Annotated in this window: 44 protein-coding genes, 1 pseudogene and 1 CRISPR repeat array; of the genes and pseudogenes, 18 read left to right on the top strand and 27 right to left on the bottom strand. The window is 69.1% G+C overall.

Annotated elements, in window-relative coordinates; all coding sequences use genetic code 11:
* Positions 1-267: 267 nt before the first annotated feature.
* The 21 genes from HNQ58_RS11925 to HNQ58_RS11825 form a co-directional block, all read right to left on the bottom strand.
* On the bottom strand, positions 268-1725 hold the full coding sequence (locus tag HNQ58_RS11925) for a sigma-54 dependent transcriptional regulator (RefSeq protein ID WP_183949154.1): 1458 nt from the start codon (positions 1723-1725) through the stop codon (positions 268-270).
* Entirely contained in the window at positions 1722-2102 is a 381-nt protein-coding gene (locus tag HNQ58_RS11920) for a response regulator (protein ID WP_183949153.1), read from the bottom strand. The genes HNQ58_RS11925 and HNQ58_RS11920 overlap by 4 nt, the downstream gene beginning before the upstream one ends.
* Positions 2103-2119: 17 nt before the next feature.
* On the bottom strand, positions 2120-3541 hold the full coding sequence (rpoN, locus tag HNQ58_RS11915) for an RNA polymerase factor sigma-54 (RefSeq protein WP_183949152.1): 1422 nt from the start codon (positions 3539-3541) through the stop codon (positions 2120-2122).
* Positions 3542-3953: 412 nt separating this feature from the next.
* Complete coding sequence (locus HNQ58_RS11910; protein ID WP_246417328.1) at positions 3954-4517, bottom strand: PilZ domain-containing protein; 564 nt, start codon at positions 4515-4517, stop codon at positions 3954-3956.
* A gap of 2 nt (positions 4518-4519) precedes the next feature.
* A complete protein-coding gene (locus HNQ58_RS11905; RefSeq protein ID WP_183949150.1) occupies positions 4520-4801 on the bottom strand; it encodes a hypothetical protein in 282 nt (93 codons plus the stop codon).
* Positions 4798-5220, bottom strand: a complete 423-nt coding sequence (fliS, locus tag HNQ58_RS11900) for a flagellar export chaperone FliS (RefSeq protein WP_183949157.1) — start codon at positions 5218-5220, stop codon at positions 4798-4800. Before fliS ends, HNQ58_RS11905 begins: the two co-directional genes overlap by 4 nt.
* Before the next feature lie 12 nt (positions 5221-5232).
* On the bottom strand, positions 5233-6609 hold the full coding sequence (fliD, locus tag HNQ58_RS11895) for a flagellar filament capping protein FliD (RefSeq protein WP_183949149.1): 1377 nt from the start codon (positions 6607-6609) through the stop codon (positions 5233-5235).
* Positions 6610-6624: 15 nt separating this feature from the next.
* Entirely contained in the window at positions 6625-6909 is a 285-nt protein-coding gene (locus HNQ58_RS11890; RefSeq protein ID WP_183949148.1) for a flagellar protein FlaG, read from the bottom strand.
* 73 nt (positions 6910-6982) lie between these two features.
* Positions 6983-8134 (bottom strand): flagellin, encoded by a 1152-nt coding sequence (locus HNQ58_RS11885; RefSeq protein WP_183949147.1) that lies wholly within the window; start codon positions 8132-8134, stop codon positions 6983-6985.
* Between the two features lie 572 nt (positions 8135-8706).
* Positions 8707-9906, bottom strand: coding sequence for a flagellar hook-associated protein FlgL (gene flgL / locus HNQ58_RS11880; protein ID WP_183949146.1), 1200 nt, complete (start codon positions 9904-9906; stop codon positions 8707-8709).
* Positions 9903-11795, bottom strand: a complete 1893-nt coding sequence (gene flgK / locus HNQ58_RS11875; RefSeq protein WP_183949145.1) for a flagellar hook-associated protein FlgK — start codon at positions 11793-11795, stop codon at positions 9903-9905. The genes flgL and flgK overlap by 4 nt, the downstream gene beginning before the upstream one ends.
* Positions 11796-11799: 4 nt before the next feature.
* Complete coding sequence (gene flgJ / locus HNQ58_RS11870) at positions 11800-12801, bottom strand: flagellar assembly peptidoglycan hydrolase FlgJ (RefSeq protein WP_183949144.1); 1002 nt, start codon at positions 12799-12801, stop codon at positions 11800-11802.
* A 7-nt stretch (positions 12802-12808) separates the two neighbouring features.
* Positions 12809-13921, bottom strand: a complete 1113-nt coding sequence (locus tag HNQ58_RS11865; RefSeq protein ID WP_183949155.1) for a flagellar basal body P-ring protein FlgI — start codon at positions 13919-13921, stop codon at positions 12809-12811.
* A gap of 32 nt (positions 13922-13953) precedes the next feature.
* Positions 13954-14628 carry a flagellar basal body L-ring protein FlgH gene (flgH, locus tag HNQ58_RS11860; protein ID WP_409617734.1) on the bottom strand — a complete coding sequence of 225 codons (675 nt, stop codon included), beginning with the start codon at positions 14626-14628 and terminating at the stop codon, positions 13954-13956.
* Between the two features lie 8 nt (positions 14629-14636).
* Positions 14637-15422 carry a flagellar basal-body rod protein FlgG gene (gene flgG, locus HNQ58_RS11855; protein ID WP_183949143.1) on the bottom strand — a complete coding sequence of 262 codons (786 nt, stop codon included), beginning with the start codon at positions 15420-15422 and terminating at the stop codon, positions 14637-14639.
* Positions 15423-15504: 82 nt separating this feature from the next.
* Positions 15505-16245, bottom strand: a complete 741-nt coding sequence (locus HNQ58_RS11850) for a flagellar basal body rod protein FlgF (protein WP_183949142.1) — start codon at positions 16243-16245, stop codon at positions 15505-15507.
* Between the two features lie 17 nt (positions 16246-16262).
* Positions 16263-17483 carry a flagellar hook protein FlgE gene (gene flgE, locus HNQ58_RS11845; RefSeq protein WP_183949141.1) on the bottom strand — a complete coding sequence of 407 codons (1221 nt, stop codon included), beginning with the start codon at positions 17481-17483 and terminating at the stop codon, positions 16263-16265.
* A gap of 15 nt (positions 17484-17498) precedes the next feature.
* Positions 17499-18161, bottom strand: a complete 663-nt coding sequence (locus tag HNQ58_RS11840; RefSeq protein WP_183949140.1) for a flagellar hook assembly protein FlgD — start codon at positions 18159-18161, stop codon at positions 17499-17501.
* Between the two features lie 13 nt (positions 18162-18174).
* On the bottom strand, positions 18175-18585 hold the full coding sequence (gene flgC, locus HNQ58_RS11835) for a flagellar basal body rod protein FlgC (RefSeq protein WP_183949139.1): 411 nt from the start codon (positions 18583-18585) through the stop codon (positions 18175-18177).
* Between the two features lie 2 nt (positions 18586-18587).
* Positions 18588-18986 (bottom strand): flagellar basal body rod protein FlgB, encoded by a 399-nt coding sequence (gene flgB / locus HNQ58_RS11830; protein WP_183949138.1) that lies wholly within the window; start codon positions 18984-18986, stop codon positions 18588-18590.
* A gap of 102 nt (positions 18987-19088) precedes the next feature.
* Complete coding sequence (locus HNQ58_RS11825) at positions 19089-20024, bottom strand: chemotaxis protein CheV (protein ID WP_183949137.1); 936 nt, start codon at positions 20022-20024, stop codon at positions 19089-19091.
* Positions 20025-20237: 213 nt separating this feature from the next.
* On the opposite strand from HNQ58_RS11825, the gene flgA reads away from it, so the two are divergent.
* From flgA to HNQ58_RS11805, 4 genes are all read left to right on the top strand, one after another.
* Positions 20238-20894, top strand: coding sequence for a flagellar basal body P-ring formation chaperone FlgA (gene flgA, locus HNQ58_RS11820; protein ID WP_183949136.1), 657 nt, complete (start codon positions 20238-20240; stop codon positions 20892-20894).
* Between the two features lie 80 nt (positions 20895-20974).
* Positions 20975-21283, top strand: coding sequence for a flagellar biosynthesis anti-sigma factor FlgM (flgM, locus tag HNQ58_RS11815; RefSeq protein ID WP_183949135.1), 309 nt, complete (start codon positions 20975-20977; stop codon positions 21281-21283).
* Positions 21280-21621: a flagellar protein FlgN gene (locus HNQ58_RS11810; protein WP_183949134.1), complete on the top strand. Its 342-nt coding sequence runs from the start codon at positions 21280-21282 to the stop codon at positions 21619-21621. The genes flgM and HNQ58_RS11810 overlap by 4 nt, the downstream gene beginning before the upstream one ends.
* A 127-nt stretch (positions 21622-21748) precedes the next feature.
* Positions 21749-23032, top strand: coding sequence for an ATP-binding protein (locus tag HNQ58_RS11805; protein WP_183949133.1), 1284 nt, complete (start codon positions 21749-21751; stop codon positions 23030-23032).
* A 79-nt stretch (positions 23033-23111) separates the two neighbouring features.
* On the opposite strand, the gene HNQ58_RS11800 is transcribed toward HNQ58_RS11805, so the two are convergent.
* The 3 genes and pseudogenes from HNQ58_RS11800 to HNQ58_RS11795 all read right to left on the bottom strand — a co-directional run bounded on the left by HNQ58_RS11800 (position 23112) and on the right by HNQ58_RS11795 (position 27381).
* Positions 23112-24827, bottom strand: a complete 1716-nt coding sequence (locus tag HNQ58_RS11800; RefSeq protein WP_425504179.1) for an EAL domain-containing protein — start codon at positions 24825-24827, stop codon at positions 23112-23114.
* 9 nt (positions 24828-24836) lie between these two features.
* Positions 24837-25607: pseudogene (locus HNQ58_RS13695) on the bottom strand (PAS domain-containing protein); the annotation flags it as partial.
* Between the two features lie 166 nt (positions 25608-25773).
* On the bottom strand, positions 25774-27381 hold the full coding sequence (locus tag HNQ58_RS11795) for a histidine kinase (protein ID WP_183949131.1): 1608 nt from the start codon (positions 27379-27381) through the stop codon (positions 25774-25776).
* On the opposite strand from HNQ58_RS11795, the gene HNQ58_RS11790 reads away from it, so the two are divergent.
* The 5 genes from HNQ58_RS11790 (at position 27380) to zapE (ending at position 32631) form a co-directional block, all read left to right on the top strand.
* Entirely contained in the window at positions 27380-28003 is a 624-nt protein-coding gene (locus HNQ58_RS11790; RefSeq protein ID WP_183949130.1) for a response regulator transcription factor, read from the top strand. The genes HNQ58_RS11795 and HNQ58_RS11790 overlap by 2 nt on opposite strands.
* Positions 28004-28398: 395 nt before the next feature.
* Positions 28399-28914, top strand: a complete 516-nt coding sequence (locus tag HNQ58_RS11785) for a c-type cytochrome (protein WP_183949129.1) — start codon at positions 28399-28401, stop codon at positions 28912-28914.
* A 73-nt stretch (positions 28915-28987) separates the two neighbouring features.
* Positions 28988-30691, top strand: coding sequence for an ExeM/NucH family extracellular endonuclease (locus HNQ58_RS11780; RefSeq protein WP_183949128.1), 1704 nt, complete (start codon positions 28988-28990; stop codon positions 30689-30691).
* Positions 30692-30826: 135 nt separating this feature from the next.
* Positions 30827-31507 (top strand): alpha/beta hydrolase, encoded by a 681-nt coding sequence (locus tag HNQ58_RS11775; protein WP_183949127.1) that lies wholly within the window; start codon positions 30827-30829, stop codon positions 31505-31507.
* A complete protein-coding gene (gene zapE / locus HNQ58_RS11770; RefSeq protein WP_183949126.1) occupies positions 31507-32631 on the top strand; it encodes a cell division protein ZapE in 1125 nt (374 codons plus the stop codon). Before HNQ58_RS11775 ends, zapE begins: the two co-directional genes overlap by 1 nt.
* Before the next feature lie 224 nt (positions 32632-32855).
* Here the strand turns inward: zapE and HNQ58_RS11765 are convergent, their stop codons facing one another.
* Positions 32856-33398, bottom strand: a complete 543-nt coding sequence (locus HNQ58_RS11765) for a pseudouridine synthase (RefSeq protein WP_183949125.1) — start codon at positions 33396-33398, stop codon at positions 32856-32858.
* Between the two features lie 69 nt (positions 33399-33467).
* Complete coding sequence (locus HNQ58_RS11760; protein ID WP_183949124.1) at positions 33468-34346, bottom strand: class I SAM-dependent methyltransferase; 879 nt, start codon at positions 34344-34346, stop codon at positions 33468-33470.
* A gap of 99 nt (positions 34347-34445) precedes the next feature.
* Here HNQ58_RS11760 and HNQ58_RS11755 point away from each other — a divergent pair, with 99 nt between their 5' ends.
* Positions 34446-35537, top strand: a complete 1092-nt coding sequence (locus tag HNQ58_RS11755) for a serine hydrolase domain-containing protein (protein WP_183949123.1) — start codon at positions 34446-34448, stop codon at positions 35535-35537.
* Positions 35538-35634: 97 nt separating this feature from the next.
* On the opposite strand, the gene HNQ58_RS11750 is transcribed toward HNQ58_RS11755, so the two are convergent.
* Positions 35635-37863, bottom strand: a complete 2229-nt coding sequence (locus HNQ58_RS11750; RefSeq protein ID WP_183949122.1) for an NADP-dependent isocitrate dehydrogenase — start codon at positions 37861-37863, stop codon at positions 35635-35637.
* An 822-nt stretch (positions 37864-38685) separates the two neighbouring features.
* Between HNQ58_RS11750 and HNQ58_RS11745 the strand changes: the two genes are divergently transcribed.
* From HNQ58_RS11745 to cas2, 8 genes are all read left to right on the top strand, one after another.
* Entirely contained in the window at positions 38686-39195 is a 510-nt protein-coding gene (locus HNQ58_RS11745) for a DEAD/DEAH box helicase (protein ID WP_221301285.1), read from the top strand.
* A gap of 31 nt (positions 39196-39226) precedes the next feature.
* On the top strand, positions 39227-41989 hold the full coding sequence (cas3g, locus tag HNQ58_RS11740) for a type I-G CRISPR-associated helicase/endonuclease Cas3g (protein ID WP_183949121.1): 2763 nt from the start codon (positions 39227-39229) through the stop codon (positions 41987-41989).
* Positions 41989-42912, top strand: a complete 924-nt coding sequence (gene cas8g2 / locus HNQ58_RS11735; protein ID WP_183949120.1) for a type I-G CRISPR-associated protein Cas8g2 — start codon at positions 41989-41991, stop codon at positions 42910-42912. Before cas3g ends, cas8g2 begins: the two co-directional genes overlap by 1 nt.
* Positions 42909-44201 carry a type I-G CRISPR-associated RAMP protein Csb1/Cas7g gene (cas7g, locus tag HNQ58_RS11730; protein WP_183949119.1) on the top strand — a complete coding sequence of 431 codons (1293 nt, stop codon included), beginning with the start codon at positions 42909-42911 and terminating at the stop codon, positions 44199-44201. The genes cas8g2 and cas7g overlap by 4 nt, the downstream gene beginning before the upstream one ends.
* Before the next feature lie 5 nt (positions 44202-44206).
* A complete protein-coding gene (csb2, locus tag HNQ58_RS11725; RefSeq protein ID WP_183949118.1) occupies positions 44207-45727 on the top strand; it encodes a type I-G CRISPR-associated protein Csb2 in 1521 nt (506 codons plus the stop codon).
* A gap of 264 nt (positions 45728-45991) precedes the next feature.
* Positions 45992-46759 (top strand): type I-G CRISPR-associated protein Csb2, encoded by a 768-nt coding sequence (gene csb2, locus HNQ58_RS11720; RefSeq protein WP_183949117.1) that lies wholly within the window; start codon positions 45992-45994, stop codon positions 46757-46759.
* 203 nt (positions 46760-46962) lie between these two features.
* On the top strand, positions 46963-48684 hold the full coding sequence (gene cas4g/cas1g / locus HNQ58_RS11715) for a CRISPR-associated endonuclease Cas4g/Cas1g (protein ID WP_183949116.1): 1722 nt from the start codon (positions 46963-46965) through the stop codon (positions 48682-48684).
* Between the two features lie 33 nt (positions 48685-48717).
* Positions 48718-49008, top strand: coding sequence for a CRISPR-associated endonuclease Cas2 (cas2, locus tag HNQ58_RS11710; protein WP_183949115.1), 291 nt, complete (start codon positions 48718-48720; stop codon positions 49006-49008).
* 237 nt (positions 49009-49245) lie between these two features.
* Positions 49246-53572: direct repeats of the CRISPR family, unit length 36 nt; unit sequence GTGATCCGCGGCGAACAGCCGCGGCCTCATTGAAGC.
* Positions 53573-53683: the final 111 nt, after the last annotated feature.

Below are 53683 nucleotides of genomic sequence, written 5' to 3'. Positions count from 1 at the left end.
CGGAGGGCGCGAGCACCTGGGGTGCCCTTCTCTTTGGTCACTTTCTCTTGGGCAAGCAAGAGAAAGTGACCCGGCCGCCGGCAGGCGGACGGAACCCCCGGCGCAACGCGCCGGCCAGTTCGCGAGGACCCCACAGGCGGGCTGAACACCCGGCGGGTAGCGCCGGTCAGGTCGCGAGACACCCACAGACGCACGAAACCCCGACAAAACACACCGGCCAGATCGCGATCAAACCACACGCCACTCCTGCAAATCCCGAGTTCCGGATCAGCCGGCGTCGCGGGTCTCGCGGTCCAAACCGTACTTGCGCAGCTTCTCGGCCAGGGTGGTGCGGCGCAGGCCGAGCATCTGGGCGGCATGCGCCACCACGCCGTCGGCACGCTGCAGGGCGGCGCGGATCAGCCCGACCTCGATCCGCGCCATGTGCTCCTTGAGGTCCAGCCCTTCCGGCGGCAGCACGTCGGCGGCAACCTGCGGCGCAGCCGGGACCGGCGCCGGGACGGCCGGGTCCGCGGCCGGGGCGGGGCGCGCCGGCGCCGCTGCTTCGGCGGCCGCGCCGGCCTCGGCCGCGACGCGGTAGCGCGCCGGCAGGTCGTTGACGCCGATGACGGCGTCCGGGTGCAGCACGGCCAGCCGCTCGATCAGGTTGGTCAGCTCGCGCACGTTGCCCGGCCAGGGATAGTGCTGCAGCACGGCGACGGTCTCGGCGGCCAGCCGTACCCGGCCACGGCCGGTGCGGGCGAGCTGGGCGGTGACCGCCTCGACCAGCGCCGGCAGGTCCTCGCGGCGCTCGCGCAGGGCCGGCATCTCGATCGGGAACACGTTGAGGCGATAGAACAGGTCCTCGCGGAACTGGCCGTCGCGGATGCGCTGTTCGAGGTTGCGGTGGGTGGCGGCGATCACCCGCACGTCGCAGTGGATGGTCTGGTTGCCGCCGACGCGCTCGAACTGGCGCTCCTGCAGCACGCGCAGCAGCTTGACCTGCATCGGCATGCTCATGTCGCCGATCTCGTCGAGCAGCAGGGTGCCGCCTTCGGCCATCTCGAAGCGCCCCTTGCGGGCGGTGAGCGCGCCGGTGAAGGCGCCCTTCTCGTGGCCGAACAGCTCGCTTTCCAGCAGGTCGGGCGGAATCGCGCCGCAGTTGATGGCGACGAACGGACCCTTGGCGCGCGGCGAGCGCTCGTGGATGGCGCGGGCGGCGACTTCCTTGCCGGTGCCGGACTCGCCCAGGATCAGCACGGTGGTGTCGAAGGCGGCGACCTGGTCGATCATCTGCCGCAGCCGCAGCGTGGCCGGGCTGCTTCCGGTCGGGCCGCTGTCGGCAGGCAGGTTGCGGCGGCGATCGTCCTCCTCCAGTTGCCGGATGCTGGCGCGGCGCAGGGCCTCGGTGAGCTGGGTGTGCTTGATCGGATAGTCGAGGTTGACGCACTGCGCCTCGTGCACGCCGAAGCGGCGGGCGCCGTCGGCGTGGTGCTCGGGCAGCAGCAGCAGCGGCGGGTGCAGCGGCTCGCGGCGCAGCCAGTCGAGGAAGGCGGCCCAGTCGCCGGCATTCTCGATCGCGCCGACCACGATCGCCAGCCAGTCGGTCGGACGGTGGCGCTGGCGGTCGATCTCGTCGGCGCCGCCGGCGATGCGCGGGTTGACGTCGATGAAGTCGAGCAGGGCGGCGATCCGCTCGGCGCGCTCCTGGTCGGCGTCGATCACCAGTACCCGCGACTCGCTCATGCCTCTTCGACCCCCGCAAGGCGACGCAGCAGCGGCATCACCTCCTGGATGTAGGACAGCTTGCTGACGAAGGCATCGGCGCCGGCACGGGCGGAATGCTCGCGGTGCTGGGCGTCGTCGAAATGGCTGGCGATCACCACGAAGGGGGGATCGTCCTGCGCCTTGATCAGCCGGCAGGCCTGCAGGCCGCCCATCTCGGGCATGGCCAGATCCATCAGCACCGCATCGGGCTTGAGCGCCTCGGCCTTCTCCACCGCCTCCAGGCCGTTGAGCGCCTGCCCCACCACCTCCAGCCAGGGCAGGTTGCGGAAGTGGCGCATGGCGGCCTTGAGGAAACCCTCGTGATCGTCGACCAGCAGCACGGTGATGCGTTGCATGACAGCCTCGGCGCGGCTCAATTCGGCGCAGCGTAGCGCACCGGCCCGCCCGGTGCGGAACGCTTGCGCTCCTTGGCGGAGGGGATGCGCAGCTGGTCGCGGTACTTGGCGACGGTACGGCGGGCGATGCGCACGCCCTGGCGGGCCAGCAGCACGGCGATGTCGTCGTCGGCCAGCGGCGCCTCGGGGTTCTCGCCGTCGATCAGCTTCTTCACCATCGCCTTGACCGCGGCGCCGGCGACGCTGGCGCCTTCCAGCCGCACGCCGAAGAAGTGCTTGAGCTCGTAGGTGCCGCGCGGGGTCTGCACGTACTTGCCGGTGGTGATGCGCGAGATGGTCGATTCGTGCATGCCGATGGCGTCGGCGATGTCCTTGAGGTTGAGCGGGACCATGGCCTCGTCGCCCTGCTCCAGGAAGGCCTGCTGGCGCTCGACGATGGCCCGGGTGGCGCGCAGCAGGGTGTCGTAGCGCATCCCCAGGCCGCGGGTCAGCCAGCGCGCCTCGTTGAGCAGGTCGCGGAACCGGCGGCTGGCGGCGTCGTCCGCCGCGCCCTCGCCGAGCAGCTGCTCGTACAGCGGATTGACCCGGATGCGCGGCGCGGTGGCCGGGTTGAGCGCGACCTGCCAGCCACGCTCACCGCGCGTCACCAGCACGTCGGGAATCACCACCGCGGCGGCCTCCAGCATGGCCGCGCCGGGACGCGGGTTCAGGCTCAGCACCAGGCGCTCGGCCTCGGCGGCCTGTTCGGGCTCCACGTCCAGCGCCTTGCCGAGCTTGACCGGGTCGTGCAGGGCGAGCAGGTCCAGATGCTCCTGCACCAGCCGGCGCGCCAGCACCCGGCCGGGCACCACGCCCGGCAACTCGTCGAGCTGCACCAGCAGGCATTCGCGCAGGTCGCGCGCGCCGACGCCGACCGGCTCGCAGCGCATCAGCTTCTGCCGCACGCGTTCCAGTTCGCCGGTGTCGGTCTGGTGTTCGGCGCGGGCGCGGGCGGCCAGTTCGTCGAAGGGGATTTCGAGATAACCGCTGTCGTCGACGTGATCGAGGATCAGCGCGGCCAGCGCCAACTCGCGCCCGGCATGGCATTCGAGCTCGAACTGCGCCAGCAGGCGCTGGCGCATGTCGCTGCTCTCGCCGGCCGGCAGCCGCTGCACGGCATCGTCGTCGAGGCTGCCGGCGCCGCTGCCGCGCGCGGCCTGCAACCATTCCAGCCCTTCCGGGGCGTCGCGCAGCTCGACCTCGCCGGCCGCCTCGGCCGCCGCCTCCGGCGTCTCGCCTTCGCCGCCTTCCTCGCGCTCCAGCAGCGGGTTGGTTTCCAGGGCGCGGCCGATCTCCTGCTCGAGCTGCAGCGCGTCGAGCTGCAGCAGCCGGATCGACTGCAGCAGCTGCGGCGTCAGGTTGAGCTGCTGGCCGAGCTGGACTTTGAGGGCGGTCTTCATCTGCTTGCCCGGAACATCGCACGGAAAACCGATCCCGGGAAGCCGCCGACGGTTCGCGCGGGGAGGATTCCCCGGCCGGTCCGGCCACTACCCTGCATCGGTACTTGCCCTTGTACCGGAAGCGACGGGATTCCGACAGCCCGGCCGGCCGTTGCTTCCGGCAGCGGCTTTCATCGTACTCCTCGGCACGACGCAGGGCGAAGCGCACCAGCGCGTGATCGTCGGCATCCGCATGGCGCAGCCCCCGGCCACCTTTCGCGATCCGACCCGACGCGATAGCGGGCCCCCGTGCGTCTGCCAACCGCCATGTGCGCGATTGCGCAATTTGCAGCTGACAGCGCGGTGCGCGCGACCACCGCACCGGACGCCCCCGCCCTGGCTGCCCGTGCGCGGGGCGGCGCCCGGCGTCCGCTCAGCGCTGGCGGCGGGCGCCGGCGATGGCGCGGCGGTGCAGGCGGAACAGGTGCCGCTCGAGCGCCGATTCCAGCGCTTCCGGCAGCGGCGAGAAACGCAGCCACAGGCGCGGCGCCGGTTCGCAGCGGTCGACCGCGATCACTTCGACCGGCAGCTCGATCGCCTGCGGCAGCCAGGACACCGGCTGCAGGCGCAGCAGGCCGGCCTGTCCCGGCGCCACCGGCGACGCGCCGGCCAGCTCGACGCCACGCCGCGACCAGCGCAGCTCGACCACCGGCAGCGGCGCGACCTCGCGGCGCACGACCAGACCGACCAGCTCGAACAGCAGATTCAGCTTGGCCTCGATGCGCTGCAGCACCGGTTCGTTGGCGCCGCGCTCATCGCCTTCCTCGCCATGACTGTCCTCGACCAGGGCGATGGCACGCAGCAGGCCCTCGGCCCGTTCCGCGGCGCGCTCGCGCGAGGCCGCGTCCAGCGCGTCGGGGACGAACTCGGCCGGCAGCGCCTCGCGGCAGGTCAGCGCATCGTCGAACAGCTCCCGCTCGGCGGCTTCGGCGCTCATGCTCATGGCTCCCCCCCGTCCCGATAGGCGCGCGCGGCGCCGTCGGCCCGACGCAGGCCGCGCAGCCGCTCGGCCGCCTCCTCGCGCCGCCGCGCGAAGTCGGCGATCAAGGCCTGTTGCGCCGCCAACAGCGCGGCCAGTTCGTCGGCCACGCCATCACGCACCGCCGCGCGCAGCGCGTGGTCGTGGCGGCGGGCCAGCGTGGCGGCCAGCGGCCAGTCCTCATCCTCGACCGCACGCCGCAGCTCGGCAAGCTCGGCCAGCAGCGGCGCCAACGCGCTCATGGGGCGGTACCGCCCGCCCCATGCGCCGCCGCCGCACCCATCTGGCGCGGAATCGCGGCCCAGGCCGATTCGATCTCGCCGAGCAGGCCCTCGACCTCGCGCAGGCGTCCGTCGTCGTTGTGTGCATTGGCCTCGACCAGACGCAGGCTGGCGTAGTCGTAGAGCGACTCGAGGCCGGCAGCGATCTCGCCGCCGGCCTCGTGGTCGAGCGACAGCCGCAGGCCGTCGACGATGGACATCGCGGCGCCGATCGCCTGCGCCTTGCCCGCGATGTCGCCACGCTCGAGGTTGAGCCGGGCCAGCCGGATGCGCTCGATGGCGCCTGCCAGCAGCATCGCGATCACGCGGTGGGGGTCGTGCTCGGCGGCGGCCGAGCTGGTCTGGCGGTACTGGTCGAGGAAGCCGCGCTTGCCGTACATGTTCGACACCGTTTACGACTCCTGTCGCGGAGGCGCGAGCCGCTGGGCCAGGAACTGGCTGGTGGAGTTGAGCTGGGCGATCAGCGTGTCCATCGCGGTGAACTGCGCCAGGTAGCGCGCACGCACCGATTCCAGGCGGCGGTCCAGCGCCTCGCGCTGGTCGGCCACGCTCTTGAGCTGCTTGTTGAGGCCGGCGCTGCGCCCGGCGAACGCGCCGTCCCTGCCGATGAAGCGGTCGACGACATCGGCCAGGCGCGCCGCCAACCCGCTGTCGCCGCCGAAGGCCTCGCGGATGCTCGCGCCGTCGCTGGCCAATGCCGCGTCGAACTTGCCGGCGTCGAAGGCGAGGGTGCCGTCGACGCGGGTGCTCAAACCGAGCCTGGAGGCCGTCAGGCCCATCTCCGCCGCCTCACCCAGCGCCTCGGACAGCGCGTTGCGCAGCTGCGAGCTGGCGCCGCGGATCAGGGCGTCGCCGGTCAGTGCCGAGGGCTCGCGGGTCTCGGCGTTGTAGCGGGTGACGCTCGCCATCGCACTGACGGCGGCGTTGTAGGCGTTGACGAAGGCCTGCACGGCGCCGCGCACCGCGCTGGCGTCGGCCGACACCGTGAAGGTGCTGATTTCGCCCGGTTCGGCCTTCTTCAGCTCGATGGTCAATCCGGGCACCGCATCGGTGATCCGGTTGCCGGTGGCCGAGCGCAACAGCCCGTCGATGCGTACCTGGGCATCGGCGGCGGGGTTGCGTTCGGTCAGCGACGTGAGCGTGCCCGGGTCGTAAACCAGCGCATCGAGGGTGGCATCGCCCTCGAGCCGGGTCACCCGGATGCGGTTGGCGGCGCCGGTTTCGGTCGCCGTGAGGCTCAGATGGACGCCATCGTCGGAGCGCACCAAGGTCGCGCCGAGCTTGGCACCGGCGGCCTTGGCCGCGGCATTGACGGCGTCGCGGATCTCGGCCGGACTGTCCTTGCCGGCGACGATCTCGACCTCGAAGGTCTTGTCGCCGACCTCGATCAGCAACCGGCCGACGCCGAGGGAAGCCTCCTCGTCGAGCGCGCCGGACACCAGCTTGTGGGCGCTGGCCAGCGAGAGCACTTCCACCTCGTAGCTGCCGAGGGGGGCGTTGCGCGCGGCGCTGACGGTGAACACATCCTCGGCGGTGGATTTCGCCGTGCGGGCGCCGAAGGCGTCCTGGTTCCTGAGCGGATCGAGCGCCTTCCTGAGCGCATCGAAGGCACTGCTGAGGCTGCCGAGGGCCGACAGCTTGGCCTTGGCGCCTGCCTCGGCGCGGTTCAGGCGCAGCGCATGCGGCGCGCGCTCGGCGGCCACCAGCTGCTGCACCAGCCCCTGGATGTCGAGACCCGAACCTACGCCCGATGCCGTCAAACCGGCCATGTCCGCTCCTGTGCGCTACACGACGATGCCGCCGGCCGATGGCCCGCGGCGGGAAAACTCCTCGGCCAGCCGCAGCGCGTCCTCGTTCGGGATCTGCCGCACGACCTCGCCGGTCCGCCCGTCGATCACCTGCACCACGACGCGTGGCGGCTCGCCGACCACGTGAAACTTGAGCTCGCTCCGGGCGAGCATCTGGTCGTAATGCGCCTGCAAGGCGCGTGCCTCGGCCTGCCCGGAGGGCACGGACGGTGCGGGTGAAACCGGGAGGGCCGGTGGGGTCGGGCCGATGTCCGCGCTCATGGCTCAGACGCTCCGGGTCAGCGCGCCGGCCGCGACCCGAGGGTCGCGGCCGGGCGGGTTGCGGGGTGGTCGATCAGCGCAGCAGGCTGAGCACGCCCTGCGGCACCTGGTTGGCCTGGGCCAGCATCGCCACGCCGGCCTGCTGCAGGATCTGCGTGCGGGTCAGCTCGGCGGTCTCGGCCGCGAAGTCGGTGTCGCGGATGCGGCTGCGCGAAGCGCTCAGGTTCTCCGAGGTGGTCTGCAGGTTGGCGATCACCGAGGTGAAGCGGTTCTGCACCGCGCCCATGTCGGCGCGGGCCGAGTTCACCGAGGTCAGGGCCGAATCCATGATCGCGATGGCCTGCTGGGCCCCGGCGAAGGTGGAGATGTCCACGTCGGCCACGAAGGTCTCGCTGGTCGGCGCGACGAACGCGGCGCTGGCGCCGGTGATTTGGAAGTCGATGGCGCTGTCGCCCGCCTGGAAGGAGCGCACGTTCACGACGCCGGCGGCACTGTCGGCCTCGGCGATGACACCGAGCTCGGCGGACTTGGCGTTGATCGCCGAAACCAGGGCGCTGACCGCCGCGGTCTGGGTGTCGGCCGCGGTGGTGCCGCTGGCGGCGACGCTGATGTCGTCCAGAGCCACGCCGTTGATGCTGATGCCGGTCAGGCTGATCGCCGTGTTCTCGTCCGCCGGCGCGGCGATGGTCACCGTACCGTCGGCGAACAGGGTGCCGCCGAGCGAGCCGGTCTGGGCGTTGGTCACGGCGTCGACCGTGATCAGCTGGCCGGCATTGGCGCCGACCTGAAAGGCCTGCCCGGTGAAGCTGCCGTCCAGCAGCTTGGTGCCGTTGAACTCGGTCTGGGTGGCGACGCGGTTGATCTCGGCGGTGAGCTGGGTGACTTCCTTCTGCAGCGCGGCGCGGTCGCTGGCGGAGTTGCTGGCGTTGGAGGACTGCACGGCCAGCTCGCGGATGCGCTGCAGGTTGTTGCTGATCTCGGCCAGCGCGCCTTCGGCGGTCTGCGCCAGCGAGATGCCGTCGTTGGCGTTGCGCACGGCCACGTTCAGGCCGCGGATCTGGGTGGTGAAGCGCTCGGAAATCGCCAGGCCCGCGGCGTCGTCCTTGGCGCTGTTGATGCGCAGGCCCGAAGACAGGCGCTGGATCGACGTGGCCAGGCTCATGCTGTTGCTGTTGAGATTGCGCTGAGCGTTCAGCGACATCACGTTGGTGTTGATGACTTGCATGGGTGCTCTCCTCGGTTGTCGGTGCCCGGCCTGGCGGTGGGCCTGCCGGTAGCCGCAGGGTTGGGGCCTTTGTGTCCGAGGCCTTGCCGCTGCTGACCAGGTTATCGGAAGGGCCGGGGGAATCTTTAGCGCCGATGTCAAGCGGCCCTTCGCGCCCCGCGACTTCCCTGTGCGGCAAGTCGATGCGATGCGACGCCGCACGCCCGGTCACCTCTCCGCCGATGCCCGGGCACGCGCTTTATCGGCATGTCGGCGGCGTCTCTGTAACGCGCTGCGACGCACACGGGCACCGCACCCTCATCTGTGTTCCATGCGGGCGAAATCCCGCTGAGCGCGTTAGCGGCGGCGCGCTGCGATTCCTGACTGCGCGAGGCGACGCACACAGGAACAACGCGCACACGAATGTGCCGCACGAATGCGCCGCACGAATGCGCCGATGGGCATGCCGCACGACGACAGCATGCCTGTGGGGGTGTCATGGCGGCGAAGCCGACACCGCAAGGCAGCGGACCGTGGTCGTGGTCGTGGTCGTGGTCGTGATCGTGGTCGCGGTGACGCGGCCACGGCGGCCATCAGCGCAGCAGGCTGAACAGCGACAGCGACTGGATGCGCGCGAAGCTCAGCTGCGCGGCTTCCAGCGTGGTCGATTCCCTGGTCAGACGGGTGATCGCCTCGGCGTAGTCGAGGTCACGCAGCGAGGACAGCGTGACGCGCGTCGCCAGCAGCTGGCCCTCGCGCTCTTCGGCGGTGCGGTCGAGCGTGGCCAGGCGCGCGCCGACACTGGCGCGGGCGTCGATCACGTGATTGCCGGCCTGCTCCAGATCCTGCAGCACGGCGTAGAAGGCGTTCTGCTGGGCGGCTTTGTTGGATGCCGGCAGGCCGGGCATCTGGATGGTGGCGATCAGGTTCTCCAGCGTCTCGAACAGCCCCTGGTTCCGCGCCGGGCCGACATCGAAGGCGTCGCCGTCGGCCGGCTCGCCGCCCAGGGTGAGCTGATAGCCGGCGAAGCGGATCGCCTCGCCCGGCACATACGGGCCGGTCGCCACCGGATTGCCGCCGCTGTCGAGCACGGTGTAGGCGCCGCCGCTGAACGCGACGCGGTAGCTGCCGCCGTCCCAGGCGCCGGGATCGGTGATGCCGTCGGACTTGATCACCGCCACGCCGGCATTGCCCGGGTCGGGCCGTGCCACCGAGTGTCCGTTGCCGTTGCGGATGCGCAGGAAGATCTCGCTGCCGGGATCGGAATCGGCGATCGACACTTCCGGGGCGATCTCGACCCGACGCTGGGTCTGGTCGCCGACGTAGTCCACCCCGCCGCTCACCCGCACGAACGGCGGTGCGCCGTCCTGCGCGCCGCCGAACAGGAAACGGCCCTGGCCATCGGACGTGTTGGCCAGCGCCAGCAGTGCGTCGTAGTGTTCCCTCAGCTCGGGCAGGAAGGCGCGGCGGTCTTCCGCCGACATCGCACCGCTGTTGGCCTGGATGGCGATCTCGCGCAGGCGGGCGATGCGATCGCCGATCGAACTTAGCGCGGTTTCGGTGAGCGACAGCCGGTGTGCCAGTTGGCTGGCATTCTCGCCATAGCGCACCCAGGCCGCCTCGGCACGGTCCAGGGCGACGGCGACGCCGGCCGCGACCGGGTCGTCCTTGGCGGTGAGCAGCCTGCTCTGGGTGGCGATCTGCTGCTGGACCTTGAACAGCGCGGCCTGGCGCGACTGCATCTGCGCGACCGCGAGGGCATGCATCATCGAGGTGGAAATGCGCGAACTCATCGCCGTACCGCCGCGAGCAGGGTCTGGAAGAGGGTGTCGGCCGTGCCGATCATCTGCGCGGCGGCCTGGTAGGCCTGCTGGTAGCGCACCAGATTGGCCGCCTCCTCGTCGAGGTTGACGCCCGACACCGCCTCGCGCTCGGCGCGCACCTGGGTGTCGATGATCTGCTGCGCGTCGCGCGCGTACTCGGCGTGGCGCGCGGCCGAGCCCACGCTGGTGGTGAGCTGGCCGAGCGCGCCGTTGAGACTGAGGTTGCCCCCGTCGAGCTGGCCGCGGCCGTCCAGCACCGCGAACAGGCGGGCGTTGCCGTTGTCGCTGGAACCGGCGCCGCGCGGCGCGATGCGGAAGCTGTCGCCGGCCACCGGCGTGCCCTCCAGCTTCAGCCGCCAACCGCCCTGGGCGATGCCGGCGTCGGGGTCGTAGGCGTGCGGCCCGACGCCGTCGATGGTGTAGCTGTTCGGGCCGGTGAAGACGATGGTGTGGCTGGCGTTGAAATCCAGGATGCCGGCGTCTTCCACCGTCAGCGACTGCACGCTCATGTTGCCGACGTTGGCGAGATCGGCGCTGGCCCGCAGCGGACTGGCGGCGGCGATCCGCGCCGGATCCTTGACCGCGATCGACAGCTGGCCGGCGGCGCCGATCGCCGGGCGCACCAGGAAGCGGTCGCCGGGGGCGGCGGTGCCGGACACCACCACCGACACGCCGTTGAACACCAGCGGGTCGCCGGCGGTGCCGCTGCCGCCGAGCGGCACGGCGCGGCCGGTGGTGCGTTCGGTGGCACTCCAGCCGGTGCCGTCGAAGGCGAGCACCACGTCCTCGCCACGATAGCCGGCGATGTCGCTCAGGCTGGCCGACAGCGCGGCGCTGCCGGCGTTGAGCGTGTGGCCGGCGGTCGTCGGCACGATCGGGGTGAAGAAGTCGCCGCCGGGCTGGCCATACAGGTCGACACCGGCGCGGTGCTGGGCATTGAAGCTGTGCGCCAGGGTCGCCGCCATCCGTCCGAGCTGGGCGGCCGCCGGATCGAGCACGTCGCGCCGGAATTCCAGCAGGCCGCCGAGCGCGCCGCCGATCGCGCCGTCGTTGAGCAGCACGCGGCCGTGCGGCGTCTCGATGGCCAGCTCCAGCCGGTCCGGGCTGAACGGGTCGGCGACCGTGCCGAGCCTGAGCGAGGTGGTGCCGACCACCATCGCCTGGCCGCTGGGGGTGAACACGTTGAGCGCGCCGTCGTCCTGCAGCACGGTGTTCACGCCCAGCCGCGCCGACAGTTCGCCGATCAGCCGCTCGCGCTGGTCGAGCAGGTCGTTCGGCGGCTGGCCGCCGGCCAGGCCGCGCTGGCGCACGATCTCCTGGTTCAGTCGCGCGATCTCGGCGCTCAGCCGGTTGGCGTCGTCGACGCCGGCCCGGAGCTTGCCGTTGAGTTCGGACTCCATGCCCTTGAACTGGGCGTCCAGGCTGCGGAAGCGCGCTGCCAGGGCTTCGCCGGCGGCCAGCAGGTTCTGCCGGGCGGCGGTCGAAGTCGGCTGCGTCGAGACCCCCTGGCCGGCATCGAAGAACTTCGACCACGGCCCGGTCAGGCCGGTGCCCTGGTCGGAAACGAGCTTGTCGACGCGGCCGGCCAGCGCCGCCAGTTCGCCCAGGCGGCCGAGTTCGGCGGCGCTGTCCAGCGAGCGGGCGAAATTGAACAGGTCGGTGACGCGACGGACGCTGTCCACCTGCACGCCGGCGCCGATGAAGCCGAAGCCGTAGGCCTGGCCGGCGCGCGCCGACAGGTCCAGCACCTGCCGGCTGTAGCCGGGCGTGTTGGCATTGGCGACGTTGTGGCTGATCGTCGACAGCGCGCGCTGGAAGGAGGTGAGGGCGGAGATGCCGTTGCTCAGCAGGGTGCTCATCGCATCAGGCCTTCGAAGGCTCGGTGATGCCGAGCTGCGCCAGCGCGCGCCTGAGGGTCGGCCCCTCGGCGATCGCGGTCAGCTTGGCGGCGTACTGCGGGTCGGTGGCGTAGCCGGCGCGCTGCAAGGACTGCGCGAAGCGGCGGCCGTCGCCGCCACTGTCGAGCGCCTCGGCGTAGCGCGGGCTGGTCTTGAGCAGGCGCACATAGTCGGCGAAGCTCTCGGCCGGCGAACGGTAGGCGCGGAACTCCGCCACCTCGCGGCGCTCGACACCGTTCTCGAACTCGCGTGTGCTGCGCGCGACCTTGTCGCCCTGCCAGCCGGTGGCCTTGATGCCGAACAGGTTGTGCGCGTCGCCGCCATCGTCGCGACGGATGCCGTGCCTGCCCCAGCCGGTTTCCAGTGCGGCCTGCGCGACCAGGGTGCGCGGGTCCACGCCCAGTTCGGCGGCGGCGCGTTGGGCGTGCGGCCAGACCCGGGCCACGAACTGCTCCGGCGTGGGCTTGCCCTCGGGCGAAGGCGGGGCGGTGCGGGCGGCGAGGCCGTCCGGCCGGGTCGGCTGCCACTGGTCGATCGGCGCCGGCGCGGTCTTCACCGGTATGCCCAGCGAGGCCAGCTCGTTGAGGATCCGGCGCGCCGCCTGCGGGCGGGAATACCCGTCCAGCGAATGGAAGCGGCTCGCCGGCGGCGTGTCGCCGGCGCTGGCCGGGGCGGCCTCGCCGCCGAGCTGGCGACGGATCATCGGCGCCAGGCCCAAGCCCTGGCCCTGGCTGATCGCCCGGGCCAGCTGCTGGTCGTAAAGGTCGCGGAAGTGCCCGGCGTCGCCGGCGAACATCGCATCGCCCAGGCTGGTCTGCCGCATCGAGGCGATCAGCATCCTGGCGAACGCGCCTTCCAGCTCGCGCGCGGCGCGGTCGATCGCGGCCGGATCGTTGCCGGCCGGGCGCGCCGGCGCCTGTGCGGCGGCGAGCCTGGCGAGTTCGGCGTTGGCGCGCACCAGATCCATGACGGCCTCAGATCACCTCCAGCTCGGCGCGCAGGGCGCCGGCGCGCTTGAGCGCTTCCAGGATCGCCACCAGGTCGCCGGGCGCGGCGCCGATCTCGTTGACCGCGCGCACGACCTCCTCCAGCGAGGCGCCGCCCAGGATGAACATGCGGCTGCCCTCGGCGGTGGCCTCGACCGCCGACTCCGGCACCGCGACCGTCTCGCCGCGACCGAACGGCGCCGGCTGGCTGACCGAGACGCTCTCGGCGATGGTCACGGTGAGCGAACTGTGCGCTACCGCGGCCGGCAGCACGCGCACGTTGCCGCCCATCACCACGGTGCCGGTGCGCGAGTTGATGACCACCTTGGCCGGACCCTCGCCGGGCCGCACCTCGAGATTCTCCAGCCGCGCCATGAAATTGATCCGCGCCCCCGGCTCGCTCGGCGCACGCACTGCCACGGTGACCGCGTCGATGGCGCGCGCGATGCCCTCGCCGAAGGCGTTCTCCAGCACCGACACCAGCCGCGCGGCGGTGGTGAAGTCGGCCTGGTGCAGGTTGAGCAGCAGCTCGCCGTCGCCGGCGAAGCTGCCAGGCAGCGCGCGTTCGACGATGGCGCCGTTGGGGATGCGGCCGGTGCTGGGCACGTTGACCGAGATCCGCGAGCCGTCGCGGCCGGACGCGCCGAAGCCGCCGACCACCAGGTTGCCCTGGGCGATCGCGTACACCTCGCCGTCGGCACCGCGCAGCGGCGTCATCAGCAGGCTGCCGCCGCGCAGGCTGCCGGCGTTGCCGATCGAGGACACGGTCACGTCGATGGTCTGGCCGGGCTTGGCGAACGGCGGCAGTTCGGCGTGGACGGCGACCGCGGCGACGTTCTTGAGCTGCGGGTTGACCCCGGGCGGAATGGTCACGCCCAGCTCGGACAGCATGGTGCGCAGGCTCTGCACCGTGAACGGCGCCTGCGAGGTCTGGTCGCCGGTGCCGTCCAGGCCCACCACCAGGCCGTAGCCGACCAGCGGGTTGCCACGCACGCCGGCCACCGAGGCCAGGTCCTTGATGCGCTCGGCGCCGGCCGGCGGCGCGAAGAGCAGTGCCAGGACCGCGAACCCTGCGGCGAGCGCCGCCGCGAGCGCGCCGATTGCCGGTTGCCGATTTCCCGTTCCCGCAGCGCTCACAGCGGCATCGCCCCCGAATTGAAGAAGCGGCTCAGCCAGCCCATCACGTTCGACTGCGCGACCGGGCCGCGACCGCCGTAGACGATGCGCGCATCGGCCACCCGGCTGGACAGGACGCTGTTGTCGGGATTGATGTCGGCCGCGCGGACGATGCCCTGGAGCTGGATCACCTCGTTGCTCTGGTTCAGCCGCAGGTGCTTCTCGCCGCGCACGACCAGGTTGCCGTTTGGCAGGCGTTCGACCACGGTCACGGTCAGGCTGCCGTCGAGGCGGTTGCTCTGCGCGCTGTCGCCCTTGCCGTTGAAGCTGCGGCCGCCGGCGACGTCGGCCTCGAGCAGATTGCGGCCGTTGGCGGTGAGCGGGGCGCCGAACAGCGACGGCGCCGAGATGCTGGCGCTGGAGTCCTTCTTCACCGCCGTGCTGGCGCTGGTGCTGGCCTGGGTGCGCTCGACCAGCAGGATGGTCAGCAGGTCGCCGGGCTGGCGCGCCTTGGTGTCCTGGAACAGCGACAGGCCGCCGCCGGCGCGGTAGATCGCGCCCTCGGTGGGGGCGGCCGGCATCGCGTAGGCGGCCGGCGTGACCGGCGCCCAGGCGCTGTCGCGGACAGCGCCGCCACCGGCGCAACCGGCGGCAAGCAGGGCGGCGAGGGCGGGAGCGAGCAGGCGCATCATGGCGGACCTCAGACCTGGTTGTTGAGGTAGGCGAGCATCTGGTCGGTGGCCGAGATCGCCTTGGCGCTCATCTCGTAGGCACGCTGGGTCTCGATCATCGACACCAGCTCCTCGACCACGTTGACGTTGGAGCCTTCCAGCGCGCCTTGGGCGAGCGTGCCGACGCCGGCCAGGCCGGGCGTGCCGGTCTGCGCCGGGCCGCTGGCGGCGGTTTCGATGTACAGGTTCTCGCCCCTGGGCTGCAGGCCGGCGGGGTTGAGGAAGTCGGTCAGCGTGAGCGTGCCGACCTGCACCGGCTGCGCCTCGCCGGCCATCTGCACGGTGACCACGCCGTCGGTGCCGATCGAGATGCTCTGCGCGCCCTCGGGGATCTGGATACCCGGCTGCACGCGGTAGCCGTTGTTGGTGACCAGCTCGCCCTGGGCATTGATCTGGAAGCTGCCGTCGCGCGTGTACGCCGGGCTGCCGTCGGGCATGACGATCTCGAAGAAGCCGCGACCGTTGATGGCGACATCGAGTGCGTTGCCGGTCTGCTGCAGGTTGCCCTGCTCGAAGAACTTGGCGGTGGAGACCACGCGCACGCCGGTGCCGGTGGCCAGGCCGGACGGCAGTTGCGTCTGCTGCGAACTGGCGCCGCCGGGCTGGCGTTCGACCTGGTACAGCAGGTCCTCGAAGCTGGCGCGGCCGCGCTTGAACGCGGTGGTGTTGACGTTGGCCAGGTTGTTGGAGATCACCGACATCCGCGTCTGCTGCGCGTCCATGCCGGTGCGTGCGATCCACAGGGCCTTGTTCATCGGTTCTGCTCCGGGCTGGTACGGGGCGGCGGGTTTCCGCCGCGCTCAGGAGGAGGTTTGCAATCGCCGTGCCACGACGCCGTCAGCCCATCCGCATCAGGCTGGTGGAGGCGCGGGCGTTGTCTTCGCCGGCCTTGAGCAGCTTGACCTGCATCTCGAACTGCCGGGACAGCTGGATCATCTGCACCAGCATCCCGGCGGTGTCCACGTTGCTGCCCTCCAGCGCGCCCGGGGTGAGCGCGCTGCCGGCCGCCGGCGGCAGCGGCTCGCCGGCGGCGCGCATCAGGCCGTCCTCGCCACGCACCAGCGCGTTCGGCGCCTCGGCGCGCACCAGCTGCATGCGGCCGATCACCGCCAGGGTGTCGGCGCCCTGTCCCTGCGGCTGGATCGAGAGCGTGCCGTCGTTGCCGATGGTGAGCCGCTCGTGCGGCGGCACCGTGATCGGGCCGTTCTCGCCCAGCACCGGATGCCCGTGCACGGTGGTGAGCATGCCGTTCGGCGACAGCCGCAGCTCGCCGGCGCGGGTGTAGGCCACACCGCCGGCGCGGTCCTGCACCGCCAGCCAGACGTTCTCGTGCAGCGCCACGTCGAGCGCGCCGCCGGTGGTCATCACTGCCCCGGCGCGGGCGTCGAAGCCGGCCTGCGCCGGCACCGCCGCCACCCGCGAGGGCAGGCCCTCGCCGGGGATGCGGAAGGCCTCGGTCGCCACGTGCGCCGCCTTGAAGCCGACGGTGTTGGCGTTGGCCAGGTTGTGCGCCACCGTCGCCTGCGCCCGCAGGCTGGCGCTGGCGCCGCTCATGGCGACGTAGAGGCTCTTGTCCATGGCTCGGGCGCTCCCGGTCAGCGGATGTTGAGAACGGTCTGGGTGACCTGGTCGTTGACGCTGATGGTCTGCGCGTTGGCCTGGAAGTTGCGCTGCGCGGTGATCATGTTGACCAGCTGCTCGGTGAGGTCGACGTTGGAGCCCTCCAGTGCGCCCGACTCGATCAGGCCGAACGAGGACGTGCCGGCGTTGCCGCGGATCGGCTGGCCGGAGGCGAAGGTCTCGCCCCAGGCGTTGTCGCCGAGCTTCTGCAGGCCCTGCGGATTGGTGAAGCTGGTCAGCGCGACCTGACCGAGCGGGATCGACTGGCCGTTGGTGTAGCGCGCGGTGACCACGCCCTCGGCCGAGACCTCGATGCCGGTCAGGCGGCCGGAGGCGGCGCCGTTCTGGCGCAGCTCGTTGACCGCGAAGCGCTCGCCGTACTGGGTCGAATCGCCGATCTCCAGGGTCAGGGTGAGGTCGGCGGCGCCGGTGCCCGGCGTGTGCGCAGGCAGGGTGATGCTGCCGGAGGCCGGCACGACCAGGGTGCCGGTCTCCGAGTACTGAAGGGTCTGTGCGCCGCCGACCGCGGTGCCGTCGATGCTGGTGTACATCTCCCATTCGTTGGCGTTGGCGGTCTTGACGAAGTACATCGTCGCCACGTGCGCCACGCCGAGCGAGTCATAGATGGTCAGCGAGGTGGTGTGGTTGTAGCTCTTGGGGTCGCCCGGATCGAACGGCGCGACCACCGGCGGCTCGGCCCTGGCCGGCAGGTTGGCGCCGATGCCGACGCTGGTGGTGGCGGTCGGCGCGCTCTCGGTGATCGACAGGCGCAGATCGACCATGCGGCCGGTGTCGAACGTGTTGGTGCCTGGAATCGGCGGGAACACCTGCAGGCGCTGGCCGGCCGGGTTCATGACGAAGCCGTTGCGGTCGGGCGCGAAGTTGCCGGCGCGGGTATAGGCCAGCATGCCCTTGTCCGACACGGTGAAGAAACCCTGCCCGGAGATCGCCAGGTCGAGGTTGTTGTTGGTGAACTCGATGTTGCCCTGGATGAACTGCTGCGACACCGAGGCCACACGCACGCCCGAGCCGGTGGCGTTGCGCGACAGGCCGAACGGCGACACCGAGAACACCTCGGCGAAATCGGTGCGCGAGCCCTTGAAGCCGGGCGTGTTGACGTTGGCGATGTTGTGCGAGGTGACGTTGAGGTCGGCGGTGGCGGCGTTGATGCCGCTCAGGGCGGTGCGGAAGCTCATGACGGACTCCTTGGGTTAACCGATCCGGCGTACCGCGGACAACGGCGCGGCGCCCAGACCCGAGAGGTTGAGGACGATGCCCTGCGAGGTCAGCGAGACGCTGTCGACACGCGCCTTGATCGAGGGCACGGCGGCCTCGGTCCTGTCGCCCGCACTGACGCGGGCGGCGATCCGGTACTCGCCGGGCGGGAACGGCTTGCCCTCGGCGTCCAGACCGTCCCAGGCGAACGGGACATAGCCGGGCCGGTTCGCATCGAGCGCGCCGCGGTGCACGACCTCGCCGGCGGCGTTGCTGATCTCGTAGGTGATGCGGCCGGCCATCGGCGCGCCGATCTCGCCCTCGATGCCGCCGCCGGTGTAGCCGAAGCGCTCGGCCACCACCATCGCGTCGTGGCCGACCAGCGAGACGGCATCGAGCGCCTGGGTGTCCATCATCGCCGCGGCCAGCCCCTGGAAGGTGCTGTTGAGCGAGTGGATGCCCTGCACCGTGGAGAACTGCGCCAACTGGGCGAGGAACTCCTGGCTGCCGAGCGGCTTGAGCGGGTCCTGGTTCTTCAGCTGCTCGGTCATCAGGCGCAGGAAGGCGGCCTGGTCGAGCTCCTTCTTCGCCGCCTGTGGCGGCGGCGGTGCGGCCAGACCGAGGTCGGCCCAGGGGTTGTGGCTGTTGACGTTGAGCATCGCGGGTCAGCCCTCAGCGGGAGGAAAGGTTGAGCGTGGCCAGTGCCAGATCCTTGGCGGTGTTGAGCATCTCCACGCTGGCCTGGTAGCTGCGCGAGGCGGAGATCAGGTTGACCATCTGCGCCACCGGGTCGATGTCCGGCGCGTACACGTAGCCATCGGCGTCGGCCTGCGGGTGGCCGGGCTCGTAGCGCTTGACCGGTGCGGCCTGCGACTCGACCACGCCGGCGACCTGCACGCCCAGCAGCGCCGGGTCGGTGCCGACCTGGAAGGTGGCGAACACCGGCTCGCGCGGCTTGTAGACCGCGTTCGGGTCGCCGCTGACGCTCTCGGCGTTGGCGAGATTGCTGGCGATGGTGCTCAGCCGGGTCGACTGCGCCTGCATCGCGGAGCCGGCCACGTCGAAGATGGGCAGGTTGGCCATGGTCACTGTCCGGTGATGGCGGTGAGCAGGGAGCGCACGCGCGAATCGAAGAAACTCAGCGAGGCGCGGTATTCGAGCGCGGCGCGGGCGAAGGCGGCATGCTCCATCTGCGCATCGACGGTGTTGCCGTCCAGGCTGGGCTGGCTCGGGGTGCGGAACACGCGCGCCGACGCGCTCGCCGCCGGCGCGCCGCCGACATGAGCCTTGGCGGTGACCTTGAGCGTGAGGGGTCCGCCCTGGCCGGTGGCCGCCCGCAGGGCGCTGGCGAAGTCCAGGTCCTGCGCCTTGTAGCCGGGCGTGTCGGCGTTGGCGAGGTTGGCCGAGATCAGGTTCAGGCGCTCGGCGCGCAGCCCGAGGGCGGCGGCGTGCACTCCGAACAGGGTTTTGGCGGCGTCCGACATGGCGGGCTCCTGGTCGACGGCTTGTCGCCGTCAACGAGGCAAACCCTGTGCCAGACCGCCCGTGCCAGGGTCCGGACGGGCCCGGACCGGCGCGATGTCCGGCTAGACGGCGAGCCGGTCGGCGACCGCGGCCAGCCGCGCCACGACACGCTCGGCGAGGTCGTCCGGGCTGTACTTGGCGACGAAGCAGTTGGCGCCGACGCGCTCGACCATGGCGTTGTTGAAGATGCCCGACAGCGAGGTGTGCAGCAGCACGTACAGGTCCGCCAGGCGGGCGTCGCGCCGGATTTCCGTCGTCAGGGTGTAGCCGTCCATCGCCGGCATCTCGATGTCGGAAATGACCATGACGTAGTGCTCGGAGGGCACCTTGCCCTGGGCGATCAGGCCCTTGAGGTGGTCCAGCGCCTGCCGGCCGTCCGGCAGCAGCACCGGGGTCAGGCCGAGCTGCTCGAGCACGCGCTGGATCTGGCTGCGCGCCACCCGCGAGTCGTCCACCACCAGCACACGCGCACCGAGCAGGCCGGGCGGGACGCTCAGCCGGCGCGAAATCTCCTGCGGCATCTCGACCAGGTCGGCCAGCACCTTCTCCACGTCCAGGATCTGGATCATCTCGCCCTGGTAGCGGGTCACCGCGGTCAGATGGGCGCTCTCGCCGGCCAGTTCCGGCGGCGGCCGGATGTCCTCCACCGCGATGTTGACGATGCGCTCCACCGCGCTCACCAGGAAGCCCTGCACCGAACGGTTGAACTCGGTCACCACCATGTAGGCGGCGCGTTCGATCGAGGATTCCGGGTGGCCGATGGCCGCGCCCAGATCGATCACCGGCACGGTGCGTCCGCGCACGTCGGCCGCACCCAGCACCTGCGCCGGCGCATGCGGCACGTGGAACAGGCCGGGGCGCTTGAGCACCTCCTGCACCTTGAACACGTTGACGCCAAAAAGCTGGCGGCCGCCGAGCCGGAACAGCAGCAGCGCCAGCCGGTTGTGGCCGGCGAGACGGGTGCGCTGGTCGATCCGGTTGAGCAGGTCCTGCGACATGCCCCGGTGATCGGCCGGGGCGGGGGGAACTTGAGCCGGGACCGGGGACCGGGGACCGGGGACCGGGGACCGGGGAAAAGCATAAAGCGTCGCCCTTGCCGCGCCATCCCAACGCTCTTCCCGGGTCCCCGGTCCCGCGTCCCGAGTCCCGGGCCCCGGCTTCCCCGGCACGCCACTTGCACGCCTGTCGCGTCCCATTCCGGAAGACGCGCCGTGAAACCGCTGCTCCCGCTCCTTCTGCTTTCGCTGCCGCTGGCCGTCGCCGCCAGCGGCTTCCAGCCGGTGGATTCGATCCGCGATGCCGCGCTGCGGACCGTGCCCGACCTGGGCGCGCCGGGCGTAGAGGCCGAGGCCGCCGTCGACGCCGCCCTGCGCCTGCCCGCCTGCCCGCAGCCGCTGGAGGCCAGGAGCGGCGGCAACGGCATCGTCGAAGTCGGCTGCGCCGCCGCCGGCTGGCGGCTGTACGTGCCGGTGCGGGTGCAGCGCAGTCGGCCGGTGCTGGTGCTGACCCGCCCGGTCGCCGCCGGCGAGCCGCTGCGCGAGGACATGTATGCGGTGGAGCTGCGCGACGTCGCCCGGCTCGGCGCCGGGGCGCTGACCGACCCCGGCCAGCTCGCCGGGCGGGTGACGCGGCGGGCGCTGGGCGCCGGCAGCCCGCTCACCGCCCAGGACCTGGTCTCGCCGCGCAGCGTGCGCCGGGGCGATGCGGTAACCTTGGTCTCGCGCCATGGCGCCGTGGAAGTCCGCGCCGCCGGGCGCGCCCTCGGCGAGGCCGGGGCCGATGAGCGGCTGAGCGTGGAGAACCTGGCCTCGCGCCGCATCGTCCAGGGCATCGTCCGCGAGAACGGCGAGGTCGAGGTGCTGCGATGAACGCCCGCCGGACACATCCTGCTAAAGATCGCCGTCCGCCGGCCGATACCCCGGCCAGAGACCTCTGAGAGGAAGCCACCATGAGCAGCAAAATCGACGGACCGGTCCCCGGCGCGCCGCGGGTGGCCTCCTCCACGCCGCCGCGCATCGACCGCGCCGGCGGCGAGCGCGGCAAGCCCGTCGCCGCGCCCGAGGCCGCCGATCGGGTCCGCCTGACCGGCGAGACCGCCAGCCTGCGCGCCATCGAGCAGAACCTGTCGACGGGCCCGGCGATGGACCTGGCCAAGGTCGCCGCGGTGAAGCACTTGCTGGATTCGGGCAGCTACCGCATCGATCCGCAGGAAATCGCCAGCCGCCTGGCCGCACTGGAGCGGGAACTGTCGCGATGAGCGCGACGGCGGACCGCCGCCTCGACGACCTGGCCGAGGCGCTCGAGGCCGAGCGCCGGGCCCTGCTCGACCACGACGTCGACGGCCTGGTCCGCGCCAACGCGGCCAAGCTCGACGCGCTGCGCGCGCTCGAAGCCGCGCCGCCGCCGGTCGCCGACCACGACCGGGTCGTCGCGCTGAGCGAGCTCAACCGGGCCAACGGCGTCCTGCTGGCGCGCCGCCGCCGCGCGGTGCACTGGGCGCTGCGCCAGCTCGGCCGCGCCGAGGCCCAGCCCGAATACGACCCGCACGGCCGCCTTGCCCGGACGCCGCAGGCGCGGAGCCTGGGCAGCGTCTGAGCGGCCGCGGAAGCGGGCGCGCTGCCGGCCGCCCGGGCGAGGGCGCGACCGAAGGACCGCGCGGGCCGCACCTGCTTGCGCCGGCTCCAGCTCGGCCCCGACGCCGGCCTGCGCTACGCTGTAGCGCATGACCGCGCCCGCTTCCGCCCCTCCCGCCACGGCGCCCGACGCACCGCAGTCGCTGGCCGGCCTGGCCGACCTGCTGGGCGATGCCGTGCTGCTGCTCGATGCCGACGGCACGCTGCGTTACGCCAACCCGGCCGCGCACGAACTCAGCCACCGGCTGGCCCCGGCCGGCGAGGTCGGCCCGGGCCACGCGGCGCAGTGGCTGCTGCGCCTGCTCCCGGACGGCGCCATCCATGAAGCCACCCAGCAGGGCCGCTGGGAATACAGCACCTCGCTGGCCACCGGCGACGGCGGCGAGACCACCCTGCGCATCGCCCTGCACGGCCGCCGCGACCTGCCGCCGGCGCAGCGCGACGGTTCCTGCTTCGCGGTGATCCGCGACATCAGCGCCGAGGTCCGTCGCGAGCGCGAGCTGCAGCGCCGCCATACCGAGCTGCAGATGGCCTACCTGCGCCTGGCCGGCACCCAGGAGCAGCTTCTGCAGTCGGAAAAGCTGGCCTCGATCGGCCAGCTCGCCGCCGGCGTCGCGCACGAGATCAACAACCCGATCGGCTACGTGCATTCCAACCTGGGCACGCTGCAGGAATACCTGCGCAACCTGATCACCCTGCTCGACGTCTACGACCGCGCCGTGCGCGGCGGCGGCCTGCCGGAGGAGACGGTGGCCGAGATCGACGAACTGCGCGCACGCTTCGACCTGGACTTCGTCACCCAGGACCTGCCCGACCTGCTGGCCGAGTCGCGCGAGGGCATCGAGCGGGTGACCAAGATCGTCCAGGACCTCAAGGACTTCTCCTACACCGGCCGCGGCGAGGCCTGGACCGAGACCGACCTGCACCGCGCGCTCGACTCCACCCTCAACATCGTCTGGAACGAGATCAAGTACAAGGCGCGGGTGGAGAAGCGCTACGGCGACCTGCCGCCGGTGGAGTGCCTGCCCTCGGAGATCAACCAGGTGTTCATGAACATCCTGGTCAACGCCGGCCAGGCGATCGTCGAGCGCGGCGTCATCACCATCGAGACCGGCCACGCCGATGGCGAGGTCTGGGTGCGCATCAGCGATACCGGCAAGGGCATCCCGGAGTCGGCGCTGCCGCGCATCTTCGATCCGTTCTTCACCACCAAGCCGGTCGGCCAGGGCACCGGCCTGGGTCTGTCGATCACCTACGGCATCGTCGCCAAGCACCACGGGCGGATCGAGGTCAGCAGCGTGCCCGGCGAGGGCACCGTCTTCCGCATCGTGCTGCCGGTCCGTCAGCCGCGCGAGGCGCCGGCCGGCGGCTGAGCGGCCCGCGGGAGCGCGGGAAAAACGCGCGGCGGGTTCGCGTCCTTGCCGCGGCGCGCGCGGCGCGCCACCGCTGCCCTCATGTCTCCGGGCGATGCGCCGCGGCGTGGGTACGGAAGGCCTCGCGGATGTGTTCGCGCAGCTCGTCGTCGTTCCAGGGCTTGGTCAGGAAGCGGTAGATCGCGCCGCGGTTGATGGCGTCGGTGACCGTGGCCAGGTCGGTGTAGCCGGACAGCACCAGGCGCACCGTGTCCGGGTACAGCTCCTTGACCCGGCCGAGGAATTCGGTGCCGCTGACCTGCGGCATGCGCTGGTCGGACAGGATCACCTGCACATGGTTGCGCGCCAGCAGGTCGTAGGCCTCGTCCACGCTGCTGGCGGTGAGCACCCGGTAGCCGTCGCGGCGGAACAGGCGCAGCAGCGCCCGCAGCACGTTCTCCTCGTCGTCGACCAGCAGCAGGGTGCGGTCGGGGCGGGTGCTGGCGAACGCGCCGGGCAGCAGGTAGCGGTGGCGCAGCAGGCGCCCGGCATCGCGGGCATCGACCGGCGCGCCGAACAGGAAGCCCTGGAACAGGTCGCAGTGGTTGCGGCGCAGGAAGCCGAGCTGGGCCTCGGTTTCCACGCCCTGCGCTACCACCGCCATGCCGAGCTGGTGGCCGAGGGCGATGACTGCGCGCGCCAGCGCCGCGCCGTCGCTCTCGGTGGAGACGTCGACGATGAAGCTGCGGTCGATCTTGAGCTTGTCGATCGGAAACTGCTTGAGGTGGCTGAGGCTGGAATAGCCGACGCCGAAATCGTCCAGTGCCAGCTGCACGCCCAGCGCCTTGAGCTCGGTCACGGTCTCCAGCAGCCGCGTCTCGCTCTCGCCGATCGCATTCTCGGTCAGCTCGATCTCCAGCATCCGCGCCGGCACCCCGCTGGCGCGCAGCGCCTCGCGCACCTCCTCGATGAAGGTCGGCCGCAGCATCTGCTGCATGGAGATGTTGACCGACACCAGGACGTCGTCGTGGCCGGCGTCCAGCCACGCGCGCAGCTGACGGCAGGCGGCGTCGAGCACCCAGCGGCCGAGCTGCACCACCAGGCCCAGCTCTTCGGCGACGCGGATGAAGCGCGACGGCGGCAGCAGGCCCAAATCCGGCGTCTGCCAGCGCACCAGCGCCTCCAGGCCGACGATCCGGCCGTTCTGCGCGTTCACCTGCGGCTGGAAATACAGCACCAGCTCGTTGCCGATGATCGCATCGCGCAGCCGGCCGCCGAGCGCCATGCGGTCGCGCAGCTCGGCGGCGTGCTCGTTGTTGAACACCTCCACGGTGTTGCGCCCGCGCCGCTTGGCGCGCGCCATCGCGATCTCGGCGCAGTTGAGCAGGTCGGTCGGCGTCGTCGCGTTGTCGGGAAATTCGGCGATGCCGATGGTGCAGGTGAAGTACAGGCTGTACGGCAGCACCGCCAGCGGCGCCTCCATGCGCCGGCGCAACTGTTCGGCGAAGGCCAGCGGATTGAACTCGCCCGGCCGGTACGCCACCACGACGATGAACTCGTCGCCGGCCAGCCGCGACAACCGGCCGAAACCGGCGACCTGCGAGCGCAGGCGCTCGGCGATCAGACGCAGGGCCTGGTCGCCGACACTGTGGCCCATGGTCTCGTTGACCGAATGGAAGCGGTCGATGTCGAGGTAGAACAGCGCCACCCGGCTGCCGCGGCCCAACGCCTCGGTCATCGCCTCGCGCAGGTAGTCCTCCTGGGCGGCGAAACGGGGCAGGCCGGTGACCGGGTCCTGGCTGGCGGCGTAGGCCAGCTCGGCCTCGTACTGGCGCCGCTGGGTGAGGTCGTTCTGCAGGCCGACCCAGTGGGTGATGCGGCCGTCGCCGTCGCGCAGCGGCGCCAGCGACAGCTGGTTCCAGAACAGCGAGCCGTCGCGGCGGTAGTTGCGCAGCACGATCTCGCATTCGCGACCCTCGCGCAGCGCCTCGCGCAGGGTGTCGAGCTCGGGCTGCTGGCGCTCCGTGCCCTGCAGGAAACGGCAGTTGCGGCCAAGCACCTCGGCGGCCGGGTAGCCGGTGATGCGCTCGAAGGCGGGATTGACGTAGACCACCGGCAGCCCGGGCCGCCCGGCATCGCAGATCACCATGCCGCTGCCGCTGGCCTCGACCGCGCGCCGCAGCAAGTCGGGCGCGACCGGCCCCGGCAAGCCCTCGTCGGCCAGCAGCGCGCGCAGGGCGTCGACGAACTGGCGCGGCCCATGCGCCTGCGCGTCCAGGCAGGCCGCCACTCCGAGCGAACGGGCGTGCCGGCTCAGCTCCGGATCGGGTTCACATGCGTACAGCACGCGCCGGCAGGCCGGCGCGCATTCGCCGGCGCGCGCCAGCCATGCCAGCGCCGCGTCGTCGCCGGCACGGACCGCCAGCACGCACAGATCGAAACCGCCGCCGGCCAGCCATGCCAGCCCCTCGGCATGATCGGTCGCGATCTCGACGCTCGCCTCCGGCCAGGCGAGCAGCCCGCGCAGACGTTCCGCCTCGGCCGCCTCGGCGGCGACCAGCAGTACCCGCGTACCGGGCGGGACGGGGCCATTCATGCCCGCCTCCGGGCAGGCGCGCGGCCATGGTGCGGGCGGCGGCAGCGGGACGGGCACGGACTATCCACCGGGCGGCTCCATCGGATCGGACGCAATGGCAGGATTGTGCGACGGAACGGTCAGTTTCGTCAGCGCCGGACCGGACAGGCAGGCACCGCGCCGGCTCTCAGTCGCCCCGGCGCAGCAGCTCGATGCGGTGCCGGGTGCCCTCCGGGCCGGTGGTGAACGCGTACTCGCCATCCAGCGCCAGTACGCGGCTGCGGATGCCGCCGAGCCCGTAGCCGCCGGACACCGGCCGGCGCGACGCGCCGACGCCGTCGTCGGTGATCTCCAGCCGCACCCGCCGGTGACGGCCATCCGGCTCGCGAACCACCTCCAGCCGCAGCGTCAGCACGCGCGCGCGGGCATGCCGGACGCAGTTGGTCACGGCCTCCTGGCAGATCCGGTAGATGGCGGTGGTGGCGTCCTCGTCCAGCGCATCGACCTCGCCGGCGAAGCTGGGGCGGTACTCCACGCCCGCATCCTCCAGCATCTCGCGCGGCGGCCCTTCCGACAGCGCCCGCTGCAGGCCGTAGGCGTCGAGCACGGCCGGCCGCAGCTGGCGCAACACCCGGCGCAGGCTGTCGTGGACGGCGCCGGCCTGGTCGCGCAGCGATTCCAGCAATACCCGCTGCTCGGGGTCGCCGGTCTGGCGCAGGCCGAGGCTGATCCGGGTCGCCAGCGCGGTCACCGCCTGGCCGAGCTCGTCGTGCAGCTCGGCGGCCAGCTCGCGCTGGCCCTGCTCCTGCAGGCGGGTGAGGCGCTGCGACATGTCGCGCAACTGGCCGGTGAGCGTCTGCAGCGAACGGTTGCTCTCGGAAAGCTCGGCATTGCGCTGCGCCAGCAGCCGGTGGCTGGCGCGCAGCGCGGTGGTCGAGGCACCGAGCATCAGCGCGCCGGCACCGATCACCGCCAGCCCGACCTGCAGCTGCAACTCGGCGGCCAGCGCCGGATCGAACACGATCGCCGCCTCGATCGCCAACCCGACCAGCGGCAGGCCGATCGCCGGCCCGATCCAGCCGTGGCGGAAGCCCAGATAGAGCAGCGGCGCGAAGGCGATGAGGTAGCCGAAGCCGGCGCCGAGCGCGGTCCGCAGCATCAGCCAGGCCATCAGCCCCAGCATCGGCATCAGCACCAGCAGCAGGTCGCCGGCCAGGCGGCGGGGCTCGGGCAGCATGAGGCCGCGCCGCGCCAGCAAAACGATCAGCGGTGCCAGCACGACCTGGCCGACGACGTCGCCGAACAGGTAGCCGAACGCGCCCAGGGCCTGATCCGGTCCGCCCTCCCCCGGCGGCAGGTACAGCGCCAGCACCGGCGACACCAGCGCCGCCGCCAGCAGACCGGCGGCGAGCAGCCGCGCCATCGCCACCGGCGTGCCCGGCACCCCGGGCGGGTTGCCGTCGCGCAGCAGGGCCACCGAGCCCGCGTACAGCATCCAGGGCAGCGCGTTCAAGGCGAGGCTGCTGGGCTCGAAGACGTTGTAGCCCATCACCGTGCCGAGCAGGCCCAGCCCGGTCCACTCCGCCAGCGCCAGCCAGATCCAGTGGCGCTGCGGCGTCACCCACAGCGCGCCCAGGCGCAGGCCGGCGGGCAGGAACCACAGCGTGCGCGACACCGACCACAGCGCCATCCACAGCGCAATGTAGGCCAGCGCCCAGGCCAGCGCCCAGGCCAGGGGCCGGAGCCAGCGGCTATGCTCTCGCCACACGCCTGCACGCTCACCGACCAAGGCCATGTTTCCCACCCCCATCGCCATCTGCGACGACCACCCCATCGTACGGGAAGGCTTCCGCCAGCTGATCGAGGCCGACGGCCGTCACCGCGTGGTGCGCGAATTCGGCAGCGTCCGCGAGGTGCTGGCGCCGGACGCGCTCGCCGGGATCGAGTTGCTGGTGCTCGACCTGTCGCTGCCCGACGGCGACGGCCTGTCGGTGCTCGATGCCCTGCACGAGCGCCATGCGAACCTGCCGGTGGTGGTGCTGACCATGCACGACGCCCCGGCCTTCGCCCGCGACGCCCTGCTGCGCGGCGCCTGCGGCTTCGTCAGCAAGCGCGCCGCGGCCGAGGAGCTGCCGGAGGCGCTGTCGGCCGCCGCCCGCCACGAGCGCTATGTCAGCCGTGCGCTGGAGAACCGCCTGGACATGTCGGCGACCCGGCAGCTGCCGACACTGACCGCGCGCGAGCACGAGGTGTTCGTGCGGCTGGCACGCGGCGAGGGGCCGCACGAGATCGCCGAGGCGCTGGGCATCGTTCTCAAGACCGTCTACGTGCACCGCGCCAGCGTGATGCAGAAGCTGGAGGCCAGGAGCGAGGTGGACCTGTACCGGATCGCCCGCTGGCACGGTTTGGTGGAATAGGGCATTGCCCCGCCGCATCGACCGCCTCCGCCTCCGGCCCGAAAAGCCCGCGCCCGGCGCCCACCGAGGGGCCGCTCGCCCCAGACAGCCCAAGGGCCTCGCGAGCGAGGCCCTTGGGTGAGAGAGAAGGCGCCATCCGTGGCGCGAGGGGGCGGGGGCCCCGGTCCTGCCGACGCCCTGCCGGGTCCACGCTCCCTCAGCGGCGTCGTGGAACAGCCTAGCCATTGCCCCGGCCGCCGCCTATTGGACAAATTCCTAGATCGGGCCGGTTTTCATCATTTTCTTCCGCCAGGCGGCGCCCGCCGGGGCCGCTCGCCTTCCTCGGCCCGGCCGCGCCCGCTATACTTGCCGATCTTTGTTCCCCTCCCGGCCCGCGCGCCGCGCAAGGTACGACCGTGCGTAATCACGACCTCACGTTCCTGAAGCATTTCTCGATGGCCATCGCCTTCCTGGTGCTGGTGACCATCGCGCTGATCTACGTCGCCAGCCGGCTGCACGGGTCCGCGCCGCGCGAGGCCAGCCCGGTGGCCGAGCAGCGCACGCTGGAGCGCATCCGCCCGGCCGGCGCGGTCTACGCCGGCGAGACCGGCGCCGCGGCGATGGCCGCCGCCGCCGAAGCCGCGCGCGCCGCGGCCGCCTCGCAGGTCGCCTTCGGTGGCAGCACCGACGGCGAGCTGATCTACACCAACGCCTGCGCGGCCTGCCACGGCAGCGGCGCCGGCGGCGCGCCGAAGCTCGAGCGCGCGGCCTGGAACGCGCGCCTCGCCCAGGGCATGGACACCCTGATCCGGCATGCCATCGAGGGCTTCCAGGGCTCGGCCGGCCTGATGCCGGCGCGCGGTGGCAATCCGGCGCTGACCGACGAGCAGGTCGAAGCCTCGGTGCGCTGGATGGTCGACCACCTGCAGTAAGCCCGGCCACGCCGAAGCCCCCGCAACGCCGCCTTCGGGCGGCGTTGCCGCATCCGCCGCCAGGAATCCGCCCATGATCCGCCGCCGCCCGCTGCCGCTCGCCGCCACGCTGTGCCTGGCCCTGCTGACCGCCTGCCAGCCGCAGGTCACCCCCCTGTCCGCGGTCCAGGGTGAGGGCCCGCGCAGCCCACTGGCCGGGCAGACGGTATCGGTCGAGGGGGTGGTCAATGCCGAGTTCGGCGCCGGCCTGGGCGGCTTCTTCCTGCAGTCGGACGAGGCCGGACTGTTCGTCGCCTGGCCGGAAGGCGTGCAGCCGGTGCCGCGGCCGGGCGACCGGGTGCGGGTGCGCGGCACGGTCGCCGAACTGGGCCAGGGCGAGGCCACCGTCACCGCGCTGATCCAGCCGCGGGTGGAAATCCTGGGCCACGGCGAGCCGCCGGCACCGCGGGTGCTGGATACCCCGCCCGCCGACTGGGAGCCTCACGAGGGCGTACTGATCCGCATCCAGGCGCCGCTCACGGTGACCGGCAACTACACCCTGCTGCGCTACGGCGAGCTGGAGGTCGCCTTCGACGGCCGCCTGTGGACGCCGACCGAGCTGGCGCCGCCCGGTTCGGAGGCCGCACGCATCGCCGCCGACAACGCCCGCCGCCGCCTGCTGCTCGACGACGGCCGCACCCTGCACTACCCGGACAGCCTGCCTTACCTGCCGCAGCCGCTCTCGCCCGAAGCGCCGCTGCGCGCCGGCAGCCTCGTCCGTGGCGCCACCGGCGTGCTCGACCACCGCTTCGGCCGCTACCGCCTGCAGCTGACCGCCTCGCTCGACATCGAGCAGGCGCCGCGCCCGGATGCGCCACGGGTCGCCGGCGCCCTGCGCATCGCCGCCTTCAACCTGGAGAACCTGTTCAACGGCGACGGTCGCGGCGGCGGCTTCCCGACCGCGCGCGGTGCCGCCACCCCCGAGGAGCACGCCCGCCAGGTGGCCAAACTGGTCGCCGCCGTGCAGGGGCTGGACCCCGACCTGGCCGCGCTCAGCGAAGTCGAAAACGACGGCGATGGCCCCGATTCGGCGCTGGCGCAGTTCGTCGATGCCCTCAACGCCGCCGGCCCGGCGCACGACTGGCGTTACATCGCCTCGGGCGAGTTCGCCGGCGGCGACGCGATCCGAGTCGCCCTGATCTACCGCGAGGGCCGGGTGACGCCGGTCGGCCGGGTCGCCGGCCTCACCGCCGCCCCGTTCGATCGCGGCAACCGACCGCCGCTGGCGGCGGCGTTCCGTCAGGGCGACGCCGCCCCCATCGTGGTGGTCGCCAACCACTTCAAGTCCAAGGGCGGCTGCCCGCCGGGGCCGGACCCGAATGCCGACCAGGGCGACGGCCAGGCCTGCTGGAATGCCCTGCGAACCCGGGCCGCGAAAGCGCTGCATGCCTGGATCGCCAGCGATCCGACGCAAACAGGCAGCGATCGTGCGGTCATCCTCGGCGACCTCAACAGCTATTCACAGGAAGACCCGCTGCGCACCCTGCGTGATCTGGGCTGGGTCGACGCCTTCGCCAACGGGCCGAGCTACAGCTACGTCTTCGCCGGCCAGGCCGGCCGGCTCGACCACGCCCTGCTCAGCCCGGCGCTGGCGCCGCGCCTGCACGGCGCCGCCAAGTGGCATATCAACGCCGACGAGCACGAAGGCTTCGGGTATCCCCGCTGCCCGGCGCTCGGCTGCGACGGGCCCTGGGCCTCGTCCGACCACGACCCCGTGCTGATCGGACTGGACCCCTGAGGGCCGGGAGCCGGGAAAAGCCTCCGGCCCCATGATCGCGGCAAGCCCGGGGGCCACCGGGCGGGTCGCCCGCCGCGCGCGTGCGCCGGCGCTGCTCGGTTACACTGCCCGGCCGTCACCCCGACCGTCCCGCCCATGAGCGCCAGCCCGGATTCCGCCCCGAGCCAGTTCCCGAGCGAGCCGACCACGTTCTTCCTGCCCGGCCCGGCCGGCCGGCTCGAAGTCGCCGTGGACCTGCCCGAGCCGGCTTGTGCCCGGCCCGCAGTGGCGATCATCTGCCACCCGCTGCCCACCGAGGGCGGCACCATGCACAACAAGGTGGTGACCATCACCGAACGCGCCCTGCGCGAACTCGGCGCCAAGACGGTGCGCTTCAACTTCCGCGGTGTCGGCGAGTCCGAAGGCGAGTTCGACAATGGCCGCGGCGAGACCCTCGACCTGCTGGCCGTGGCCGAATGGGTACGCAAGGTGCTGCCCGACCATGACCTGTGGCTGGCCGGCTTCAGCTTCGGCGCCTACATCAGCCTGCTGGCCGCCCGCCATCTGCCGGTGAAGCAGATGATCTCGATCGCCCCGCCGGCCGGGCGCTGGGACTTCGCCGCCGTGCTGCCGCCGGACTGCCCCTGGCTGGTGGTGCAGGGCGAGGACGACGACGTGGTCGATCCGCAGGACGTCTACGACTGGATCGAGTCGCTGCCGGAAAAGCCGACCCTGGTGCGCATGCCCGAGACCGGACACTTCTTCCACCGCCGCCTGATGGACCTGCGCGGGGCGATCAAGCACGCCGTCCGCAAGCACCTGCCACCCGCGAAGTGATGGCCGCGGGCGCCGCCCCTTTCCATCCCGGCCCCGGACTGCCCTCGGCGATCCATGCCGAGGGCGTCGCCGCCGGCCGCTGGCAGGCCGATCCGGCGCAACAGCCGGCGCTGGACGCACTCGACCGCATCCACCGCGAGCTGCTGGCCGCGACCCCGACCGGCCTGCTGGCGCGGCTGCGTGCCCGCCTCGCGGCGCCGCCGGCGCCGGTCACCGGCCTGTACCTGTGGGGTGGAGTGGGGCGCGGCAAGACCTTCCTGGTCGACCTGCTGTTCGACCACCTGCCGCTCGCCGCCAAGCAGCGCTGGCACTTCCACCGCTTCATGGGCGAGGTGCACGCCCGCCTGCGCGCACTGCCCGACCGCGCCGACCCGCTGGACGATGTCGCCGCCGCGCTGGCCGCCGACATGCGGCTGCTGGTGCTGGACGAGTTCTTCGTCGGCGACATCGGCGACGCGATGATCCTCGGCCGCCTGCTCGAAGCGCTGTTCGCGCGCGGCGTCACCCTGGTCACCACCTCCAACACCATGCCGGCCGAGCTGTACCGCGACGGCCTGCAGCGCGCCCGCTTCCTCCCGGCGATCCGCCTGCTCGAGCGCCACTGTCAGGTGCTCAAGCTGGAAAGCCCCACCGACTACCGCCTGCGCCAGCTCACCCGGGCCGCGGTCTATCACCAGCCGCTGGGCGAGGCGGCCGAGGCGCAGCTGGCGGCGATCTGGCAGCGGCTCACCGCGGATGTGCCGGCCGAGGCCGGCCCGCTGCGCCTCCACGGCCGCGAGCTGCCGGCCCGCGCCTTGGCCGAGGGCCTGGCCTGGTTCGACTTCGCCACCCTCTGCGAGGGGCCGCGCGCGGTGGCCGACTACATCGAGCTGGCGCGCGACTTCCACACCGTGCTGGTGTCCGGCGTGCCGCGGTTCGACTGCGACAACGACGACCCGGCACGGCGCTTCGTGCACCTGGTCGACGAGTTCTACGACCGCCACGTCAACCTGATCGTCTCCGCCGCCGCCGCGCCGACCGCGCTGTACCAGGGCCAACGCCTGCGGCACGAATTCGAGCGCACCGCCAGCCGCCTGATCGAGATGCAGAGCGCCGAGTACCTGGCGCGCGAACACCGGCCCTGAAGGGGCGGGATTGGGGATGCGGGATTCGCAGGCGGCTCCAGCCGCGACCCGGAGTGCGAAGCAGTGAGTGAAGGAGGAGTGAGAAACGAGGGAAAGCGTCGGCGCATCGAAGCGCCGCTCTTCTCTCACTCATCACGCCGCTCCACTCACGCCTGGTTTCCGGAGGTCGCGGCTGAAGCCGTCTGCCTTCGGCAGACGACTACGTCGTTCCTGCAAGGCCACCGCTACATCGCCAGCTCGCGCCACTGCCCGGGCGCCAGCCCGTCGAGCCGGTGCGGGCCGATGGCGGTGCGGATCAGCCGCAGCGTCGGCAGGCCGACCGCGGCGGTCATCCGCCGCACCTGACGGTTGCGGCCTTCGGTGAGGGTCAGCTCCAGCCAGGCGTCGGGCACGGTCTTGCGATGGCGCACCGGCGGATCGCGCGGCCACAGCCAGTCCGGCGCGGCGGCGAGGCGTGCCTGCGCCGGCCGGGTCGGTCCGTCGTTGAGCCTCACGCCGCGGCGCAGCGCGGCGAGCTGATCCGCGCCCGGCGCGCCTTCCACCTGCACCAGGTAGGTCTTGGGCCATTTGAAGCGCGGCGAGCTGATCCGCGCCTGCAGCGCGCCGTCGTCGGTGAGCAGCAGCAGGCCCTCCGAATCGTGGTCGAGGCGGCCGGCGGGGTAGACGTCGGCAGGCAGTCCGAAAGCCCCCAGCGTCGGCCGCGGCGGCGTGCCGCGGTCGGTGAACTGGCAGAGCACGCCGTAGGGCTTGTTGAAGGCGATCAGCATGGCGTCGTGGCGGGCATACCAATGCGAACGCCCCCGGAAGGGGGCGCTCGCGCTGGCGGACGGGTGCGGTTACTGCTCTGCCGGCTTGCGGAAGCGCAGCGTCATGCGGTCGGATTCGCCGATGTCCAGGTACTTCTGCGCGTCCTGCCCCTCCGGCACGCGCAGGGTCGGCGGCAGCGTCCAGACCCCGTTGGGGTGGTCCTTGCTGTCGCGCGGGTTGGCGTTGATCTCGCTGCGCTCCTCCAGCACGAAGCCGGCGGCGGTGGCGAAGGCGATCACCTGGTTCTCGCTGACATAGCCGCTGCGGTCGCCCTCGGGCACGTCCTGGTCGGCACGGTGCTCGACCACGCCGAGCACGCCGCCCGGCCGGAGCACGGCGAAGAAGCCGTCGAACATCGGCTGCGCATGGCCGCCCATCATCCAGTTGTGGACGTTGCGGAAGGTCAGCACCGCATCGGCCGAGCCGGGCTCGCCGAACACCGGCGCGGCCGGATCGACCTCGACCAGCGTGGCCTGCCCGTAGACCTCCGGCTGGGCCTCGAACTTGGCACGCAGCCGCGCGTTCTGCTCGGCGGCGTAGTCGCGGGCGCGCTCGCTGGCGGCCTTGGCCGGGTCGCTCACCGCGCCGATGTAGCGGCCCTGGTCGCGCAGCAGCGGCGCCAGGATCTCGGCGTACCAGCCGGCGCCGCCGGGCCAGATCTCGACCACGGTCATGTCCGGCCGCACGCCGAAGAACTCCAGCGTCGCCTTGGGATTGCGGTAGACATCGCGGGCGACGAACTCGGGCGTGCGCCAGGCGCCGGCGATGGCGGCATCCAGCGCCGACGGCGCGGCGGCCGGTTCGTCCGGCGCGGCCGCCGGCGCGGACTCCGTGGCGGGCGGGGCCGACTGCTGCGAGCAGGCCGCCAAGGCGAGAACGAGCGCGATAGGCAGCATCTTGCGGATCATGGGTCGGCCCTCCCGAGATGGCGTAGTCCAGGGCTCCGGAGCCTAGCACAGCGTCGCGTAAACGCCGGTTCACGCGGCCCGAGCGGCTATGCTCGCAACATGGCTGCCGGCTTCACCTTCGCCCTGCTGCTGGCCGCCGGCGCCGGCGCGACGCCATCCCAGGACTGCATCGCCGCCCACGCCGAGGCCTACCGTCGCCAGCACGCGATCCCGGCGCTGTCGCTGGCGATCGCGCGCGACGGCCACCTGCGGCATGCCAGCGCCCACGGCCACGCCGACCTGGCCGGCGACACGCCGCTGACCCCGCAACATCGCCTGCGCATCGCCAGCGTCAGCAAGCCGCTGACCGCGCTGGCGGTGCTGCGGCTGGTCGAGGACGGCGCCCTGGCCCTGGACGAGCGCGTGTTCGGCCACCGCGGCGTGCTCGGCGCGCGTCATCCGATCCCGCCCAACAACCCGCGCCTGGCGCGGGTGACGGTACGTCACCTGCTCGAACACAGCGCCGGCTTCGGCGGCTGGGACGCCGACCCGATGTTCGCCTACCCCGGCGACGACCCGGCCGAACTGGTGGACTGGGTGCTGCGCCGCTGGCCGCTGGTCGACCGCCCCGGCGCGCGCTTCCGCTACGCCAACTTCGGCTACTTCCTGCTCGGCCGCATCGTCGAGGCGCGCAGCGGGCAGGCGTACGAGGATTTCGTGCGCGAGCGCCTGCTGCGCCCCGCCGGTGCCGCGGCCATGTCCGTGGGCCGCGACGGCGAGGCCGGGCGGCAGCCCGACGAGGTGCAGTACGCCGATGCGCCGGCCAGCTACCGCTTCGTGCGCCCGGCGCGGCTGGAGGCGCACGGCGGCTGGATTGCCACCCCGGGCGAACTGCTGCGCGTGCTGGCCTACCTGCACGGCGAGACCGAAGCCGCCGCGCCGCTGCGTCCGGCGACCGTGCGCCGCATGCTGCGCGCCTCGGCGCCCGACGACCCGCAGGGCCGCCCGTCGCACTACGGCCTGGGCTGGGAAGTCACCCGCACCGGCCACGGCCACCTCGGCGCCATGCCCGGCACCCTCGCCCTGCTGTTCCGGCGCCGCGACGGCCTGGCCTATGCCGCGCTCGCCAACCGGCTGCCGCCGGACGATGTCGACGGCCGCGCCCTGCAGGCGATGCTGGAGGCGGCGGCGGCGGCCTGCCTGCGCCACTGAGCCCACGCCCATGCCCGCAGCACGGCCACGGGGCGCCGCGGCGCCTCGTGGGTGCGTGTCGTGCCAGGCCCGCGCACGCCGCCGCCGGCGCGGGCGGTCAGCCCGCCAGCGTCGCCAGCGCCGCGTTGAAGGTGGCGCTGGGGCGCATCGCCCGCGCCAGCTTGTCCCGGTCCGGCCGGTAGTAGCCGCCGATGTCCACCGGCCGGCCCTGCACGGCGGCCAGCTCGGCGACGATCCTGGCCTCGTTGGCGGCGAGCGTGGCGGCCAGTGGCGCGAAGGCCGCCTTCAGCCCGGTGTCCTCGTCCTGCGCCGCCAGCGCCTGCGCCCAGTACAGCGCCAGGTAGAAGTGGCTGCCGCGGTTGTCCAGCCCGCCGACCTTGCGCGCCGGCGCGCGGTTCTCGTCGAGGATGCGGCCGTTGGCCTGGTCCAGGGTCCGCGCCAGCACCCGGATGCGGGCATCGCCGTGGCGCTCGGCCAGGTGCTCCAGCGAGGCGGCCAGCGCCAGGAACTCGCCCAGCGAATCCCAGCGCAGGTAGTTCTCTTCCAGGAACTGCTGCACGTGCTTGGGCGCCGAGCCGCCGGCGCCGGTCTCGAACAGCCCGCCGCCGGCCATCAGCGGCACGATCGACAGCATCTTGGCGCTGGTGCCCAGCTCCAGGATCGGGAACAGGTCGGTGAGGTAGTCGCGCAGCACGTTGCCGGTGACCGAGATCGTGTCCAGGCCCTGGCGGATCCGCGCCAGCGAGAAACGCATCGCCTCCACCGGCGGCAGGATGCGCAGGTCCAGCCCGGCGGTGTCGTGCTCCTCGAGATACCGCTCGACCTTGGCGATCAGCTGCGCGTCGTGCGCGCGCTGCGGGTCCAGCCAGAACACCGCCGGCGTGTCGCTCAGCCGGGCGCGGGTGACGGCCAGCTTGACCCAGTCGCGGATCGCCGCGTCCTTGGTCTGGCACATGCGCCAGAGGTCGCCGGCCTCGACCGCATGCTCGAAGACGACCCGGCCGTCCTGGTCCACCACCCGCACGGTGCCGGCAACAGGAACCTGGAAGGTCTTGTCGTGCGAGCCGTACTCCTCGGCCTTCTGCGCCATCAGGCCCACGTTGGGCACCGAACCCATGGTCGCCGGATCGTAAGCGCCGTTCGCCTTGCAGTCATCGATCACCGCCTGGTAGATGCCGGCGTAGCAGCGGTCCGGAATCACCGCCTTGGCGTCCTGCAGCTCGCCCTTCGCGTTCCACATCCGTCCGCCGTCGCGAATCATCGCCGGCATCGAGGCATCCACGATCACGTCCGAGGGCACGTGCAGGTTGGTGATGCCTTTGTCGGAGTTGACCATCGCCAGCGCCGGGCGCCGCGCGTACTCGGCCGCGATGTCGGCCAGGATCGCCTCGCGGGTGGCCGCATCCAGCTGCGGCAGCCGCGCGTACAGATCGCCGATGCCGTTGTTCGGATCGAAGCCGACCTGTGCCAGCGCCGCGGCATGCTTGCCCAGCGTGTCGCGGTAGAAGCGGCGCACCACGACCCCGAACAGGATCGGGTCGGACACCTTCATCATCGTCGCCTTCAGGTGCAGCGAGAACAGCACGTCCTGCGCCCTGGCGTCCTCGATCTGCGCATCGACGAAGTCCGCCAGCTTGCGCGTGCTCAGCGCCGCCGCATCCACCACCTCGCCGGCCTGCACCGCCAGCTTGTCCTTCAGCACGGTGATGGTGCCGTCGCCGGCGACCAGTTCGATGCGCAGCGTGCCATCCTGCGTCAGCGTCGCCGACCGCTCGCTGCCATAGAAATCGCCCTCCGCCATGTGCGCCACGTGCGCCCGGGACCCGGACGACCACGGCGCCAGACGATGCGGATGCTTGCGCGCGTACTCCTTCACCGACTTCGGCGCGCGGCGGTCGGAATTGCCCTCACGCAGCACCGGATTGACCGCACTGCCCTTGACCCGGTCGTAGCGCGCCTTGACCTCGCGCTCGGCCTCGTCGCGCGGCTCGTCCGGATAGTCCGGCAGCGGATAGCCCTGGTCCTGCAGCTCACGGATCGCCGCCTTCAACTGCGGCACCGAGGCACTGATGTTCGGCAGCTTGATGATGTTGGCCGCCGGCGTCTTGGCCAGCGCGCCCAGCTCGGCCAGATCGTCGGCCACCGCCCTGTCGCCCAGCCGCTCCGGAAACTGCGCCAGGATCCGCCCGGCCAGCGAAATGTCGCGCGTCTCCACCGTCACCCCGGCCGCCCCCGCGAACGCCTGCACGATCGGCAGCAGCGACGCGGTGGCGAGGAACGGCGCCTCGTCGGTGAGGGTGTAGAAGATCTTCGGCGTATCGGACATGACGGGCTCGCTGAGGGAAGGCGGACGAAGCGGCCATTTTCGCGGTTTGGGTGGCGGGGGGCAAAGCGCGTGGGCAGGGCTGCGGAACGCCACGACGTGAAGGCGATGCGGGTCGAGGGCAACCTGGCGTGGCGCCGAGGCTGATCGCCAAGGTGTCCACGGACGGACACTGGTCCGGCTTCGACTTCTTCCGGGGCGGTCGCCCGCAGCCGCCATCGCGGCAGGGGCTGCGGGTGTGGGGCCGCTGATGAGTGCCTTTGCCTGCAGGCCCGCCAACACGCCCTGCGGCGCTCCCTGCGGGCTTTGGGGTGTTGGCCCAGCCGGTGGGAGGATTGCGGCCTGGCCGCTACACCGGGGGCGGCGGCCCCGGCCCGTGGAGCGAATCTAACATGGCCACGGACCGCTGCGGCTCGTCATCGACGACCGCCAGACCAACACCCGGGGTCGATACCCGTGTGTACAGGGCAGGCCTGCATGGGCCTCTACCTTTGCTGGATCTGTCGCCCCACTGCCGGCCGGCGTCAGATCCCCGGTGCTGTCTCGTCCCGTGAGACTGCACTCCGGTATGACGCGACACGTCCCGACGTCCTTGCTATCGTCCAGCCACAGGGGGAAAGCGTATGGATACGCCACGAGCCGCAGCCCAGGCCAGTCTTCTTCGCTCCGTGACGAAGCCGGAAAGCTACCCGACTTGGCCGCCACCATCGCATCCGGCCATCGCAGGGCTCCGCTGTCCTGCAGCCCTTGGCCTTCATGCCGACCGTCCGCTCCCCGGCCCCGTCGAAACCCGGGCTTGCCGGCTAAAGCATGGGCACCGCACCGATGAACTTCGACGACTTCTTTCGAACCGCCTTCGGCAAATCGGCGGATTCGGACTACGAACCCTATGGCTATCAGCGCCGGCTTGCACAGGAGCCTTGGCCCGACCTGCCCGAAGTGCCCACCGGCATGGGCAAGACCGCGGGCGTCACCCTGGCCTGGCTGTGGAAGCGGGGATGGCGGCAGGGCGGGCGCGGGAGCGCCCCGGATTCGGATACCCCGCGCCGCCTCATCTGGTGCCTGCCGATGCGTGTGCTGGTCGAGCAGGCCGAACGCAATGCCCGGGACTGGCTCCAGCGCCTCGGGATACTGGGCGAACCGGGACAGGGTCGCGTGTCGGTGCACCTGCTCATGGGTGGTTCGGAGGATGTGAAAAACGCCACCTGGGCCGAGTACCCCGAAGAGGACATGATCCTGATCGGCACCCAGGACATGCTGCTCTCACGCGCACTGATGCGCGGCTACGGCATGAGCCGCTACCAGTGGCCGGTGCATTTCGCCTGGCTGCAATAAAACGCTAATTTCTCAGCGAGGGGTTGCCTTGATGAATCTTGAGAAATTCACGAGATGGTTTAGAAGCCTCACCGGGCATGACCCCATGCCATGGCAAGAAGAGCTATACGCACGCTTCATGGGAGGAGATTTGCCTGATGCCGTTGATATCCCGACCGGCTTGGGCAAAACCACCATCATGACGATCTGGTTGATCGCGCAGGCTTGTGGCGCAAAAGTTCCAACACGGCTCGCCTACGTAGTGGATCGCCGGGCAGTGGTGGATCAGGCCACGGATGAAGCAATGAAGCTCCGAGACGGCGTCGGTGAAGACCCAGAATTGAAGAGCGCACTCGGATTACGCGAGAACCAGGCACTGCCGATCTCGACGCTGCGTGGCCAGTATGTGGACAACCGCGAATGGCTCGACGACCCGACTTCACCAGCGATCATCGTGGGTACTGTGGACATGATCGGCTCGCGCCTGCTCTTCGAGGGCTATGGCGTTTCCCGTAAGATGCGGCCGTATCACGCAGGTCTTCTGGGCGTGGATACTTTGGTCGTGCTTGACGAGGCGCATCTCGTGCCACCGTTCGAACACCTGCTGCGATCCATTGCCTCGGAACCGTCGCTACGTGGGCGCGATGAGAGCTGTCAACAGATCATTCCGCCATTCAAAGTGTTGCCGCTTTCAGCCACAGGGCGCGCGCAGGGAAAGAGTCGTTTCCAGCTGACAGAAAAAGACTTTGAGCATGAGCTCGTCAAAGAGCGATTGAGTGCGCTGAAGTCCATGACGATCATCCCATGCGTCAACGACGAGAAGTTGGAGGATGTGTTGGCCGAGCGCGCCTGGGCTCTCGCGGACGAAGGCAAGAAGGCGATGCGGGTCCTCGTCTACGCCGACAGCCGCGAGGTTGCCAGAAAGGCCAAAGTGACTGTTGAGAAGTTGGCAAAGGGCGATAAGAAACAGGGAAAGCCAGCAGTAAAGATCGAATCAGAGCTTTTCGTCGGCAGCCGCCGCGTGTTCGAGCGCGAGGCTGCTAAGCAATGGTTGAAGGAGCACGGTCTTCTCGCCGGAAGCGGGACGGTGCCTAGCGGACCGGTATTTCTTTTTGCGACGTCCGCCGGGGAGGTCGGCGTCGACCTCGACGCCGATCACATGGTGTGCGACCTCGTCGCCTGGGAGCGGATGGTCCAGCGCCTCGGACGTGTAAACCGGCGTGGTAAGGGAAAGGCACACGTCATCGTGATCCTGAAGCCGCAGCCGAAGGCAAACAAGTGGCAACAAGATGCGTTGGACAAACGAGACCGAGGAGAAGAGCTCAACAACAGCGAGCGCAAATGGGTAGAGAAGTACGAGAAGGAAAAGCTTGACTGGGAGAACCATCAGAAGCCAATCCGGCAACTCCCTAAGAATGACGATGGAGCCATCGATGCCAGCCCAGGTGCCCTGCTGGACCTCAAAATGCGTGCCGAAACCGACGAATCTTTGAGGAAAATGCTCGACGAGGCTGTAACGCCGGAGCCGCTTCGTCCCGAATTGACACGTCCACTCGTCGACGCCTGGTCCATGACGTCGCTCGAAAAGCATACCGGGCGCCCAGCCATCCAGCCCTGGTTGCGAGGCTGGATCAAGGATGATCCACCGCAAACTGCACTCGTATGGCGAAAGCACCTCCCCGTGCGCAGATCGGGCCCTGCGCCTCACAAGAAGGAAATTGAAGCCTTTTTCGAGGCCGCACCACCGCACCTGAGTGAAATTCTTGAGACTGAAACGTTCCGCGTTATTGATTGGCTTGAAAAGCGTCACGCAGAGTTGATCAAACAGAAAACGGTGCAAGCTGAGGTACCCGATGAGCATCCCCTTCGTGAGACCGATGTCGTGGCCTTCGTGCTTGACGCTGACGGCAGCTTGCGGAAGTCGTTCGTGTTCAAGGAGCTTGCTCAAATCGAAAATTTCAAGGCGGTGCTGGAGGGGGCCACGCTCATCCTCGATGCACGCATCGCGGGTTTGAAGGATGGGCTCCTCCACGACAATGCCGATGACCTGCCCCGCACGGCGGACGACGGACAGAATTGGCTCGACGAGGGAGTGGTTGGATTTCGGATACGTAGCATTGAGGCGTCCGCGACTGTGTCAGGTGATAAGGGTTGGCACCAGCGCTACCGTTTCGCATCGGCTGTGACCGAGGATGGCGAGCCAACCCGCTGGCTCATCGTCGAGAAGTGGCGGCAAATCGCAGCGACCGAAGAGGATCGCTCGACATCTCGCCCCCAGCTTTTGGACGAGCATCAGTCCTGGACCGAGGAGCGCGCCCGTCGTTTGGCCAAGGCAGCCGGTCTGGACGACGAGCTGACTGAGGTGCTTGCGCTCGCTGCGCGTCACCACGACGAAGGCAAGCGGGCGGCACGATGGCAGCGCGCCTTTCATGCACCGAAAGATGGGATCTATGCGAAGACTGAGGGTCCCATCGACTACCGTCTCCTCGACGGCTATCGCCACGAACTTGGGTCGTTGCTTCGCGTCGAAAACGACAAAGGAGTCCCAAAGCTCTCCGCAGAAAATCGCGACCTCTTGCTGCACTTGATTGTGGCACACCATGGCTTCGCGCGACCCGTGATTGGCACAACTAGCTGTGACGACGCGCCGCCCTCTGCCCTCGAGACAAAGGCAGCCGAAATCGCCATTCGATTCGCGCGCTTGCAGGACCACTGGGGCCCCTGGGGCCTTGCGTGGTGGGAAGCGCTCTTGCGCGCGGCCGACCAGCAGGCTTCACGGGACAACGAACTGCGCGCAGCTACGGGAGGCGACTAATGGCAAAGGCGTCGATTGCTGTCGATCTCTTCAACCCAGGGCAGGTCTTCGCCTGCATGGGTTTTTTGGAGGTGGCAGATGTTCTGCTCGGAGGCGCCGAGGGTGGTTTCGATTGGACCAACCAATCCGAAGTGCGCTTCCAGCTCCATGCAGGCAAAAACGAGGGCAACCCGTTCGAGGCTGTGCTCCAGTTCCTGGTCGAAGCGAAGATCGAGCGGCTGGTGCCCGAGAGTTACGCGGATCCCCCAGCCAAGAAAAGTCAAGACAAGAAGAAAGAGAAGAAAGGGAAGAAAGGGAACCAAAGTGCCGCCGACGGAAATGAAGATTCAACGGCAGACGCCCCGCTAAGACAGATCGGAACTTTTCCCGCAGGCAAAGCTGACCCTATGATCTTGCCGCTACGGTTTAGTGTTGGCAATCGCATTTTAGACGTTTCCCACTGGTGCGATGCATCCTCGCGCAACTCATTCAAGCTTTTCGCTGGCCAGCAGCGCAGTGACGCGATTAGCCGGCAGATGCTCGAGAAGATTGGCGAGCTCTGGAAGAGTCGTAGAGCGGAACTCGTAAGCAAGCCGTTTGACCTCACAGTCCCCCTCAGCGGCAGCAGTTTCAAGTTCGACGCTCGAAAATCATGGATGGCGATCGACGTGGGTTATTCACCGGACAAGCAAAAGCATCACGTGGAGGCCTCTCCCATCGTAGAGATGCTCGCTGCCATCGGCCTCGAGCACGCCCGTCCTGACGAGTACGAGACCCGTGAGGTGTGCTATGGCGTCTGGAGAGGCTACGTACCGCCAATCCTCGCGCGTCCGATACTCGGAGGTTCAAGCATGGGCATTCCGATTCGACTTTTTCGATTCACGCTCGATCTTGCTGGCAAGAACAAGAATGTCACGTTTGCAACTGAGGAGACTCAAGTATGAACGACTCAACCGATATAAAGCAGGTAACCGAGAACGATCTGGACAACTGGGCTACCATGAATGATGGCCCAGTGGCTTTGCGCCTGAAGCAGCGTCTTCTGCCGGTTGAGGAAAGCGGAATTATCTTCCCGCCGACCTATGCAGACATCGGCTACAACATCGACACCCTGTCGGATGGTACCCGTGTGGCGACCATCGACAGTGTAGGGTCGCAGGCCAACCGACTCGAGCCGATCTTCAAGTCGGAGTCGAAGGACCCCAACGACTGGCTTGTCCCCCAGATCGAGATTCTTATCCACAAGGAAGCATGCGGCGAATGCGAAAACTGCAAGAGCAATGCTGGCAATGCGAAGAAGGCTAATAAGGAGTGCAAGCAACCGCGAGAAGTGACGCGCTCGCTGCTCGATCTTGCTCACCGCGCCGCTGACGCGGTGGTCCAGTCCTCACCAGACCTGCTCAAGCTGATCGAGCCTGCTTTCAAGAGGCTCCAGCAAGGAGATGCAGGACCGTTATGCACCGTGGCTCCGACGTCACTCGTCTTCGGGGTCTGGGACTCCCGTGGCAACACGGGCGAGAAACGCCCGCGCCTTGTGCGGTCGATTATCCGCGCTTGGGACGTCGAACCGCTCCACGCGGCGGCTCAGTTCAACTCGATCTGGAAGCTGCTGGATGAGGAGCAACAAGAGGAACTCAAGAAAGAGGCGAAGGCGAAAAAGACAGATCTTTCGGAAAAAGGGCTCGCAGATGCGCCAGCGACATTTCGCAAGACCAAAGTGCAGCAGTATCGGGACGGTTTGCCGAATCCGGAGGCGCGCGTCCTCGGAGGTGTTTTAGTAAAAGGTTCGATCGAGCGCGAGGTGACAGTCAATCTCGTGGCGCTCCGCGGCCTGCGTGGCGAGAATGACCAGGAAACCACTGAAATCCGCAAGTACCTCCTCGGCCTTTCCCTAATGGCTGCTACCGCCGATATCGAACTCTACCTTCGCGAAGGTTGTTTGTTGCGCTATGCGGAGAACGGCGACGCGTGGTACGAGGTCCCTCGACGAGGCGAGCCGACACCGATCAGGCTGGATGTAGAGACGATCAAAGAATATGCGAGGGAAACAGCAGGTCCATTCCGTACGAAGTGGCCTGCCGTGTTCAACGAGAAATGGCCTAAAGGAGATGGGGAGAAATCTCAAGAAGGAGAGAAGTCGCCAGCGCTCAAGTACGAGTTCAATCTCGATGCAGCCAAGAAGCTGCTTCAGAAAAAGGTTGCGGAAGAGGAAAAGGGGAACCAGTCCGAGTAACTGCGATGAAAGCACTCGTCCTTTACATCCGTCTGCACGACGGGCGCTACCACGGCTGTGCCGACTGGCCCCCTTCGCCCGCGCGTCTCTTCCAGGCGTTGGTCGCGGGGGCTGGCCTCGGGGGTCCGCTCGCGGAGACAGAAAAAAACGCGCTCGAGTGGCTCGAAAGGCAGGACCCGCCGCTCGTAGCCGCACCGCTTGCAAGGCAGCCCAGTCGTGGCGTTTTGTTCTACATGCCAAACAACGACAGCGACGCAATCGGAGGTGATCCGCAAAGAATGGCGAAAATTCGGACCGCGACGAAGCACTTCAAACCCTGGCATTTCGACGCTGCGGTTCCCTTTCTTTACGTATGGTCTCTAACGGAGGAAGCTGACGGAGAACATGCCAAGGTGATTTGCTCGCTGGCAGAACGCCTTTACCAGTTTGGGCGTGGTATTGATATGGCATGGGCGTGGGGTGAAGTCCTTGATGATGGCGCGCTCAAAGACTTGTTTGCCAAGCACCCAGGCCACCTCTACCGTCCATCGGCTGGAAGCAGTGAGATTGAGCTTCTGGCCCCTTGCCTCGGTTCACTCAAGAGCCTCTGTCTTCGCTATGAAGCATTTGGCGACCGATTCCGATATGTGAAAGAGGGTGAGTCGGTCTGTGTGGTTTTTCGCAAACCGCCCACACCCCGATTTCGGAAGACTCCATACAACAACCCGCCTTCGCGACAGCTCTACGAGCTTCAGAGCGCCACAGGAGCCTTCGCGCCATGGCCTTTGACACGCACCACAGCTCTCGTTGCCAAGTTGCGCGATGGTGCTGTGGGCTGGTTAAAAAAGGCGTTGCCCGGGATCACCGGCGACATCGACCGTGTGCTGGTGGGTCGTAGGCCCGACGGAACTAACGATATACCACCTGAGCATCGTGTTCGGATCATCCCTTTGCCCTCCATCGGGCATTTCCATGCCGATCAGGAGATCCGGCGTGTATTGGTCGAGGTGCCACCGACTTGTCCACTGCGTGCGGATGTCGTGGCTAGGGCATTCTCCGGACTGGATGTTTTCGATCAGGAAACCGGAGAAATTCTTGCAACGTTGGTCAAGGCTGATGACGCAGGATTCTTGCGACACTATGCTCTCGAAGATGCCCTCGAAGACAACAGACTCTACCGGGTTTGGCGTACGGTCACACCTGCTGTGCTGCCTGTTGCTAGCCGCAGCTGGCAGATCGGTCGGTCGCGCATGCGGTCGCAAGTGAAGACAGGATCTGAGCGAAGAGTCGGACTGGAAAGAGCGGCAGCAGCAGTAGTTCAGGCGCTGCGTCATGCTGGGGTACGAACGAGGGTGGATGCGATCCGTCTTCAGCGGGAACCGTTTACGGCAAGCGGAGCACGGACCGAAGCATTTGCCAGCGGGACTAGGTTCGCGGAGGATCGTCTATGGCATGTAGAACTCACCTTCAAAGAGAAATTGGCTGGTCCCCTGCTTCTGGGCAATGGGCGTTTTATGGGGCTAGGCTTGATGACGCCGGTTTACTGAACAGCAGAACCAGATCAGCCTGTTGACACTATATCTTTGGAAATTACTTAGGAGTAACTGTGACTACGGGTGATCGTTTGATTGACTGGCCTAATATAGCTCCTGAAGACGGCTGTCGCGAGCTATTTCGTCGCACCCCCGACCTAGCCTGCTTGCGCGACGTGAAAGATTTGATTCTGGCTTTTCGGTGGCCAGGCAATCCAAGACCAGGCGTTGACTCAGCCGTGGAAATCTGATTTTTCCGTCGCTTCGGTTGAGCGAGGCATGGCAAGAGCGAGGACGACCCTCACAAGCGCCCGCTTCGCCCTCTACGGCAAGCCGCTGCCGCGCATCGAGGATGCCATCCGCATGGGCGAAGCCCTGCGCGCGGCCGTCATGGGCCAGGCCAAGCGCCTGCTGGGTGACGACAACATTCCGCGCGAGCTGTCGGGCCACGATCTTCCCGACGACAACCGCCACGGCCATGCCTTCTGGCTTCCGGACCCGGACGAGCGCGGCGTGATCACGCACCTTCTCGTCCATGTGCCTGGCGGCTTGAGTGCGGATGCCCTGCGCACGCTCACCGCGCTCACGACGGTCCGCTACGGCGACGACGAACGGCTGCGCGTGATGCTCGAGGGCGTCGGCGCCGGCAGCCTGTTCCGCGCACAGACGCCACTGGCTGGCGAATCCACGCTCTGGCGCAGCCTCACGCCCTATCTGCACCCCTGGCACCTGAAAAAACCGGCCATGCGCTCGCCAGAAGCCCTGCATCAGGCACTGCTCGCACAACTACGCAAGGAGTGGCATGCCCGCGGCGAAGGTCTGCCCGAGATCCTCGATTTCCGCGAACTGCCCGACTGCGATTTCAGCGGCCGCCGTCTCAAGCCCCTGCACTACCACCGCTTCCGCCGCAAGCGTGGCCTCACCCAGCCCGACACCCTCGGCCGCCTGATCGAACTGCGCTTCGCAGCGCCCGTGCGTGGCCCGCTTGCCCTGGGCTTCGGCTGCCATTACGGCCTGGGCCTGTTCGCTTCTGTCGATGCCGAATAGGGTGAGCCTGGAGAGGGCACTTGTCGAAACACGCTACGCCCTATGGCGGCTGATGCGCCTGGACATCAGCCACAGCCATCGCGTTCGGACCGGAGCATTACCATTCCAGCACCGAGAACGCATCTGGCAGTGCCGCCAACTGTGGTTCCGCGCAGGCAGCGGCATTTCGAGCGGCAGCGCAAAGCTGCCGGGGAGGCTTGCGCATGGAGCCCAGACAAGGCGAACTGGAACTGCCGTTTCCCGAACTTTCCGGCGACCAGCCGCCGATCCCGGTACGGATGCTCAACGAGCATGTGTACTGCCCGCGTCTGGCCTACCTGATGTGGGTGCAGGGCGAGTGGATGGAATCGGCCGACACCATCGAGGGCCGTCACCGGCACAAACGGGTGGATAAACTGGCCGGCGACCTGCCGGATGCGGAGCAGGCCGAGGCCGAACGGATCGAGATCCACGCCCGTTCGATCACCCTGTCATCGAACAAGCTCGGCCTCATCGCCAGGCTCGACCTGATCGAGGGCGAGGGCAACATCGTGACGCCGGTGGATTACAAGCGCGGCAAGCGGCCACATACCGCGCGCGGCGTGTACGACCCCGAGCGGGTGCAGCTCTGCGCCCAGGGCTTGTTGCTGCGCGAACACGGCTATGTCTGCGAGGAGGGTGCGATCTACTACGTCGAGAGCCGCGAGCGTGTGCGGGTGACGTTCGACGAGGAGCTGCTGGCACTCACCCGCAAGGCGATTGCCGAGCTGCGCGCCATGGCCGCCGGAGGACGCATTCCTCCCCCGCTCGAAGACAGCCCCAAGTGCCCGCGCTGTTCGCTGGTGACGATCTGCCTGCCCGACGAGGTTCGTTTCCTCAAGTCTCCCGAGCTGGCTCCGCGCCCGCTTGCGGTATCGCGTCACGAAGCACTTCCGCTATACATTCAGCAGCACAACGCCAAGCTCAGCAAGAAAGGCGAGGTGCTGGAGGTCAGCAAGGACCACAATGTTCTGGCCACTGCACGCATTGGCGAAACCTCGCAAGTGGTGCTGATGGGCAACGTGTACATCACGACACCGTGCCTGGCCGAGCTCATGCAGCGCGACATTCCGGTCACCTGGCACAGCTACGGCGGCTGGTTCTATGGCCATACCGTCGGCAATGGCCACAAGAACGTCGAACTGCGCACCGCGCAGTACCGCGCCAGTTTCGATGAGCGCGTCTGCCTGCGTCTGGCGCGCGGCTTCGTCGTCGCCAAGATCGCCAACCAGCGCACCATGCTGCGCCGCAACTGGAAACCGCAAGACAAGCCGGAGCGTGCGCTGGCCGACCTCAAGCGCATCCAGCAGCAGGCCGAGCGCGCCGACTCGCTGGAGACCCTGCTCGGCATCGAGGGCAATGCGGCAGCCATCTACTTCGCCCACTTCCGTGGCCTGCTGCGCGCCGCCGCCGCCGAGGACGAAGCCATTGTGCAGGCCTTCGACTTCACCCAGCGCAACCGCCGGCCGCCCACCGACCCGGTCAACGCCATGCTGTCGTTTGCCTACACCCTGCTGGTCCGCACCCTGCACGTGAGCCTGCAGGCGGTTGGGTTCGATCCGTATCGCGGTTTCTACCATCAGCCGCGATACGGCCGTCCGGCGCTGGCGCTCGACCTCATGGAGCCGTTCCGCCCCCTGCTTGCCGATTCGGTCGTGATCCAGGTGATCAACAACGGCGAAATCCATCCGAGCGACTTCGTCAGCGCCGCCGGCAGCGTCAACCTGGCGCCTGACGGCCGCAAGCGCTTCATCGCCGCCTTCGAGCGGCGCCTGTCCCACGAGGTCACCCATCCCCTGTTCGGTTACCGGCTCGACTATCGGCGCCTGCTCGAGTTGCAGGCGCGATTGCTGGGCCGGTTTCTGCTCGGTGAACTCGAGGACTATCCCAATTTCACCACCCGCTGAAGGCGGGCCGAAGTCTCAATCGGAGAGACACCGATGGACGAGCATCTGTACCTGGTCACCTACGACATCCGCGACCCCAAGCGCTGGAGGCAGGTATTCAAGCTGATGAAGGGTTTCGGTGAATGGCTGCAACTTTCCGTGTTTCAGTGCCGGCTCAGTCGCCGACGCCACGCCGAGATGCTGCAACTGCTCGATACGGCCATCGCCCCGGCGACCGACGCCCTACTCGTGATCGACCTCGGCCCTGCCGACAGGGTCAAGCCCCGGGTTGTCGCTCTGGGCGGGCGCTTCGAGCCCGTACAGCGCAGCCCGGTCATCGTATGAGCCGACCTCTTTGCCATTCCGCTATGCTCATCCCATCCGCCACCACGCTGCGAGCGCTCGAGTGGTGGCGCCAGCCCCGGCCAGCGCTCGCAGCTGGTCGCTCTTTGAAAAATGAGACAGTTACCAGCTATCGTTACGACGCTGCTCGCATATCGCTGCCGCTCAATCCGGACGTCGAAACGAGCGCTCGCAAGCCCACGCACAAGGCTTTGCTCGTCAAGGTTTTGCGGAGGGGCTGTGATCCGCGGCGAACAGCCGCGGCCTCATTGAAGCTCGCGCCGAAAAGCAAGTCACCCGACCTGCCCGAGAGCGTGATCCGCGGCGAACAGCCGCGGCCTCATTGAAGCTTCAGGGCGTCCCTGACGCCTTCTGGCGTGGTGTTGGGTGATCCGCGGCGAACAGCCGCGGCCTCATTGAAGCGTCCGCAAGGGCCGTTCCGGCTCGCTCTGCCAGAGTGGCGTGATCCGCGGCGAACAGCCGCGGCCTCATTGAAGCCTGAGGTGTGGCCCCGCCCAGCGGCGCGGCCACACCTGTGATCCGCGGCGAACAGCCGCGGCCTCATTGAAGCTGGATTTCCGACCCCGAGCAGCTCGCGATGCAGCAGGTGATCCGCGGCGAACAGCCGCGGCCTCATTGAAGCAACAGGCAACCGATTGCTTACAAAGCAATTGCTCTGTGATCCGCGGCGAACAGCCGCGGCCTCATTGAAGCCTATCGGGGATGAGTGAGGCGCCAAGGACGCACCACGGTGATCCGCGGCGAACAGCCGCGGCCTCATTGAAGCCTGCGTAATCAACCTACGACCCAAGGGGCCATGCAATGTGATCCGCGGCGAACAGCCGCGGCCTCATTGAAGCTCGAACAGAATGCCGCGATTGGTATTGTCGTACTGGTGATCCGCGGCGAACAGCCGCGGCCTCATTGAAGCGAGAAAAGCCCACGTATGCGAGCCAGCCAGAACAAGCAGGTGATCCGCGGCGAACAGCCGCGGCCTCATTGAAGCCTGGAAGGCAACGCTATCAAGTACCTGGCCCGCTGGCGGTGATCCGCGGCGAACAGCCGCGGCCTCATTGAAGCGAGGTGTCACCGAGGCGCTTAGTCGAGATAAGGTGAAGGTGATCCGCGGCGAACAGCCGCGGCCTCATTGAAGCGAGCCAGTCCACTCCCGCCTGCGGCCCCGGAAGCAAGTGATCCGCGGCGAACAGCCGCGGCCTCATTGAAGCTCACCTACTGTGCAGGACGTGAAGGACTGGCTGCGCATGTGATCCGCGGCGAACAGCCGCGGCCTCATTGAAGCTCGATGGCGGTGACAATGCCGCTCTCGCCATTCATGTGATCCGCGGCGAACAGCCGCGGCCTCATTGAAGCCAATCTTCCGGCGCGAGCTTGCGCATCCTGCCGTGTGATCCGCGGCGAACAGCCGCGGCCTCATTGAAGCCGCATTGTCGGCTTGAGCGCCACGTGCTACAGGACGAGTGATCCGCGGCGAACAGCCGCGGCCTCATTGAAGCCCGTCTTGATGCCAGTGAATTCCTGCACCTGCCCCTGTGATCCGCGGCGAACAGCCGCGGCCTCATTGAAGCCGGCTACCTGATGACAGAGGCCGAGCGTCAGGGGCGGGTGATCCGCGGCGAACAGCCGCGGCCTCATTGAAGCTTTCCGTCGAGCGCATGATCGACGATGTCATGGGCGTGATCCGCGGCGAACAGCCGCGGCCTCATTGAAGCCTCTCGAACGAGGCGATGCCGGTGGTGCTGGAGGAGGGTGATCCGCGGCGAACAGCCGCGGCCTCATTGAAGCAAGAACACCTTGGTCACCGCCGCATCCAGCGAGACGCGTGATCCGCGGCGAACAGCCGCGGCCTCATTGAAGCTCCGAGGACGACAAACGGTCGGCCTTCGTTCCAAAGGTGATCCGCGGCGAACAGCCGCGGCCTCATTGAAGCACCGGCCGGATGGGTCCATCGCGCTGCAATGGGTCGTGATCCGCGGCGAACAGCCGCGGCCTCATTGAAGCCTCAAAGTACCTTTGTGGTACACAAAGTAGCCCTCTTCTTGTGATCCGCGGCGAACAGCCGCGGCCTCATTGAAGCCAGATGTGCGCGATTCCAAAGCTGTTGCTCACCGGGTGATCCGCGGCGAACAGCCGCGGCCTCATTGAAGCCTTTAGCGTCGGGTTCGTTGAGCCTTCCACAAGGCAAGTGATCCGCGGCGAACAGCCGCGGCCTCATTGAAGCGGGTATCCGGCCGTCGGGTTCGGTGGCGATTCGCCGGTGATCCGCGGCGAACAGCCGCGGCCTCATTGAAGCTCCGTTCCGACGACACGACCCGGGATAACCTCGGTCCCGTGATCCGCGGCGAACAGCCGCGGCCTCATTGAAGCTGCCAAGGGGCGCGACTCCTTGCATACGCGCTACCGGGTGATCCGCGGCGAACAGCCGCGGCCTCATTGAAGCTTGCCCAGCTCTACGCGCGTGCACGAGAGGATCAGGCCGTGATCCGCGGCGAACAGCCGCGGCCTCATTGAAGCTCGAAGTGCAGCTCGCCCCTCAACTCGCCACGCAGCGTGATCCGCGGCGAACAGCCGCGGCCTCATTGAAGCCTGCTTTTGCCGCTCGCGGTTGCGGGCGATCCCGCCGTGATCCGCGGCGAACAGCCGCGGCCTCATTGAAGCAAGCGTGCGGCCGTGTTGTGGGGGATCGGCCGCTACCTGGTGATCCGCGGCGAACAGCCGCGGCCTCATTGAAGCTCGAAGACCGCCAGGTATCCCGTGAACGTGCCGTCGTGTGATCCGCGGCGAACAGCCGCGGCCTCATTGAAGCCTGTTCAAGCCGCGCTCGAGCGCATGTCCCATGAGTTCGTGATCCGCGGCGAACAGCCGCGGCCTCATTGAAGCGGCGGCCTCTGCGGTCCGTTCGGCGGCTTCTGCGGCGTGATCCGCGGCGAACAGCCGCGGCCTCATTGAAGCCTGGTCTCGGGCTGGAAAACCGGCCCTTGATAGACGTGATCCGCGGCGAACAGCCGCGGCCTCATTGAAGCACGCCGACAGATGCAGTGTATCGTACTGCACGACGAAGTGATCCGCGGCGAACAGCCGCGGCCTCATTGAAGCGGTCGCCAAGATTCTCGGTTTCCGCAAGCCTGTGTGTGATCCGCGGCGAACAGCCGCGGCCTCATTGAAGCGAGCGTGCGGTGTGCAAAGCCTACGCCGCCATTACCGTGATCCGCGGCGAACAGCCGCGGCCTCATTGAAGCATGATGTTGCCGCGGGTGCCCGCGCGGATGGACGACTGTGATCCGCGGCGAACAGCCGCGGCCTCATTGAAGCCGCACTACCGCGCCGCTGCAGAAAGAGACCTACCTCGTGATCCGCGGCGAACAGCCGCGGCCTCATTGAAGCCGGCGTATAGCTCACATAGCCCACAGCACGAACACCAGTGATCCGCGGCGAACAGCCGCGGCCTCATTGAAGCTGGTGCATCCAGGACATCCCATCGCGCTACAGCGCCGGTGATCCGCGGCGAACAGCCGCGGCCTCATTGAAGCCGCCGTAGGTCATAGACCCGGTGCACTGGCGAGAACCGTGATCCGCGGCGAACAGCCGCGGCCTCATTGAAGCCTCCGGGGTGGCGACCCGGAGGCGTGCCCCTGGCGGGTGATCCGCGGCGAACAGCCGCGGCCTCATTGAAGCTTGAAGGTGGTCAAGCATTTTAATCTTGACCTCTTGTGATCCGCGGCGAACAGCCGCGGCCTCATTGAAGCGGCCGGGTTCTCCGGAAATTGTTTGTCGTTCATTATGATCGGTGATCCGCGGCGAACAGCCGCGGCCTCATTGAAGCGACCTCCACGGCCCAGCCATCGACGCCCACGATGTGTGATCCGCGGCGAACAGCCGCGGCCTCATTGAAGCGAGTTTAGAACAACCCAAGATGAATATGGCCCCGTCGGTGATCCGCGGCGAACAGCCGCGGCCTCATTGAAGCGTTCGCAAGATGCAGACCATCGGCCCCAGTACTTGGTGATCCGCGGCGAACAGCCGCGGCCTCATTGAAGCGGTGTGGCTGTCGCGCAGGGCGCTAGCGACTTCGGCGTGATCCGCGGCGAACAGCCGCGGCCTCATTGAAGCCACTATGACTCGATGGAGCCAGTAACGCATCGATCCGTGATCCGCGGCGAACAGCCGCGGCCTCATTGAAGCCGGTAGAGGATCAGCGCCGATTCGATGGCCTGTCGCTGTGATCCGCGGCGAACAGCCGCGGCCTCATTGAAGCTTCGCCGCCCCCCAGGGGTGCTACATCGCCGACGCAGTGATCCGCGGCGAACAGCCGCGGCCTCATTGAAGCGCATGAGGTCGGTGCAGCATCGCCGCGAAAGCAGCCGGTGATCCGCGGCGAACAGCCGCGGCCTCATTGAAGCTGTCTGTACGTCTCTGTAAAGCCATTCCGCAGCACTAGTGTGATCCGCGGCGAACAGCCGCGGCCTCATTGAAGCGCCGGTCTCCTCGTGCCATGAACGCATGCCGATGTGCGGTGATCCGCGGCGAACAGCCGCGGCCTCATTGAAGCCGAGTGGCGCGAATTCGTCGGCCCTGCAAAATGCACGAACTCCGCAGCGGGCTTGGCTTGGCCCCCCTTGGACGACTGCGCGAATCCCCGGAAAATCACACCGTCGTTGCC

The sequence above is a fragment of the Rehaibacterium terrae genome (assembly GCF_014202935.1).
GTDB classification, from domain to species: domain Bacteria; phylum Pseudomonadota; class Gammaproteobacteria; order Xanthomonadales; family Xanthomonadaceae; genus Rehaibacterium; species Rehaibacterium terrae.
Note: the sequence above shows the minus strand (reverse complement) of the source record. Positions and strands in the feature narration are given on the sequence as shown.

Excerpts from the sequence above, each read along its gene's own strand:
- HNQ58_RS11890 (WP_183949148.1), bottom strand. The coding sequence starts at position 6,909 with ATGAGCGCGGACATCGGCCCGACCCCACCGGCCCTCCCGGTTTCACCC.
- flgK (WP_183949145.1), bottom strand. The coding sequence starts at position 11,795 with ATGAGCACCCTGCTGAGCAACGGCATCTCCGCCCTCACCTCCTTCCAG.
- HNQ58_RS11905 (WP_183949150.1), bottom strand. The coding sequence starts at position 4,801 with ATGAGCGCGTTGGCGCCGCTGCTGGCCGAGCTTGCCGAGCTGCGGCGT.
- flgM (WP_183949135.1), top strand. The coding sequence starts at position 20,975 with ATGAGCAGCAAAATCGACGGACCGGTCCCCGGCGCGCCGCGGGTGGCC.
- flgJ (WP_183949144.1), bottom strand. The coding sequence starts at position 12,801 with ATGGATCTGGTGCGCGCCAACGCCGAACTCGCCAGGCTCGCCGCCGCA.
- HNQ58_RS11920 (WP_183949153.1), bottom strand. The coding sequence starts at position 2,102 with ATGCAACGCATCACCGTGCTGCTGGTCGACGATCACGAGGGTTTCCTC.
- HNQ58_RS11790 (WP_183949130.1), top strand. The coding sequence starts at position 27,380 with ATGTTTCCCACCCCCATCGCCATCTGCGACGACCACCCCATCGTACGG.
- HNQ58_RS11910 (WP_246417328.1), bottom strand. The coding sequence starts at position 4,517 with ATGAGCGCCGAAGCCGCCGAGCGGGAGCTGTTCGACGATGCGCTGACC.
- cas3g (WP_183949121.1), top strand. The coding sequence starts at position 39,227 with ATGAATCTTGAGAAATTCACGAGATGGTTTAGAAGCCTCACCGGGCAT.
- csb2 (WP_183949117.1), top strand. The coding sequence starts at position 45,992 with ATGGCAAGAGCGAGGACGACCCTCACAAGCGCCCGCTTCGCCCTCTAC.
- HNQ58_RS11805 (WP_183949133.1), top strand. The coding sequence starts at position 21,749 with ATGACCGCGCCCGCTTCCGCCCCTCCCGCCACGGCGCCCGACGCACCG.
- HNQ58_RS11825 (WP_183949137.1), bottom strand. The coding sequence starts at position 20,024 with ATGTCGCAGGACCTGCTCAACCGGATCGACCAGCGCACCCGTCTCGCC.
- HNQ58_RS11925 (WP_183949154.1), bottom strand. The coding sequence starts at position 1,725 with ATGAGCGAGTCGCGGGTACTGGTGATCGACGCCGACCAGGAGCGCGCC.
- HNQ58_RS11840 (WP_183949140.1), bottom strand. The coding sequence starts at position 18,161 with ATGCTCAACGTCAACAGCCACAACCCCTGGGCCGACCTCGGTCTGGCC.
- HNQ58_RS11745 (WP_221301285.1), top strand. The coding sequence starts at position 38,686 with ATGAACTTCGACGACTTCTTTCGAACCGCCTTCGGCAAATCGGCGGAT.
- csb2 (WP_183949118.1), top strand. The coding sequence starts at position 44,207 with ATGAAAGCACTCGTCCTTTACATCCGTCTGCACGACGGGCGCTACCAC.
- rpoN (WP_183949152.1), bottom strand. The coding sequence starts at position 3,541 with ATGAAGACCGCCCTCAAAGTCCAGCTCGGCCAGCAGCTCAACCTGACG.
- HNQ58_RS11755 (WP_183949123.1), top strand. The coding sequence starts at position 34,446 with ATGGCTGCCGGCTTCACCTTCGCCCTGCTGCTGGCCGCCGGCGCCGGC.
- HNQ58_RS11765 (WP_183949125.1), bottom strand. The coding sequence starts at position 33,398 with ATGCTGATCGCCTTCAACAAGCCCTACGGCGTGCTCTGCCAGTTCACC.
- HNQ58_RS11795 (WP_183949131.1), bottom strand. The coding sequence starts at position 27,381 with ATGGCCTTGGTCGGTGAGCGTGCAGGCGTGTGGCGAGAGCATAGCCGC.
- cas4g/cas1g (WP_183949116.1), top strand. The coding sequence starts at position 46,963 with ATGGAGCCCAGACAAGGCGAACTGGAACTGCCGTTTCCCGAACTTTCC.
- flgH (WP_409617734.1), bottom strand. The coding sequence starts at position 14,628 with ATGATGCGCCTGCTCGCTCCCGCCCTCGCCGCCCTGCTTGCCGCCGGT.
- flgG (WP_183949143.1), bottom strand. The coding sequence starts at position 15,422 with ATGAACAAGGCCCTGTGGATCGCACGCACCGGCATGGACGCGCAGCAG.
- zapE (WP_183949126.1), top strand. The coding sequence starts at position 31,507 with ATGGCCGCGGGCGCCGCCCCTTTCCATCCCGGCCCCGGACTGCCCTCG.
- HNQ58_RS11775 (WP_183949127.1), top strand. The coding sequence starts at position 30,827 with ATGAGCGCCAGCCCGGATTCCGCCCCGAGCCAGTTCCCGAGCGAGCCG.
- HNQ58_RS11885 (WP_183949147.1), bottom strand. The coding sequence starts at position 8,134 with ATGCAAGTCATCAACACCAACGTGATGTCGCTGAACGCTCAGCGCAAT.
- HNQ58_RS11780 (WP_183949128.1), top strand. The coding sequence starts at position 28,988 with ATGATCCGCCGCCGCCCGCTGCCGCTCGCCGCCACGCTGTGCCTGGCC.
- fliD (WP_183949149.1), bottom strand. The coding sequence starts at position 6,609 with ATGGCCGGTTTGACGGCATCGGGCGTAGGTTCGGGTCTCGACATCCAG.
- cas7g (WP_183949119.1), top strand. The coding sequence starts at position 42,909 with ATGAACGACTCAACCGATATAAAGCAGGTAACCGAGAACGATCTGGAC.
- HNQ58_RS11810 (WP_183949134.1), top strand. The coding sequence starts at position 21,280 with ATGAGCGCGACGGCGGACCGCCGCCTCGACGACCTGGCCGAGGCGCTC.
- HNQ58_RS11760 (WP_183949124.1), bottom strand. The coding sequence starts at position 34,346 with ATGATCCGCAAGATGCTGCCTATCGCGCTCGTTCTCGCCTTGGCGGCC.
- HNQ58_RS11750 (WP_183949122.1), bottom strand. The coding sequence starts at position 37,863 with ATGTCCGATACGCCGAAGATCTTCTACACCCTCACCGACGAGGCGCCG.
- cas8g2 (WP_183949120.1), top strand. The coding sequence starts at position 41,989 with ATGGCAAAGGCGTCGATTGCTGTCGATCTCTTCAACCCAGGGCAGGTC.
- fliS (WP_183949157.1), bottom strand. The coding sequence starts at position 5,220 with ATGTACGGCAAGCGCGGCTTCCTCGACCAGTACCGCCAGACCAGCTCG.
- flgL (WP_183949146.1), bottom strand. The coding sequence starts at position 9,906 with ATGAGTTCGCGCATTTCCACCTCGATGATGCATGCCCTCGCGGTCGCG.
- flgE (WP_183949141.1), bottom strand. The coding sequence starts at position 17,483 with ATGAGCTTCCGCACCGCCCTGAGCGGCATCAACGCCGCCACCGCCGAC.
- HNQ58_RS11850 (WP_183949142.1), bottom strand. The coding sequence starts at position 16,245 with ATGGACAAGAGCCTCTACGTCGCCATGAGCGGCGCCAGCGCCAGCCTG.
- flgB (WP_183949138.1), bottom strand. The coding sequence starts at position 18,986 with ATGTCGGACGCCGCCAAAACCCTGTTCGGAGTGCACGCCGCCGCCCTC.
- cas2 (WP_183949115.1), top strand. The coding sequence starts at position 48,718 with ATGGACGAGCATCTGTACCTGGTCACCTACGACATCCGCGACCCCAAG.
- flgC (WP_183949139.1), bottom strand. The coding sequence starts at position 18,585 with ATGGCCAACCTGCCCATCTTCGACGTGGCCGGCTCCGCGATGCAGGCG.